Raw genomic sequence first — 57,671 nt, 5'->3', positions numbered from 1 at the left:
CCGAAGCTGTACTGACGATTGTTGGCGAAATTCGTATCGTTGCTGAAGCTATACGTGCCACCGAACTGGAACCCTGAGAAATCCGGGCTGGCGTACTTGATGGTGTTATCGACACGAAACGAGTTATCGGTATTGTCATTGTCGTACGGGTGCGCAAACAGATAGCCGGCCCAATTGCCGTTGGCGGTAGTTTGCGCGAGGTAATCGACGACCGAATCGTATTGACGGCCTAGCGTAACGGAGCCGAAGCGATCGCTGCTCAGCCCCACATAGGCTTGCCGCCCGAACATCCGACCGCCCTGATTGAGCCGCCCGGAATTCAGATCGAAGCCATTTTCGAGTTGAAAGATTGCTTTGAGACCACCACCGAGATCTTCGGAGCCTTTCAAGCCCCAGCGACTGCCTTGAGCGTAACCGCTGGCGAGCTCCACGACGCTACCGTGCCCGACGTTATTCGTATAGTCGATCCCTTCATCGATGACCCCATACAGCGTCACGCTGCTCTGCGCGAAGGCGGGGGAGGCGACGACGCCGACCAGGGCGACAGCGAGGACTTTCTTTTTCATAAGATCTCCGGAATGGTTTGGCAAGTGGCCGACGCATGATTTTCCGGACAATACTTTTTGCAAAGCGAGGAATTCTGATGGCACCAATCGGAAACCCCGATGGAGCAATCACAGGAGAGACGACAAACCAACCGCAAACCCTTTGCGATCCGAATTAATCAGCTGAGGAGCGCGCGAACAACACGCGAGAGAAGCCAGGGCAAGAGGAGGTAGGCACAACCGAACGAGACGCAGGGCGAAGGACCAAGGACCAAGGACCAAGGACCAAGGACCAAGGACCAAGGACCAAGGACCAAGGACCAAGCGAGAAGGGTGACAAACCAAACGGTGTTAAGAACAACGCTTCGGCGCGCGCAGCGCCGCCGGAAGAATGACGCCCTTGTCACAAGAGCATGTAGTGGCACGAACACAGATTCCAGTCGCACCACTACCGTGAGCGAGCTGCGGGACCCGCTTAGCAGGGGCCTCTAGCCGCTTTCTTTGCTTATCTTTCTTTGCGGCGGCAAAGAAAGTGAGTGCCGCCCCGCACAGGGGCAACACTAATAGACCACTAACAAATCAAGGAAAGGCCAAAGCCCTAAAAACACTGACATCTAGCGCCACGCAGGCAACAAACCAGCAAAAGCTAGGCAGCAACCCCCACACCAACATTGCGCCTCTCCACCACCATCTCCTCAATCAACCCAGCCAACACATCCACCGCAGGATCCCGATTAACCGAAGCCCGATGCAACTCCAGATCAGCCGCAGGCAAAACCGGCAACCCATCCTGAACCCCCAAAACCCGCCAATTATCCGGCAAAGTACACCGATCAATAATCGTAACAGCCGCCCCATGATTAACAGCAACCTTAATCCCAGTAGGACTCTGACTGGTATAAACGACCTGATACTGCCGCTCAAGCGCGGCAAGCGCTTCAAGCCCCCGCTGCCGATAACAACAAGTCTCAGGAAACAAAGCCAACGGCACAGGAACCCCAGGCTCCAGAACAAAATCCCGATGCGCCGCCCACACCACCTCCTCACGCCCGAGATGCCGCCCACTGGTTTGCGACCCATGCCGCACCACTAGCGCCAGATCCAACTCCCCAGCCTGCAACCGCTCGAGCAACTCCAACGACATCCGGCAATGAATATGCGGCCGCGCACCCGGCCTCAGCGCATAAAACTTCTTCAGCAACTCAGGCAGCCATAACTCCGCATAGTCCTCAGGCAGCCCAAACCGGATCACCCCATCACTATTGCTCCGGTTCAGCGCAGCAATCGCCTCGTTCTGCACCTGAATAATCCGTCGGGCGTGAATCAAAAAATTCTCGCCATCGCGCGACAAAGCCAACCGCCGGCTGTTACGCAGAAACATGTGCGTTTCCAACCGGTCCTCCAGCGTGCGGATTCGCAGACTGATGGTCGACTGTGTGCGGTGCAGCAATTTGGCCGCCGCGGTAAACCCGCCGCTATCGACCACGGCAACGAACGCCCGCACCAGTTCGGGGTCCAGAGAACTCAGTTTCGACCAATCGGGTCCGCTGATGGAAGCCATCGGAATTACTCGCTTTCCAAAGAAATTTGGCGATCAAAACATGGGGGCGTCAGTGAGGTGATTGTTGTCGAAAACAATTCGCGTCACAAATCAGTCTGAACCCCTAATCTGGAGTCCCGCCGTGTCAGTACTTCCTCTTGCCGATGCCGAATGCAACGATTTGAGCGACATCGTCGATACCGGGCGCTATCCGCTGCACGATCCGGACCACCCCCGTATGCGTGAGCTGATCGCAAGCTGCCGCGCCCACCTGGCGGGCAACGGCAGCGCGGTGCTGCATGGTTTTCTGCGGCCTGAGGCGCTCGTCCAGGCGCGGGCCGAAGGTGTCGCGCTGGCGGCCAAGACCTACTTTTCGACTCGTAAGGTCAACGCCTACTTCACGGCGGACGATCCGTCGCTGCCCGCCGACGATCCGCGCCGCGTCTTCATGGACCGCACCAGCGGCTTCGTCACCCGCGATGTGATTCCCGCCGACGCGATCGTGCATCGCATCTATGTTGCCCAGGCGATGAAGCGTTTCGTTGCGGCCTGCCTCGGAGAAGCGCGTGTCTGGGAATACGCGGACCCTTATGCCGGGCTGGTTCAGAACGTCATGCCGCCGGGCACCGAACAGCCGTGGCACTACGATACCAACGAATTCATCGTCTCGATGATGACGCAACAGCCGGAAGCGGGTGGCGATTTCGAGTATTGCCCGAATATCCGTTCTCCCCAAGGCGAGAACTATGGCGACGTCGGCAGCGTGGTGCGCGGCGAGACTCGTGCGCCGATCAATGTGATCACGTTGCAGCCCGGCGATCTGCAACTGTTCAAAGGACGTTTTTCATTGCACCGCGTCACCAAGGTGCAGGGCGGCATCGACCGGCATACCGCGATCTTCGCGTACTCGCAGAAGCCCGGTGTGATCGGCAGGCTCGAACGCACGCGTCAACTGTATGGACGGGTGTCCGAAATGCATCTGGAAGCCGAGCAGCGGCTCGTGCGCGCCGACAACCTCGTCGATTGAAGCTGTTTTTCTAAAACCATCCCACGTCCCCTTCGAAAACATGACGATTATTCGCCCGACTCACCGCCCGGAAGATTGCGAACCCACTGCGGAGGAAATCGCGCAGATCCAGCGTGACCGGCTTGCCGCCGTACGTCGCGAGCTAAAGAAGCGCGATCTGACCGCCGCGATCCTGTTCGACCCCACGCATATGCGCTACGCGACCGGCTCGCGCAACATGCAGGTCTATTCGATGCGCAACCCGGCGCGCTATCTGTTCGTACCGGCCGAAGGCAAGGTCGTGCTGTTCGAATACGCCGGCTGTGATTTTCTCGCCGACGGGCTCGACACCGTCGACGAAGTGCGGCCCGCTACCGCGATTTCCTATTACTTCTGCGACGACATGCTGGGCCGCGTCACCGAACGCTGGGCCGACGAAATCGACGAGCTGGTCAAGCAGAGCGGCGGCGGCAAACGCATCGCCATCGAGAGCGCGACGTCGGCGGCGGCTTTTGCGTTGCAAGCGCGCGGCTATCAGATCAGCGACGCACAGGAACCGCTCGAACGGGCCCGCTCGATCAAAGTGCCGAACGAGATCAAGATGATCCGTTCATCGCTGCGTGCCGCGGAAGAGGGCGTGCGTAAGCTGGAGGCCGCACTCGTGCCCGGCATCAGCGAAAACGAACTCTGGTCGCATCTGCATAAGCACATCATTGAAACGGACGGCGACTACGTGGAAACACGTTTGATCAGCTCGGGTCCGCGCACCAATCCGTGGTTCCAGGAAAGCAGCCCGCGCAAGATCCAGACAGGCGAGCTCGTTGGCCTCGATACGGACGTCGTGGGGCGCTTCGGCTATTACGCGGACTTCTCGCGCACCTTCCTGTGCGGCGACGCTCCCGCTACGACAGCACAGAAAACGCTCTACAGACTCGCCTACGAACAGGTGCATTCGAATATGGAGAACGTGCGCGCCGGCACGACGTTTCAGGAGTTCATTGCGAAGGCCTGGAAGATTCCCGGCCCTTATCAGGCGCGCCGCTATTTCGCGCTTGCGCATGGCGTCGGCATGACCGGCGAGTATCCGTACATCGTCCATCGCGAGGACAACGACGCCAAGGGCTATGACGGCGTGATCGAGCCCGGCATGACGCTGTGCATCGAAAGCTATATCGGCCATGAAGATGGCGGCGAAGGCGTCAAGCTGGAAGAGCAGGTGTATGTGCGCGATGACGGCCGCGTGGAACTGCTGTCCGACTATCCGTTCGAGAAGCGCCTGCTCGCCTGAGCGCATGGCGTGTCCTCATCGGCATGTGAGGCAAGGGCCAAGGCCCTCGCACATGCCGGCTCATTGCAATTCAACGCTCCAAGGGTGATCGACGATGCAATTCAGACAACTTCGGACGGTGCTGTGCGCCGCCGCCATGGCTTTGACCGGCGTCACCGCGCACGCTGCGGATAGCTGGTGCGCGCAGGGCAAGACGGTGCATTTCGCCGGCATTACGTGGGAAAGCGGCTCCTTTGCGACCGAAGTGCTGCGGCAGATTCTGGAGAAGGGTTACGGCTGCAAGACCGATGTCGTGCCCGGCAGCACGGCAGCCACCGAAACTGCGCTCGCGCACAACGACGTGCAGGTATGGGCCGAACAATGGACCGGGCGCAGCGAGATCACCGCGAAGGCTGTGGCCTCGGGCAGCGTCAAGCTGGTGGGCGACACCTTGCCGGGCGGCACGAAGGAAGGCTGGTTCGTGCCGGAATACGTGGTGAAGGGCGATCCCAAACGCGGCATCAAGCCGCTCGCAGCAGGTCTTGTTTCAGTGACTGACCTGCCCAAGTACAAGAGCGTATTCGCCGACGACGAGGAACCGGACAAGGGCCGCTTTCTAAACTGCCCGACGGGTTGGGATTGCGAGCGGGTCAACACGCGCTTGCTGAAGGTGCTGAATCTCGATGCGACCTACACCAACTTCCACCCAGGCACCGGCGCCGCGCTCGATGCAGCTATCGCTTCCGCTTACCAGCGTGGCGCGCCGATCGTGTTCTATTACTGGGGCCCGGCCGCGTTAATGGCGAAGTACAGGTTCGTCGAATTGAAGATGCCTGCCTATAACGACGCATGCTGGAAAACCTTGCGCGACGAAAGCAGTACCTCGCAATGCGCCTCCTCGTACATGGTCTCGCATGTCACGGTAGGCGTATCCACGCCGTTCTACGACGCCGACCCGCAACTCGTGTCGATGCTCGGCAAGGTCAAGTTTCCGATGGACTTCCTCAACAGCACCATCCTCGAGATGAGCACGAAGAAACTCGACGGCTCGGCCATGGCCACGCAATTCCTGCGCGAGCATCCGGAGATGTGGAAGCAATGGGTGCCTGCCGACGTCGCGTCGAAAGTGCAGGCCGGACTCGCTGGCGCCTGACAGGCGGTAACGTCAGGCGGATTTCGACGGCACGAAGTCTTGCGGCTTCGTGCCGGACTGCAGGTGGTGTACGTGTAGTGGAGGAGGGGTCATGCATTCGTTTTTTCTGCATCTTTCGATTGCCGACTGGGTGAACGACGCCGTGCAATCGTTCGTGACCCGCTACGGCGACAGCTTTCACCAGTTCAGCATTGCGCTCTTACGCTATGTGCTCGTGCCGCTCGAAGGCGCTTTGCGCGCGCTACCGCCGTGGCTGATCCTGCTGGCGGTCGGCGCGGTGACGTGGAATGCAACGCGGCGCCTGAGCGTTGCCGGCTTCTTCATGCTGCTGCTCTATGCGATCGGTTGTTTCGGCCTCTGGGAAAAGCTGATGCAGACCCTCGCGTTGATGCTGGTGGCGACGGTGCTGTCGGTCTCGCTAGGTGTGCCGCTCGGCATTCTCACCTCGCGCAGCGCATGGCTGCGGCGCGTGCTGTTACCCACGCTCGACGTCATGCAAACGCTGCCCAGCTTCGTCTATCTGATTCCGGTGCTAATGCTGTTCGGCCTCGGCAAGGTGCCGGCGATCCTTGCCACCATCATCTATGCGCTGCCACCGCTGATTCGCCTGACCGATCTCGGCATTCGCCATGTGGACAGCGAGGTGGTGGAGGCGGCGCGCGCCTTCGGCACGACGCGCTGGCAATTGCTGGTGAACGTGCAGATGCCGCTGGCGCGGCCCAGCATCATGGCCGGCATCAACCAGACGACGATGATGGCGCTTTCCATGGTGGTGATCGCCTCGATGATCGGTTCGCGCGGCCTCGGCGAAGATGTGCTCGCCGGCATTCAGACCCTCGACGTGGGCAAGGGGACGCAGGCGGGTATTGCCATCGTGATCCTCGCAATCGTGATCGACCGTATCAGCCAGGGCTATGGACAGGACCGTCGTGCGCGACGGGTATTAGCGCAGCGCAGAAAGGCCCGGGCGGCTTCGCGCATTCCTTATCGTGTGGGCAGCGCGAATACGGATGAAACATCGGCGGCTGATGGCGGGCTCGAAACCCGCACGGCCAAATGACTGGAAAAAGCGAGGAGAGCGACATGGCAGCGATTGAAGTCAACCACGTGTACAAGCTTTTCGGTCCGCCGGCCAGTCATGCGCGCGTGCTCGACCTGTTGAGAAGCGGCAAGGGCAAAGCCGATGTGCTGGCACAGACCGGTTGCAACGTCGGCTTGAACGACGTCAGCCTGAATATCGGCGCGGGCGAAATCTTCGTGATCATGGGGCTGTCCGGTTCCGGGAAGTCGACCCTGGTGCGCCATTTCAACCGGCTGATCGAGCCGACTGCGGGCGAGATCGTGATCGACGGTTCGGACGTCATCAAGCTCGGCGCGCAAGGCCTGCGTGACCTGCGCCGCTATAAGGTCAGCATGGTGTTCCAGAATTTCGGACTGTTGCCGCATCAGACCGTGCTCGACAATACGGCGTATGCATTGCGTGTGCGTGGCGAACGCAAGACCGAAGCCAATGAGAAAGCCCGTGTCTGGCTCGGCAAGGTGGGCCTGAACGGCTACGACGAACACTATCCGGACGAGTTATCCGGTGGCATGCGTCAGCGGGTCGGCTTGGCCCGTGCGCTTGCCGCGGATACGGACGTCCTGCTGATGGACGAAGCATTCTCCGCGCTCGACCCGCTGATTCGCACGGAAATGCAGGACCAGTTGCTGCAACTGCAGGCAACACTAAAGAAGACCATCGTATTTATCACGCACGATCTCGACGAAGCACTGCGGATCGGCAACCGCATCGCGATTCTGCGCGACGGCAAACTCGTGCAGGAAGGGACGCCCAACGAGATCCTGACGCGCCCCGCGGATGACTACGTGAGGCGTTTTGTCGAGCGCCGCTCGGATCGCGGCGCAGTCAGCCATTGATACAGTGCTTGTATGCGCGGGGTGCTGCGCCCGATTTTACGGTGCAATCTCCGGAATGTCGGGCAAGCCATCTTTGGGCCCGAGTATGTCATCGACCGCGAGGCTTTGGCAGTCGGGTGCCGAAGCCGCCGTCGCTGCAACGGTCACGATTCCAGCATAACTTCCTGTGTCAGCGAAGTGAGTTGATTCCGCGCGCATGGCGACGCTGCAACCTTGCGACTCGAGCAGTGAGGTCGAGTTACTCGCGCGGCATTCCTTGTGCAAGCTGTCGGCCCAGCTTGCAAGGCCGAGGAGCTCACTCCGCTCTTTCGGATTCCGGACCAGTTCGGCGTACCTGGCATAGGCGAGCCCCGCGCGTGTCGGATCCATCTTGATGGCGCTCAAGTATTCGCGGCGCGCGCCGCTGTCATCGTCGAGCAGCTTGAGCGACTCCGCCAGATTGACGTGCGCTTCCTGATAGTCCGGTTTCAGATAAACGGCGATATGGAAATCGTCGCGCGCATTTTGCAGGTCGGACTCCGCTTCGGCGGAATGGCGGTCAGGTGCTTGCCTCGCCAGTGCCAGCCAGGCGCGGCCAATTGCATTGAACGCCGCCTCCCGTGACGAATGCAAGGCAATGGATCGTTCGAACGCGCCGATCGCCTGTTTGTGGCAACCGAGCTCGCTGAGCGCGACGCCCCAGTTATAGAAGCTCCAGGACGACGGGTATTCGGTGGATAGTCGGCTGACCGCGTTGACTTCGCCTTTGTAATCGTGGTTCGCCTCGTTGATCTTCGAGAGTCCGAGGAGGGCCCATTTGTAGTTCGGCTGTTCGTCTCCGGCGTTGACGATGCTCGAAAATATCCGCTCAGGCTCGGAAAAATCGCAGGCTTTCTTGTCATCGTAGCAGCGCGTCTGGGCTTCGGCCGACTGGTACGAGGCGTAGATATAAGGACTGTGCTTCTTCAGCACATCAATGGCGACTTTGGGGAGTTTTTTCTTCAGATCGGCGATTGCGCTTTCGTCCGTGTCGAAATTATAAACGTGGCCGCGTTCCACCAGGACCAGGTGCAGAGTGCAGAGGTCTTTGGCGCAGGTTACGCTGCCTGAGATGGTCGAAACCGGAAGCGGCAGCGCCTCGCGCACGTATTGCAGGATCGTCTTTGCGGAAATGGAGGTGCCGGGCACCGAGAAGTCCGGCATGTCGGAATCGAGCCTGATTTCTTCTTTGGCGGAGGCGGGTATCACGTCTGCTGCGCGCTCTTCGAGGGCGATCAGTTGGCCCGCGACGAGTGACTGGACCACTTCGCTGGAGTAGCCGATTTTGGCGATTTCCTCGGGAACCGAGATATTTTCGATGACGGTCTCGCGTGCGGAGAGCAGTTTCCACAGCACGGCGCCGGCAAGACATGCGCCGATCAGAAGCAGCAGGTTCAGCGAAACCATGCGCAGGTTGGACGTGAAGGTTGCGAGCTTCGCAAGACGGTCTTCGTGCGGGGTGCCCGTTTCCTTGGGCGTCGGCCCTGGCTTCTGCCTGGGTTTCTGTTCCGGCTCGGGTCCGGATCCCGGGTGCGACTGATGGGTTGGCTTGACCGCTCTCAGATGCGGCGGGCGATCAGCTCCGCGATGATGTCTCGGTGCGTGCATGTTGCCTCCCCTCGGTGAGCCGGCTTCAACAAAACGAAGCTGCGAGGCGAGGATTTAACAATTGAGCGGTCTACGTGACCTGACGCTTTTAACCAGTTTCGACTGTCTCGCGCACGATGCCGAAGTGCGTCTTGAGTCCATCCCAGCCGAGCGCCGTGACGGCCACCGATCGCGTGGTGGAAGACTTGCGCACCCAGCCCCACGCGAGAAAGGCATCCATGAGCCGGGCGCCTAACGGCCCCGCGACGTGAAACTGCCGCTCGGTCCAATCGAGACATTGACGTGCCAGTTCCGTTTCGCCGATCGGCGACTCGCCGATATCGATTCCGAGCTGCTGCAGCCACACATGGCCGGATGTGGTGAGCGCGTAGCGGCGCTCGCTCGCCTCGACGATGAAACCCCGCGTGAGCATGCTTTGCGTCACCGCGATGCTGATCTGGCCCGCCAGATGGTCATAGCAGCAGCGTGCGAAACGCAGCGCCTGCGCCGAGCGATTCGGCGTATTGCGCCACGCCGGGGTGACCGGGCCAACCGACGCGAGGCTTTCAAGCACGTGCGAAACGTGCGCGCCGGCGAGCCGGTAATAGCGATGCCGGCCCTTGCTTTCCACGCTCAGCAAGCCGCCGTCGAGCAGCTTGGCGAGGTGCGAGCTGGCGGTCTGAGCAGTCACGCCCGCCGCGGCTGCAAGCGCGCCGGCCGACATGGTGCTGCCGTCGGCGAGCGTGATCAGCATCACCGAACGAACCGGTTCGGCGATCAGGTGTGCAACGCTCGAAATATTGTGCTGACCCATTTATGTGCAATGTCCGTCATTGATGCGTGAGCGACGCCTGCCGGCAGGTGAACAGTTGTCCGTACGCATACTTCGATACAGCCCGAAGCATTCTCTGTGTGGGTCGCCTTATAGTCAACGGCGAAGCAGAAAATAGGGGCTGAAACTCTTGAACGATGAACGTGAATATCAGAAGCGGGTATTGATTGCGACGAGCCTCAGCTACGTCATTGTCATCCTGGATACGTCGATCGTAAACGTCGCGCTTGAGCCGGTTGCGGCCAGTCTGGGTTCGGATATTGCCGGGCTGCAGTGGGTGGTCAACGCTTACACGCTGACGTTTGCCAGCCTGCTTCTGAGCGGCGGCGCGCTAGGCGACCGGATCGGGGCTAAAACAGTCTATCTCGCCGGATTGCTGGTCTTCGCTTGCGCATCGGCGTTATGTGGGTTGGCGCCGGATTTGCAGATTCTGGTGGTCGCGCGGGTATTGCAAGGTATCGGCGCGGCATTGTTGGTGCCGTGTTCGCTGACCCTGATCAATCATGCTTTTCCGGTTGCCCGGCAGCGCGCCAGCGCGATCGGCGTGTTGGCCGGGTGCGGCGGTATCGCGATGGCGGCGGGGCCGCTCGCCGGCGGTCTACTGACTCATCTGCTCGGCTGGCGCAGCATTTTTCTGGTCAACGTGCCGATCGCGCTGATCGGCGCGTGGCTGACTACGCGCGTCGCTTCGGTGCGGCCGCCCAGCTCGGACAGGTCGATGGATGTCGCCGGGCAACTGCTTGCCGTTGTTGCGCTTGGCGCGTCGGTAGCCGTGCTGATCGAGGGGGCGAAGCTCGGATGGCAGGCGGCCGCGATACGTGCGGGTGCGGTGATTGCGCTTGCCGCCTGGGTTGCATTCGTGCTGGTCGAGGGCAGGCGCAAACAACCGATGCTGCCGTTGGGCTTCTTTCGTAGTCCAGTATTTTCAGCGTCGGCATTCGTTTCGCTGATTTCCGGTCTGATTTTCTATGGCCTGTTTTTCCTGTTGAGCTTGTACTTCCAGTCTGCCCGCGGATGGTCGCCATTGCAGACCGGCCTCGCATTCCTGCCGCTGACCGTGATGGTGGCCATCGGCAGCTTTGCATCCGGCGCGTTGAACCGGACGTATGGTGCGCACCGGCTCGTTTGTGCCGGCTTCCTGCTGTATGCAGTGGGTTTCGTTGGGCTCGTCGCGCTCGCGGACGATGCGCCGTACTGGCGTATTGCGCTTTGTTTTCCCGCCGTTGGTTTCGCGGCGGGGGTGATTTCGCCGGCGGCGACCGCTGCGCTGATGACAGCAGTGGACAAGGCGCGTGCCGGCGTCGGGGCGGGCGTGCTCAATGCGAGCCGGCAGACAGGGGCCGCTTTTGGCGTCGCGATCTTCGGCGCGCTGATGAGCGCGATCCAGCCAGCCGACGTGGGGATTCGCACGGCGGTGTATCTGGCGATCGGCCTGTCGCTGCTGGGCGCGCTGGTTTGGAGTGTCGCTTTGGCCGTGGCGGCGCGTTATGCGGGCAGCGATGCCTGGTAAGCGGGACGAACCGTAAAAAGAGCGGCGCGCTGGGCAGTATCGGCGCTTCGCCGGCTCGAACATCTCGTGAGCAGCTTGGCTGCTGCGTTGCCGGTTGATCGCGTTAGTCACGTAAAAACGACCTGGCCACATTCGTAGAAGCGGGTGCAATGCCCGCTCATGGCCCCTCATGTGGACCAGGCGATTTATTATCGCTGGTACTAGTCAGGTGCATTTTCGGCCACCGATACTGAACTCATCTGCTATGGCCGCCGTGCCACATCCGCTCGCCGCGGAGCGCCGCTACCCCGGGCCAGTCCTGCATTGGCAGGCGGATTCAGCAGAGACGATTTCATCGCTTACGAAAAGCAGACGGAGACTTCATGCTCAAGTTCCTGATCGGGATCGGCATCCCCTATATCGGTGTGATAGGCCTGCTGCCCTGGGTCGCTTCGGTCGATCGATTCGTCTTCGGCGTGCCGTTCATCTATGCGTGGATTTTCGCGTGGTTTGTCCTGACGTCCATCTGCCTGCAGGTGTGCTGGCGTCTGTTCGATCGTCGCGCGGAAGAAGCCGATCCGCAAACCCACTGAAGCAGCAGGAGAGCCAGGATGTCCACCGTTGTCTTTCTCGGTTTGATTCTCTTTTCGCTGTATCTGGCGATACGGTCCAAGAAAGGACATGGCGCGCAAAGCGTTCATGACTTCTTTGTCGCGTCCCGGCAGTTTGGCGCGTATCTGGTGTTCTTTCTCGCTGCGGGCGAAATCTACAGTATCGGCACGATGGTTGGCTTTCCAGGCGGCATCTATGCGAAGGGCCCCACGTATGGAGTCTGGTTCCTGGGATACATCCTGCTGGCGTATCCCGTCGGCTATTTCATCGGGCCGAAAATCTGGGAGGCCGGCAAACGCTATAACGCGATTACGCTGCCCGACCTGTTCAAAGGCTATTTCGGCAACCGTGCGCTGGAGGTGATCGTCGCCGGATCGGCGATTCTGTTCCTGCTGCCCTGGGGCGAGTTGCAATTCACGGGACTCGTTGCCGCGTTCAAAGGCCTCGGCTGGAACTTCCAGCCGCTCTATCTGATTCTGATTTCAGCGATGCTGGCATTCACCTACATCGCGATTTCCGGCGTGCGGGCGTCGGCCTACATCGCGATCCTGAAAGACGTGCTGATGGTCGTGGCGATCGTGATCACCGGACTCGCGGTTTCGTGGGAATCCGGCGTCACGGAAGTCTTTCATGCGGCGAGCCTGCACGTCAGCAACAGCATGAACGCCAGTCAACTGACGTTTTCGATGAGCACCATGCTGTTCCAGTCGTTGGGGTTCTATGTGATGCCGTTCGCCGTGCAGGTCTTCTTTACGGCCACCAGTCCGAACACGATCCGGCGCACTCAGGTCGCCATGCCGCTGTACATGCTGATGTATCCGTTTCTGGTTATCGCTTCGTACTATGCGATCAGTCAGAACCTGCACCTCACGTCGCCGAATGAAGCGTTCTTTGCGGCGGCGATCCGGCTGCTGCCGGGCTGGTTGCTGGGCCTGGTTGCGGCCGGCGCCGCGCTGTCGGGTCTGCTGGTGCTGACGGGTATCTGCCTCGCTATCGGCCCGCTCGTGACGCGCAATCTGTTGCCGAAGATGCCCGAGAGCAGGCAGAAAACCACCGCGAAAACGGTGATCGTGGTCTATCTGCTCGTCTCGATTGTGATGACCTTGCTGACGCCGAATCTGATGCTCACGCTAATCAATACCGCGTACTACGGCGTGACCCAGTTTTTCCCGGGCGTGATGGTCATTCTGTTTTCGCTTCGAGTCAAACCAGCCGCCGTTGCAACGGGTATTCTGACTGGCCAGATACTCGCGATCATCCTTTACATCCTTCATGTCGATCTCGGCGGATTCAACCTGGGCCTGCTGTGTCTCGTGATCAATATTGCGGTGACTGCCGTGCTGAACCATGGTTGGAAGCGTAAGCCGGTGCATGCACTGTCCTGATCGTTCGGCCTGTGTCCTCAACCAAAGAACAGCTATCCATGAATTCGATTGAACGAGGTCCCATCACCGTCTTCGTTGCCAGAAAAATTCTGACGATGAATCCGGCCCAGCCGCAGGCCACGCACGTTGCCGTGCGAGACGGCAGAATTCTCTCCGTCGGTAATCTGGAGGACGTGAGCCGCTGGGGCGAGGCTGAGATCGTCGACACGTTCCAGGACAAGGTACTGATGCCAGGTCTCGTCGAAGGGCATTGCCATCTGATGGAAGGCGCCATGTGGGATGCCGTGTATCTCGGCTACTACGACCGGCGCGGCCCTGACGGCAAACTGTGGCGAGGACTAAGAACACTTGACGAGGTAATCGAACGGCTGGCCGAAGCGCAACGCGTCATGACGGATGCTGAGGCGCCGCTGCTCGCGTGGGGCTTCGATCCGATCTTCTTCGGCGCGAGCCGTCTGTCGGTTAGAGAACTCGATACCGTTTCCGCGAGCCGCCCCATTGTCGTGCTGCACGCGAGTGTGCACCTGATGAACGTCAACTCCGCCATGCTGGCGCTCGCCGGTATTGACGAAGACACGGACATCGACGGGATCGACAAGGATAGCGAAGGCCGGCCAACCGGCGAGCTGCAGGAATTCGCCGCCATGTTCCCGGTGTATCAGGTGATAGGCAGCCAGCTTTCCATCGCGGCGAGCGAAAAGACCGAGGCCATCTGGAACTTCGGCAAGGTCGCGCAACTCGCGGGCGTGACCACCGCGACGGATCTGGTCAACGATCTGTCCGCGCTGGGCAATCGCAACCTGCGCGAAGTCACAGCCGACCCGCAGTATCCGGTCAGAATCGTGCCCGCCTTTGCTCCGCAGCGAAGCCCTGATAACGGCGTCGAAAAAGTACTGTCGGCCGTTCACGGCAGCACGGAGAAATTGCGGTTTGGCCCGGTTAAATTTATCGTCGACGGGTCGATTCAGGGCTTTACGGCGCGGCTCAAATGGCCGGGCTATGTTGGCGGCCAGCCGAACGGCTTGTGGCTGATTCCGCCGAGCCAGTTGGAAGAAGTGTTTACGCCGTTTCACCGCGCGGGGCTGCAGCTTCATATTCATACCAACGGCGACGAAGCCACCGAGGTCGTATTGAACGCGATCGAGAAGATGCTCGACGCCTGTCCACGCAGCGACCACCGCCACACGCTGCAGCACTGTCAGATGGCCGACGCGAGCCAGTTGGCCCGCGCGGCGAAACTCGGCATGTGCATCAACTTTTTCTCCAACCATATCTACTACTGGGGCGATGCCCACTACGCACAGACCATGGGCCCCGATCGCGCGAACCGCATGAACGCCGCGGGAACGGCGCGGCGTCTGGGCATTCCCTATGCCTTTCATTCGGATGCGCCGATTACGCAGTTGAGTCCGCTATTCACAGCGTGGTGCGCAGTGCAGCGCAAGACGGCCAGCGGTCGCGTGCTGGGTGAGAGCGAATGTATCCCCGTGGCGGACGCATTACGCGCGGTTACGCTGGGAGCCGCCTATACGCTGAAGATGGAGCATCTGATCGGCAGCATTGAGGTGGGCAAATTCGCGGACTTCGCCGTGCTTGAGGACGACCCGACCGAGGTCGCGCCCGAGCAGTTGAAGGACGTCGAAGTGTGGGGCACGGTGCTGGGCGGCCGTGTGTTTCAGTCGCCGGCAAAATGAACGACGTGACGCAGTCTGGCGTTCGGCCACCCATTCCGCTGGTGGTGCTCGGCGGCTATCTCGGTGCGGGAAAGACGACTCTGCTTAATCATGTGCTCTCGAATGCGGGGCAGCGCAGGGTGGCGGTGCTGGTCAACGATTTCGGCGATATAAATATCGACGCCGCATTGATTCGCGAACGCACGGACGACGTCATCAATCTGGAGAATGGTTGCGTTTGCTGCTCGATTGGCGGTCGCCTCGTCGATGCGCTCGTGAAAATCAGCGCGCGTCCCGAGCGTCCTGAGTTGTTGATCATCGAAGCCAGCGGTGTTTCCGATCCCGTGAAGATCGCGCAGATCGGTCTGCTCGACCGGGCATTCAGGTTGGTCGGGATCATCGTTGCTGTGGATGCAGAGCGGATCGGTGCGACCTTGCTTGATCCGTATGTCGGCGATATTGTGCGCCGGCAGACTGCGGGTGCGACGGCCCTTGTGCTCACCAAGACCGACCTTGTAACCGAGAAGGAAAAGGTTGCAGCGACGGAAGCGGTGTTGGCGCTCGCGACCACGTCTATCCTGCTCGAATCCGCAAACGGGTCCATCCCGCTGGAGTTGATTTTCGACGCGAGTGTCGCGCCTCGTCATCGCACCGGTGGGCCCGCTCTCGCGCCGAGCGGGCACCTCAATAGCCATCAGGGCATCTGCAGCTTTTCCTTCCGCTCGGACTTTCGCCTCGACAGGAAGAAACTCAAGGACGTGTTTCGCGCGTTGACGGTCCCGCTATTGCGGGCGAAGGGCATCGTATGGCTCGACCAGGATGCTTCTCCCCAGGAGCTTCATGTGGTCGGTGGTCGCATTCTGATCACGCCGTTCGCGGGTCACGCAGCGGGCGAATCGACGATCGTTCTGATCGGTCGCTTTAGCGACGAAGACGAGCGTACCGTGAAGCGCTGCCTCGAAAGCACGCAAGTGCTGAACTAGCGTCAGCCTCGCGCGAGCGTGCCGCGATCATCGCGCCCGGCACGTCAGGCACAGTAAGGCCCCCAAGCCCCCAACGGCCCGATTCCGAAAACCCGGTTCGAGGCCAGTCAACCCGCGTCTCCCCGACACACGCTGCACCAGGCGAAACCAGCGCACTGGCCCTACCGTCGAGTGGTCACCAAACTTACACTTTTCCATAAGAGATCGCCGCTTAGGCAAGCTCACGAGTCGCACCCAATTCACCAAGCAGGAGACATTGCATGGCCACAACAGAAACGTCCGCATCGAAAGTCACCGCGGACACGCTCGCCGCATTTTCTGCCGCGTTCAATCGTCACGATGCGAATGCGCTGATGGACTTCATGACCGAAGACTGTGTGTTCGACGCCGCCGGCGGAAACGAAGTCTACGGCGCGCGCTTCGTCGGTCGCGACGCGGTGCGCGCAGCCTTCGAAACGGTGTTCAAGACCTTCCCGGATGCGCATTGGGGAAAGGGCCGTCACTACGTCATCGGGGAACGCGGTGTGTCCGAATGGGTATTCACGGGGACGCATGCGGAAGGCTGGCGCATCGAAGCAGAAGGGTGCGATCTCTTCGAGTTCCGCGATGGTCTGATCGCAGTCAAGCGCGCGTTCCGCAAGGAACGTCCCAAGCAGAACGTTTGACGCCGACGAGGAGCTTCTCATGGAGCAAAGTGTCATCACACGGGTCGGCGAAGGTTTGTCTGCAGGGCGGGACAGCGCAACACAGTATGACCCGAGATACGACCCGCTGGTCTCGCCGGGACCGGGGCACGGCAAGCAATACGCGCCGACCTATTGGGCCGCGACAGCCGGCACGCCGCCGCCGGACGATGGTCCGATCACGAAAGATATCGACGTGGACGTGGCGATCATCGGCGCAGGGTATACGGGGCTAGCGACGGCGCTGTGTCTCGCGCGCGAGCATGGTATCAAGGCTGTGGTGCTCGAAGCCAACAAAACCAGTTGGGGCTGCAGCAGCCGCAATGGCGGACAAGGGCAGAATGCGTCGGGACGCCTGTCGCGTTCCCAATGGATCGAGCGTTGGGGCAAAGACGTCGCGTTGAAAATGCACGACGAGATCCAGGAAGGCTTCGACAACTTCAAGTCCCTGGTGGCCGAAATAGATTGCGATCCGCAGCCGGGTGGCCACTTTCTGATTGCGCACCGGCCGCGCATGATGGACAAACTCGCCGCCGAAGCCAAAGTCTGGAAAGACGTTTTCGGTTATCCATCCGAGCTTATCGATCAGGCCACGTTGCGCCGCGAATACGTCAACGATTGCGAGGCGGCCGGCGCGCTCCATGAACCCGAAGGTATCGGCATCCATGCGTTGAAGCTCGCGTATGGCTATCTGCGGCTCGCACGCGAAGCCGGCGCACGCGTTCATCCGGCGAGCCCGGTGATCGGCTGGGAAACCATCAACGGCATCCATCATCTGCGCACGCCAGGCGGCGTCGTGCGGGCCCGCTCCGTGGGTATTGCAACCGGCGCGTACACGGCGCCGGACCTTCATCCTTCCCTGACGAGCCGGGTGATGCCGATCCTGTCGAATTCGATGGTGACGCGTCCACTCACGCAGCAGGAAATCGCCGCCTGCAATTTTCGAACGACCCAGGTGCTCACCGATACGCGCACGCTGCGTTTCTACTACCGCTTCCTGCCGGACAACCGGCTGCAGATCGGCAGTCGTAGCGCGATCACCGGTGCGGATGCGCCGAATCCACGCCACTACGAGTTGCTTATCGAAGGGATGGGCCGCAAGTTTCCGGCATTGCGCGGTGTCCAGATCGACTATTCATGGTGGGGTTGGGTGGATGTGAGTCACGACATGATGCCGCGCGTGTGCCAGCCGGATCCGAAACAGTCGGTGTTTTACGCACTGGGCTATGGTGGCAACGGTGTGTCATATTCCCAGCAGGCGGGGCGACGCCTTGCCGAACGGATTGCAGGTAAAGGGTCGAAGCAGACGTTGCCGATCTTCACGTCTCCATTGCCCGGCCATCCGTTCGCGCCGTTCCGTCGCATTGGACAACGGATGCTCTACCAGTTGTATTTCCGGCGCGACGAGAAACCTTGAACGCGGCCTGCGTGCCGCGCCACCCGCGGCACGTTATTCGCCAGCCGTCGTGCGTCACTTGCACGGCGTTGCGCAGCCAGACAGGTCTGCGCGTTAAATCATAAGAAAAGACACGATGCAGCGAAACGCGCAAGCGTCCTCGCTCGATCCGAATTGACGGCGCTCAGGTTCCGGGAATGCGCGCAGCTTCGCATCCCGCACGACAGGCGCCGCCATCAACAGGATGTGGAGGTGACATGCAGGTATCGAACAAGAGTGAACTGAAGACCGGCCTCAAGGAGCGCCACATGACCATGATCGCGCTAGGCGGCGTGATCGGCGCGGGCCTGTTTGTCGGCAGCGGCGTGGTGGTCCAGCAGGCCGGCCCGGCGGCAGTTCTGTCGTTTCTGATTACCGGCGGCCTGATTGTGCTCGTCATGCGCATGCTCGGAGAAATGGCGTGCGCCATGCCGGCGGTGGGTTCGTTTTATGAATACGCGCGCCTCGCCTTTGCGGGCAAGCGCGGGCCGGGCAAACTGGCCGGCTTTCTGACCGGCTGGATGTACTGGTATTTCTGGGTCATCGTCGTGGCCGTCGAGGCGGTGGCCGGCGCGAAACTGGTTCAATTCTGGCTGCCGGATACGCCGGCATGGGCGATCAGTCTCGTGCTGCTGGTCGTGTTGACCGCGACCAACCTGATCTCGGTGGGCAGCTACGGGGAGTTCGAGTTCTGGTTCGCGTCCATCAAGGTGGCGGCGATCATCGTGTTCCTGTTCCTCGGCGCGCTCTACGTTCTGGGTCTGTGGCCTGCGTCGATGCATACCACCTCGGTGATGCCGACGCTGCTGTCGCATGGCGGGTTGATGCCGAAGGGGATCGGACCGGTGCTGAGCGGCGCAGTTGCCGCGACCGGTTTTTACTTTGGCGCCGAGATCGTCACGATTGCCGCCGCTGAAGCACATGAGCCGGTCAAGGCCGTCGCCAAAGCCACCAATTCGGTGATCACCCGCGTGCTGATTTTCTATGTCGGCTCGATTCTGCTGGTCGTGGCGCTGGTGCCGTGGGACTCGCCGAAGATGGCGACACCGTATGTAAGCGCGCTCGATGCGATGGGTATTCCGGCCGCCGCGAACGTCATGAATGCGATCGTGCTGACTGCGGTGCTGTCCGCACTCAATTCCGGTCTTTACGCTGCATCGCGGATGATGTTTGCGTTGACTCGCCACGGCGATGCGCCGGCTGCGCTTGCCAAGGTCAATCGCCGCGGCGTTCCCGTTCGCGCGATTCTGATCGGCACCTTGTTCGGCTATGTGTCGGTCGTCATGTCTTACGTATCGCCCGACACGGTGTTCGCATTCCTTGTCAATTCATACGGCACGGTGGCCATTTTCGTCTACGTGCTGATCGCCGTGTCGCAGTTGAAACTGCGCGCCCGGCTCGAGCGCGAGGCGCCGGAGATGCTGCGCGTGAGGATGTGGTGCTATCCGTATCTGACCTGCTTCGCGATCGTCGGCATGATCGGCATTCTGGTGGCGATGGCGTTCATTCCGGACCAGCGCACGCCGCTGTGGCTCGGGGTGGTGAGTCTCGGCGTGCTGCTTGTGGCGTATGTATGGCGGGCCCGGAAAAGCGGCGTAGCGTCAACTGAGCCGGAATTCGTGGACTATCGGCCGCGTACTCACTGAGGCTTGTCCAGGAGGGGACTGTTTGATGTGCGGCGGTGGGTCGTTCGCGATCGCCGCCGCGCTTTGCTAATGAGAGGTTGGGGGCGCGGCGTCGCTACTTTGTCGCGGTCACCGTCGCCGCAGCAGGCTGGAGCAGTGGTCCGATGCGCACGGCGATCTCCTTGAGCTTCGGCACCGCTTTCAGGAGATCCTCAAGACTGGAACGCGCCGTGGGCGAATGAACGGCCAGCGCCGCGAGCACGCGGCCATCTTCGACATTGCGCACCGGCACCGCGACCGCCACCATCCCGCGCACGAATTCCTCGTTGTCGACGCCGATGCCGCGCATGGCGAGGCGGTCGAGTTCCGCTTCCAGCAGATCGATATCGGTCAGGGTGCGATACGTCATCGATTTGAGCGGCAAACGCCGGATGACAAGTCCGCGCTCGGCCGAGCTCATCTGCGAAAGAAACAGCTTGCCGCTGGCGGTGCAATGAAGCGGGACGCGCGTGCCCGGTTGCATATGCAGACGCAAAGGTTCACTCGTCTCGACACGCTCGACGTACAGCACGGTATCGCCGTCGAGTACGGTGAGATTGCAGGTCTCGCCGAGCGACTCCACGAGCGTGCGCAGCAACGAGCGGCACGCACGCGTAAACGTGCTGTTTGCGAGCGTGGTCAGGGCGAGCTGCGCGGCGCGCGGCCCGAGCGCAATCGCGCGATCGGCGCCGCGCGAATCCGGCATGTGCGTGACGTAACCGCGTGCTTCGAGCGACTCGATCAGGCGCATCAGGGTCGCCTTCGGAATCTGCAGACGTGAGGACAACTGGGAGAGCGAGGACGGTTGTCCGGCGGACGCAAGTTGCTCCAGCACGCTGAGCGCACGCAGGACGCGGGTGTCGTCGGCGGGTTCGTGAGCGGGTGAGGGGAGATGCGTGGTGTCTCTCATTGTCCTTCCCGAAGCGGATGACGATAAATGCAGCCCGAACGGATCAGTGACAACCCGGATGAACGCGCGCGGACAGATTGAATAGTGAAACGAAAAAGTCGGTTTTCGTACCGGATTATTCAATCGTAACCGGATTTGCTTGAAGTCGAAACTGCCATCCAATAAATTGGTACGAAATGATCCGGTTTTAAAAACAAAGCCAGCAGCACGGAGACATCAATGGTACGGAGTTTCGACTACGTGGTCGTCGGCGCGGGATCGGCCGGCTGTGTACTGGCCAACCGCCTCTCCGAGAATGGCCGCTACTCGGTGTGCCTGCTCGAAGCCGGGCCGCCCGACCGTTTTCTGTGGATCCATATCCCGATCGGCTACGGCAAAACGATGTTTCATCCGGTCTACAACTGGGGCTTCTACACCGACCCGGATCCGAACATGCACGACCGCAAGCTGTACTGGCCGCGCGGGCGCACGCTGGGCGGCTCAAGTTCCATCAACGGGCTGATCTACATTCGCGGTCAGAAAGAGGATTACGACCACTGGGCCGCGCTCGGCAATCGCGGCTGGAGCTGGAAGGATTGCCTGCCATACTTCCGGCGGCTCGAACACAACGAACTGGGTGAGTCGCCGACACGTGGCGTGAACGGCCCGTTGTGGGCCTCCACGATCAAGCAGCGCCACGAACTCGTGGACGCGTTCATCGCGGCGTCAAATCGCCTGGGCGTCCCAACGGTCGACGACTTCAATCAGGGTGATCAGGAAGGCGTCGGCTACTATCAGCTGACCACTCGACGTGGCTGGCGGTGTTCGACGGCCGTCGCTTACCTCAAGCCCGCGCGTAGCCGTCCGAATCTGCTGATCGAGACCAACGCGCTGGCGTCGAAGATCCTCTTCGAAGGCACCCGTGCTACGGGTGTTCGCTATGTGCAGCACGGCAAGGTTCACGAAGTGCGTGCGCACCGCGAGGTGGTGCTGACCGCAGGCGCGCTGCAGTCGCCGCAATTGCTGCAGGTGTCGGGCGTTGGGCCGGCAAAATTGCTCAATGAGCTCGGTATTCCGGTGGTCGCCAATCGAGCCGGTGTCGGCGAAAACCTGCAGGACCACCTGCAAGTTCGTCTGACCTATGAAGTGACGCGGCCGATGACAACAAACGACCTGCTGCACTCCTGGACGGGCCGCGCAAAGATGGGGCTGCAATGGGCGCTGTTTCGCGAGGGGCCATTGTCTGTCGGCATCAATCAGGGCGGCATGTTCTGCCGCGCATTGCCGGATGAGGCGAAAACGCCCGACATCCAGTTCCACTTCTCCACGCTCTCAGCCGATACCGCAGGCGGCGACGTCCACGCATTTCCCGGCTGCACCTATTCGATTTGCCAGTTGCGGCCGGAGTCGCGCGGAAGCGTGCGGATCCGCACGAGCGACATGCGTGACGCCCCGTCGATCCAGCCGAACTATCTGGCAACCGATCTCGACCGCCGCACGACGGTCGCGGGTGTGCGTTTCGCACGCCGCGTCGCCGCCACGGAGCCCATGGCATCGCTGATGAAACGCGAAGTGCGGCCGGGCCGGGAAGCGCAAAGCGACGACGAGTTGCTGCATTTTTGCCGCGAATACGGTCAGACGATTTTTCATCCGTCGGGTACTGCGAAGATGGGCGTCGCGAGCGATCCGGGCGCGGTAGTCGACGAACGATTGCGCGTGTATGGCACGCAAGGCTTGCGGGTGGTCGATTGTTCGATCATGCCGACGCTGGTCTCCGGCAATACCAACGTACCGATCGTGATGGTCGCTGAGAAGGCGTCCAGCATGATTCTCGAGGATGCCCGCGCCGGCGATCTTCCGGCTGGGCAAGTGCAATCGCGGAGCATGGAAGCGCAATACTGAAGCAACAGCAGAAACAACGAAGCGAAGTGGCCACAAGAAGTAAAACGATCGCTACCTGACTCGCTGCATCCGAAGTCGATAAAAGCAGCGTGCAGGCGGCGGAATTCGTGCCCCAGGAGGAGACAGACAGGGGCCCAAATGTGCTGCGTTGCCGGGACGGCACGCGGCCATCCATTGGAGGAGGCGCTATGGCAATCGATAAGCGGGTTATCCGCCGCGTTGCATTCGCGAGCGTGATCGGCGCGACGGTCGAATGGTATGACTTTTTTCTGTACGGCGTCGTCGCGGGCATTGTGTTCAACAAGCTTTACTTTCCCGCTCACGATCCGCTCGTCTCGACCATGTTGGCCTACGGCACATTCGCCGTCGGCTTCATCACGCGGCCGCTCGGCGGCGTGATCTTCGGTCACTTCGGCGACAAGGTCGGACGCAAGTCCGCATTGATCTGCACGTTGATCATCATGGGGGTTTCGACGGCAGGGGTTGCCTTCGTGCCGACCTTCGATCAGATCGGCATCTGGGCGCCGATTCTGTTGCTCTTCCTGCGCGTGTTGCAGGGCATCGGGCTCGGGGGCGAGTGGGGCGGCGCGGTGCTGATGGCCTATGAATATGCGCCGCCGAACCGGCGTGGTCTGTACGCGAGCTTGCCGCAGATCGGTTTGTCGATCGGCTTGTGCCTCGCGTCGGGCATTGTCGCGGGCATTTCCCGGCTGCTGCCGGAAGCGGCGTTTCTTTCTTGGGGCTGGCGGGTCGCGTTCGGCGCTTCGTTGCTGCTCGTCGTGCTCGGCCTCTACATCCGCCTCAAGGTGATGGAGACGCCTGAGTTTCTCGCGCTCAAGCGCAACCGCCGCGACGTGAAAATCCCGTTCGTCGACATGATCACGCGCTACCGTAGTTCGGTGCTGCTCGGCATGGGCGCGCGCTGGATCGACGGGGTGTTCTTCAACATCTTCGCGGTGTTCATGATCGGCTACCTCACACAGCGTCTTTCGATGAGCCGCACGGAAGCGCTCACCGGCGTGATGATCGCGGCCATGGTGATGTGCTTCTTCATCCCCTTCTTCGGCAGGATGTCGGACCTGATGGGACGTGCGCGCGTGTATCGCTGGGGTTCGCTGATCTGCGGCGCCTCGGTGCTGCCGGCGTTCTGGCTGATGGAGACGCAGTCCGGCAATACGCTGGGCGTCTGGCTCGGCGTGGTGATCCCGTTCGGCATCTTCTACGCGATGGTCTACGGTCCGGAAGCCGCGCTCTTTGCCGAGTTGTTTGATCCGGAGGTGCGCTATACCGGCATCTCGTTCGTGTATCAGTTCTCGGGCATCTTCGCGAGCGGCCTCACGCCGATCATTGCGACGGCGCTGCTGCGCCTCGACGGCGGCAAGCCCTGGTATGTGTGCGGCTACGTGATTCTGTCCGCGCTGCTCTCGGCATGGGCGGCGCGAGCGATGGAGCGGCGCACGAAACCCTTCGATGAGATGGCGACCGTGCGTTGATGGCGCGGCCTGCCGGTTTGATGTGGGCGAGGTGCTGCCCAGGACGTGGGATTCTGTTTATAATAAAAACGGAACAAAATGTACCGAAAAGTAACATGATCCGGCGGCGCCGAGCGAACGTCCCCGCAGCGGGGAGGAGAATGAAGTGACTGATTTCGTGACTGCCAAACCCGACAGAATGGTCGCGGTACGAACCGTTTTCGGCATCGATTCCAGCCTGATGGTGCCGGCTTTCAGCGAGCGCGACGACCATGTGCCGGAGATCGACGAGGTCTACCGCTTCAATCCGGAAGTGACGCTGGCGATTCTGGCCGGCTTCAGCCGCGATCGCCGGGTGATGGTGCAGGGCTTGCACGGCACCGGGAAGTCGACGCACGTCGAACAGGTTGCGGCCCGTCTCAACTGGCCGTGCGTGCGTGTCAATCTCGATGGCCATATCAGCCGCCTCGATCTGGTCGGTAAAGACGCGATCGTGGTGCGCGACGATCTTCAGGTCACCGAGTTTCAGGAGGGGATCGTGCCATGGGCCTTGCAGCGCCCGGTCGCCCTGATCTTCGACGAATACGATGCGGGGCGCCCGGACGTGATGTTCGTGATCCAGCGCATTCTCGAGCGCGACGGCAAGTTCACGTTGCTCGACCAGAATCGCGTGATTCATCCGCATCCGTATTTCCGCATGTTCGCCACCACCAATACGGTAGGACTGGGCAATCTGAACGGTTTGTATCACGGCACGCAGGTGCTGAATCACGCGCAGATGGATCGCTGGAACGTGGTGGCCACGCTCAACTATCTGCCGCGCGCGGAAGAGGCCGGCATCGTGCTTGCACGGGTACCGGAGCTTGCTGACGAGGCGGGACGTGCGCTGATCGAGTCGATGGTGAGCGTGGCGGAACTTACCCGCAAGGGCTTTGCGAGTGGCGACCTGTCGACGCTGATGTCGCCGCGCACGGTGATCAACTGGGCGGAGAATTGCCAGATTTTCCGTGATCCTGCGATGGCATTTCGCCTGACCTTCCTGAACAAATGCGATGAAGCGGAGAGGTCGATCGTGGCCGAGTATTTTCAGCGCTGCTTTGGTACTGAACTCGAGGCGGCGGCCAAGGCGGAAGACCACGCTGCGGGCATCCGCTGATGACGTCGGACAGGCAAGCGACGCTGCGTGCGGAGCAACGCGAGGCCCTGTGCGCCGCGACCGTGCGTGCGCTCACAGGCGACGCCACGTTGCATTACCGCGAAGGCCGTTTGTGCCGCGACCTGCGGCCTTTGCCCTTGCACGCACCGCATCTGCGCACCGATCCGCAGCAGGACGATTTCACGTCCCTGCGCGGCGCCGCCGACGGCGCAGCCTTGCGACTCATACACTCCGATGCGGCGCTGCATGGCCGGCTATGCCCGACGGACCGTGTCGAGCGACTGGTATTCGAACTGCTCGAGCAACTACGGTGCGAGACACAGACGCCGCCTGGCATGCCGGGTCTGGTGCAGAATCTGCGCGATCGTTTCGAGGCCTGGTCGCTGGCTTTCTATCGCTCCGGGCTCGCTGAAGACCACCTCGGTATCCTCCTGTATACCGTGGCCCAGATTGCATGGTCGCGCCTGACGGGCTGGCCTGTGCTCGAACAAACCGAAGGCCTGATCGAAGCCACGCGCGCGGCGATCGCGCCGGTGGTCGGCGTCTCGCTGGCCGGTTTGCGCCGGCATCGACAGGACCAGGGCGCGTTCGCTGTCCATGCGCTCGAACTGGCGAGGCTGGTGGGCGACATGATCCGAACCGCCCGCGCCGAGGCGCTGGACGATGCGCAAGATGACCAGCAGGAGAGCGACGACAAAGCCCCGCGCACAGCGTTCTCGCTCTGGTTCGACGTCGAGGACGACGAGTACAAGGACATGGCCGTTGCGCTCACCGGCAGAAGCCGCGTGCTCGAGGCCTCGGAGCAGGGTTATCGGGCCTATACCGCGCGCTACGACCGCGAGATTTCGCCAGGCACGCTGGTCCGTAAAGCTTTGCTTGGCGAGTTTCGCGAGCGGCTCGACGAACGCGTCGCTGCCCAGGGCATCAACGTGGCGCGGCTTGCGCACGCGTTGAAGGCGGCGCTGGCGATTCCGCAACGCGATGGCTGGTCGTTCGGTGAAGAGCATGGCCGTATCGACGGACGGCGTCTCGCCCAACTGGTTAGTTCTCCCGCTGAGCGGCGTCTGTTCCGGCTGGAACGAAACACGCTCGTGGCCGACTGCGTAGTCGGTTTCCTGATCGATTGCTCGGGCTCGATGAAAGCGCATATCGAGCCGGTGGCGATCATGGTGGACATCCTCACGCGCGCGCTCGACCAGGCCGGCGTGACCACCGAGGTGCTGGGTTTTACCACCGGCGCCTGGAATGGCGGCCGCGCCCGGCTCGACTGGCTGGCGCAGGGCCGGCCGTCTCATCCGGGCCGGCTCAATGAACTGTCGCATCTGGTGTTCAAGAACGCCGATCAGAGCTGGCGACGCGCCCGCGCCGACATTGCCGCGCTCTTCAAGGCGGACCTGTTTCGCGAGGGCGTGGATGGCGAAGCGGTCGACTGGGCCTGCACGCGTCTCGTCGCCCGTCCTGAGGCGCGGCGGATTCTGATCGTGATCTCGGATGGCAGCCCCATGGACAGCGCGACGGGCCAGGCCAACGACGCCTTCTATCTCGACAACCATCTCAAGGCCGTCGTGGCGCGCCATGAGGCCTCGCGCGATGTAGAGGTGCTGGGTCTGGGCGTCGGGCTGGATCTCAGTCCGTATTACCGTCGCTGTCTCGCGGTGGATCTTTCCGTGCCGCCCGACATGAAACTGTTCGCGGAGATTGCGGGTTGGATCGGCGCACGCGGGCAGGGCGGCAGACGGTGACCGCTCCCGCCGCGGCCTGACTCCGAGTGGGTCACGACGCGAGCGGCGTGGTGTGTGCGTCTAGCGGTGCTTCAGCGGTCTGCGCCTGCACGGCAGTCACCGCGATCACGTAGTAGATATCGTCGGCGCTGCAGCCGCGCGAAAGATCGTTGGCCGGCTTTTTCAAGCCTTGCAGCAAGGGGCCGATTGCCTTCGCATCGCCGATCCGCTCGGCCAGCTTGTAGCCGATATTGCCGGCCTCGAGACTCGGGAAAATCAGCACGTTGGCGTGTCCTTGAACCTGCGAATGCTCGATCTTGCGCATGGCGATCTCGGAGACGAGTGCCGCGTCCAGTTGCACGTCGCCGTCGATCGCCAGATGCGGGCGCTGTTCCCTCACCTGGCGCGTTGCTTCCACGACCTTGTCGACTGCAGCGTGCCGGGCGCTGCCGCTGGTCGAAAACGACAGCATGGCCACGCGCGGCTCCTCCATCAGCAGGCTTTGCGCGCTGTCGGCAGCCGCCATCGCGATCTGGGCCAGTTCGCCGGCGTCCGGGTCCACCACCAGTCCGCAGTCGGAGAAGATCAAGCCGCCTTTGAGCGTGTGGAAGGGCTCGCACAGCATCATCAGGAAGAAACTCGACACGAGCTGGAAGGACGGATGAAGGCCGATGATCTGGATCGCCGTGCGGACCACGTCGGCGGTGGTGTGCACGGAGCCGGCCACCGAGCCGTCGGCGTGACCGAGCCGCACCATCAGGTTGGCAAAGCAGAGGGGATTGAGGATTTCCTGCCTGGCTTCGTCCGGCGTCATGCCTTTCTTGCTGCGCAGTGTGAAGAGCGCTTCGGCAAACGAAGGCGCGAGCGGCGAGGTCGCAGGATCCACCAGCTCCATGCTGGACAGTTCGATGCTTTGCTCTGCTGCGGCCGCGCGGATGCGCTCACTTGGACCTACCAACACGATGCGGGCGATGCCTTCACGCGTGGCGCGTTGCGCCGCCTCCAGCATGCGGGGATCCTCCGCTTCGCAGAGCACGATGCGTCTCGGCGACGAGCGGGCGCGTTCGATGATGCGGTTGATGGCTTTCATGGCACAGGGCGGCAGTCACGGTTGAACAGAGGGCGCAGCAAATGAAGGCGGCGGGAGACGCAACAGGCAGCCAACGAATGCGGCCGAAAACAAAGCGGGCAGAAATCAGGCCTGAGACAAAGAAGCCGGAAACGGCAGGGGAGATCCCGTTTCCGGCCCGCCGGCCGCGAGGTGATGTGTTCCCCGCGCCCGGACCATCAGACAACGGAAAGATCAGACATAGTCCTTGTACTTGTCGAGCAGGCGCACCGGCTTGGCCAGCGCATCGCGGCGGAACGGATCGCCGAGTTCGCGGGTGCACATGATCTCGATGATGGTGGTCTTGCCGTGGTTCATCTGCGCATCGATCGCACGCTTGAGCGCCGGGCCGACGTCCTCGAGCCGGTCCACCGTCACACCCTCGGCGCCCATCGCGCGAGCAATGCCCGCGAAGCTCTGGTTGTCGAGTTCACCGGCGACGAAGCGGCGGTTGTAGAAGTCGACCTGGTTCTTCTTCTCGGCGCCCCATTGCCGGTTGTGGAAGACCACCGCGGTGACCGGAATGTTGTGGCGCACGCAGGTCATGGTTTCCATCAGGCTCATGCCCCACGCGCCGTCGCCGGCGTAAGAGACCGCGGGGCGATGCGGTGCCGCAACCTTGGCGCCGATGATGGTAGGGAACGCATAGCCGCAATTGCCCCAGCTCATCGCGGCGAAGAAGCTGCGCGGCTTTTTGAAGCGCAGATAGCTGTTGGCCACCGAGTTGATGTTGCCGATGTCGGTGGAGACCATCACGTCATCCGGCATGGCTTTTTCGAGCTCGCGCAAAACCTGGCGCGGGTGCAGATAGTTGCCGCCGCCGGGCGTGCGCTCGTCTTTCTGCTCCTCGATCATGTCCATGCTGTAGGGGTCGCGCTCGTGGGTCCAGCCGTCGAGCTCCTTCTCCCATGCCGCCTTCTCCGCGGCGATCTCGCCGGCGCGTTCTTCACGCGAGGCGTCGCAGACGAGCGTGCGGCCTTCGAGGCGCTGCGTCAGTGCAACCGCTGCGGCCTTGGCGTCGCCGCAGATGCCCACGGAAATCTTCTTCACCAGGCCAAGCATCTTGTGGTCGGCATCGATCTGGATGATCTTGGCGTTCTGCGGCCAGTAGTCCATGCCGTGTTGCGGCAGCGTGCCGAACGGTCCCAGACGCGAACCGAGCGCGATCACCACGTCGGCACGCTGGATCAGTTTCATCGCAGCCTTGGAGCCTTGATAGCCGAGCGGGCCGCACCACAGCGGGTGGTCGGCAGGGAACGAATCGTTGTGCAGGTAGCTGTTGACGACCGGGGCACCCAGACGTTCGGCGAGCGCCTTGCATTCCTCGATCGCATCGGCCATCACCACGCCGCCGCCGGAGATGATGACGGGGAACTTGGCCTGGGCGAGCAGTTCAGCCGCTTCGTTCAGGCGCTGATCGCCGCCGGGGCCGCGGTCGAGACGCTGCGGTTGCGGAATCTCGGCCTTGATCTGGCCGTAGAAATAATCGCGCGGAATGTTGAGCTGGGTCGGGCCCATCTCGGCCAGCGCGCGATCGAAGCAGCGGCCGGTGAATTCAGCCATGCGCGCGGGATGGGTGACGTGGCCCTGATACTTGGTGAATTCCTGGAACATGGGGAGTTGCTTCGCTTCCTGGAAGCCGCCCAGGCCGATGCCCATGGTGCCCGCCTCGGGCGTGATCATGACCACGGGGCTGTGCGCCCAATAGGCCGCGGCGATAGCTGTCACGCAATTGCTGATACCCGGGCCATTCTGGCCGATCACCACGCCATGGCGGCCTGATACACGAGCATAGCCGTCGGCCATGTGGCCGGCGCCTTGCTCGTGCACCACGGGAATGAGACGGATGCCGGCGGGCGCGAAGATGTCCATGGCGTCCATGAAGGCCGAACCCATGATGCCGAACATGTCGGTCACGCCGTTTGCGGCCAGGGTTTCGACAAAAGCTTCTGACGGGGTCATGGCCTGCGGGCCGCTAACGGGGGTGTGATCGCTCATGAGGGTTGTCTCCGATGTTTAATGAAACCGGAACAATTTGTTCCGAAAAGTGCTTATCTAAAATGTAGAGCATGCACCTATGATGGTCAATAGGTGATGAGAAATAAACGGTACAAGTTGTCTCGAAAATTGAAGAATGTGATGCAGGGCGGAATGCGTGGGGCGGCTCAATCCCACGGCAGCGAATAGGTCTTCACGTTGGTGAAGCTTTTCATCGCTTCCTGGACGCCTTCCTTGTAGCCAAGACCCGAATCCTTGATGCCGCCGAACGGCGTCAACTCGAGCCGGTAGCCGGGCACTTCGCGCACGTTCACGCTGCCCACCTGCAGCTCGGCGATAAAGCGCGTGATGTAATCGAGGCGATTCGTGCAAACCGAAGACGAGAGCCCGTAGTCGGTCGAATTGGAAATCCGGATCGCGTCGTCGATATCGCGAAAGCGGATCACTGGCGACACGGGTCCGAAGGTTTCGTATTTGACGAGCGGCATGTCAGGGGTGACGTGATCGACCACGGTCGGCGAATACAGCGCGCCTTCGCGGCGATTGCCCACCAGAAGCTTCGCGCCGCGGCTGATCGCATCGTTCACCTGAGCTTCGAAGAATTTCGCTGCGGCTTCGTCGATGACGGCGCCCATGTCGGTCGCCGGATCGGTGGGGTCTCCATAACGTATGGCGCGGGTCTTTTCCACCAGCAGTTCGACGAAGCGATCGGCCACCGCCTCGTGCACCAGAATGCGCTTGACCGCGGTACAACGCTGGCCGGAGTTCTTGTAGGAGCCTGAGACGGCGAGCGTGCTGGCTTCTTCCAGGTCGGCGTCTTCCATCACGATGATCGGATCGTTGCCGCCGAGTTCGAGCACCGCGCGTCGATAGCCCATCTTGCTGGCGATGTATTTACCGATCTGCACGCCGCCCGTGAAGGTGATCAGATCGACGTGCTCGTTCGTGATGAGTTCGTCGGCAATGTCTTTCGGGTCACCGGTGATGACCTGCAGCATTTCTTGCGGCAGGCCGGCCGCGTAAAGGATATCCGCGAGCAGGTACGTGGACAACGGCACCTTCTCGGAGGGCTTGACGACGATGCGATTGTTGGTCGCGATCGAGGGCACGATTTTGTGCGCAACCTGATTCATCGGATGGTTGAACGGGGTGATCGCGGAGATGACGCCGAGCAGGGGATCGCGCTGGGTGTAGACGCGGCGCTTCTTGCCGTGTGGCGTGAGATCGCAGGAAAACACCTGGCCGTCGTCTTTGAGCGCCTCATTGGCGCCGAACGTCATCACGTCGGCCACGCGGCCTGCTTCGTACAAGGAGTCTTTCTTGCACAGGCCGGACTCAGCGGTGATCAGATCGGCGATTTCTTCAGTACGCCGGCGGACCCTATCCGCTGCGCGCAGCAGGATCTGTGAGCGCTCGTAGCGCGTCAGCCGCGCCCGATATTGGTGTGCCCAGGCAAAGGCGCGCCGTACGTCGGCCACCGTCGCCTTGGGCACCGTGCCGACCAGTTCACCGTTGTAGGGGTTAAAAACCTCGATGATCTCCGCGCGCCGGATTGATTCTCCGCCGATGCGCAGCGCTTCATGACGAACCTGCGGCGACGGCCAGACTTTCGCGATCGAATTCATACTGCCCTCCAGCGATAACAGACAGCTGAAGTATTGCGGAGGGCACCGTCATCGGAGTAGTGCCAGCCGCCGCCAATCGCTGAGTCCACGCCGGTCGTCTACGATCACACCCGGCCTTTCCACGGCACCAGCACGCGTTCGAGGTGACGCATCAGCAAGTCGAAGCACAGTGCAAAGAAGCCGATCACGATGATGCCCATGATCACCACGTCGCTCGCGAGAAACTCCGCGGCGTTGAGCACCATGAAGCCGAGACCGCTGGTTGACGCCACCATTTCCGCGGCGACGAGCGTCGTCCAGCCGACGCCGATGCCGATCCGCATACCCGTAAAAATCTCCGGCAACGCGGATTTCAGAATCACATACAAGACCACCTGCGTGCGCGAGGCGCCCATCGAATAGGCCGCATGAATCTGCTCGATCGACACGGACCGTACGCCTGATCGCGCGGCAATTGCGAGCGGCGCGAAGATGGCCAGATAGATGAGAAAGACCTTGGAGAATTCGCCGATGCCGAACCAGATGATGATGAGCGGCAAATAGGCGAGCGGCGGCAGCGGCCGATAGAACTCGATAGGCGGATCGAAGATGCCGCGTGCAAAGCGTGAGACGCCCATCATCACGCCGATGGGAATCGCGGTCACGCAGGCTAGCGCGAAGGCGCCGAACACGCGCAGCAAGCTGATGCCGGTATGTTGCGCGAGCGTGGAGTTGGCGAAGCCTTCTGTCGCGACGTAGATGAACTTTGCGTACACCGCTTGCGGCGACGGCAGAAAGAGCGGCTTGATCCAATGCAGGTTAGTCGCGACAAACCACAGCCCGATGAACAGAGAGACCGTGATGAGGCTTGTGACGACGCTGCTGCCCTGGCCGGGCACGCCGAAGGTGTCGCCTGGCCGCGCGGGTTTCTTGGCGAGCAGTCGTGGACGTCGACCGGGTGTGCGTGGAGGCTCCATCGGCGTGTCGGATCCGAGCGAGGCTTGCTGGCCGTGCGCCAGTGCATGAGCCCGTTTTGAACTAAACATGTGTCACCTCGGCTTCGGCGGCGTGCATTTTCTCGTCGCCGTAAATGATGCTGAGCACGCGTTCGCGCATGTCGATGAAATCGGGGCTCGACTTGATGGCGCGCGCGTCGCGCGTCTCCAGGAAGCGTCGATTGAAATCCAGTTCGTAGGTATGCGTGATGCGCCCAGGGCGCGGCGACATCACGATCAGGTGGCTGGCCAGAAAGAGCGCTTCCTCCACGCTGTGCGTGATGAAGAAGAACATCTTGCTGGTTTTCGTCCAGACGTCGAGCAGCAGCTCCTGAATGGTTTCGCGGGTCAGTGCGTCCAGCGCGGCCATCGGCTCGTCCATCAGCAGCATGGCGGGGTCGCAAGTCAGCGCGCGGGCGATGCCCACACGCTGCTGCATCCCGCCGGAAAGCTGATAGATCATGTGCTTGTGAAAGTCCTGCAAACCGACCAGCGCCAGATTGCGCGCGGCGATGTCGCGCCGCTGCGCTTTCGGCACGCCCTGAAGCTTCAGGCCGAACTCGGCGTTGTCGATCACGTTGAGCCAGGGCAACAGGGCATGCTTCTGGAACACGACGCCACGGTCGGCGCCCGGTCCGGCGATCGGCGAACCGCCGAGCAGCAACTCGCCGCTGGTCGGCGCGATGAAGCCCGCCATCAGCGAGAGCAGGGTGGTCTTGCCACAACCCGATGCACCGAGCGCGACGACGAAGTCGCCCGAGTTGATCGTCAGATTGATGTTGTCAAGCGCGTGCACGGTCTGGCCGGCCTTGCGCCCCGGAAAGACCACGCTCACATTCTTGACTCTCATGCTTTCCATGTTGCCTCCTGATTCGACGGAACCGGCCTACGTCATTTAAGTTTCATTGCCGCTTCGGCGTAAGCCGGGGTCACGAACTTCGAGTAATCGGGCAACACCGCGCTGATCTGTTTCTGATCCTTCAGGAAGTTCGCCGTGTCCTTCAGCGCGAAGGTCGCCCGGCCCGCACTGCCGCCGCCCAGCCATTGCGATGAGGCCTGCTCCTGGAGCGTCGGGAACGCATAGAGCGAGAGCGACTCCGGCACGTCGGCCGGCGAGCCGCCGATCATCTTGGCGATGGCCGTGGCCTGCGGCGAAGTCGCATTCCATTGCGCCGTGTTCTTGCGGTATTGATCGTCGGCGTCGGCGATGGCTTTCACGAGTTTTGCCATGAAGTCCTTATGCGCCTCGCCCCATTGGCGGTCGACAGCAATGCCGTCGAAGGTCGGTTTGCCGAGCTTCGACAGGTCGCCGGACGTAATCAGGACCTTGCCGTTCTTCTTCAATTGCGCGAGCGCCGGGTCCCACACGTAAGCGGCGTCGATATCGCCGCGCTCCCACGCTGCGACCAGCTGATTCGGCTGCATGTTGAGGATCTTCACCTCGGACGGATTGATGCCCCAATGCTGCAGCGCGAACATGGTGTGATAGTGCGTCGTCGATACGAACGGCACGCCGATCGTCTTGCCCTTCAGATCGGCTGGTTTGGTGATGCCGGAGCCGTTGCGTACGACCATCGCCTCGGCCTGGTTGATGTTGTCCAGAATCCAGAAGAGCTGCAGGTCGAGGCCCTGGCTGACTGCGGCGGCGAGCGGGCTCGAACCGATCACGCCGACCTTCACGTCGCCCGACGCCATGGCGGTCGCGACCTTCGCGCCGGATTCGAACTGGCGCCAGTTGATCTTGTAGCCCGTGTCCTTCTCGATGGAGCCGCTCGCGATCGCGACGACCCATGGGTCGACGATCTGTTGATAGGCTATCGTGACCTCCTTGTCCTGCGCGTGACTGGCTGGCGCCACCACGCAGGCGAGTGCTGCGAATGCCGCTACCGTCATGCGGCGCGTCAGATGGCCGAACCAGCGGGACAGCTTTTGGGGGTTGTCGCTTTTCATCGTAGGTCTCCAGAATGGCCGTGCAGGCACGCGAGTACACGTGAATCCAACCTTCGCCGACGGGGGCTTGTCCCAATCGCCGGCAATGGGGTGATGCGAGTATCGTCAGTAAAAAATGTTGCGGGTTAGGGCCAGACGTGGCTGATCGTTGAGTCCACACCCTTGCACCAGAGTGGGCCGTTGCGCCGATCTCGCCGGCAGCCGGCCGGGCTGGTGGCTCACGCTTTTTTGCGCGTTCACAATGCCGGTGTCCGCCTTTGCGCGGGCGGGCTCCGCCTATAAAAATCAGGAGAAAGCATGGCAAGTCGCACCTCGGTGGCCCTATGGACCCAGCGGTTCCAGCGCTCACCCGAGTCGAACATGAGCCTCCAGGGTCAGATTCGCCAGATGCTGGTGGCCGCGATTCTGGACGGCCAACTGCTGCCGAATCACGCGCTGCCGTCCAGCCGGGAGCTGGCCGACCAATTGAGCGTTGCGCGCAATACGGTCGTGTTGGCTTACCAGCAACTGGTTGAGGAGGGCTATCTGCTTTCGCGTGAGCGCAGCGGGCATTTCGTCAACCCGGCCATCCTCGAGGGGCGGCACGAATTTGCGCCGCTGCAGACGGTCCCTGGACAGGCGGCCAACGAGGCGCTCGCAAGGCCGGATTGGGACCAGCGCGTCAGAAGACGGCCGTCCTCGCAGCGCAATATCGTCAAGCCGGGCAACTGGCTGAGCTACGAATACCCCTTTATCTACGGGCAGTTCGACCAGTCGCTGTTTCCGACTAACGACTGGCGCGAATGCTGCATGAAAGCGCTGTCGGTGATGGAGATTCGCAACTGGGCGCCGGATCTGATCGAACGCGATGACGATACGCTGATCCAGCAGATCCGCACACGAGTGCTGCCGCGGCGCGGCGTGTTTGCGATGCCCGACGAAATCGTCGTGACGATCGGCTGCCAGCAGGCGCTCTATCTGATCGCGGATCTGCTCGCGAGCGAGCGGACCACGATTGGTTTCGAAAACCCCGGCTATCCGGATGCCCGCAATATCTTCGAGAACCGCAATGCGCGGCTGCAGCCGCTGCCTGTGGATAGCGGCGGCGTGCGCCCGGCCGAGGACGCCGATCTGCTCGCGCAATGCGATTACGTCTATGTGACGCCGAGTCATCAGTGCCCGACCACGGCCACCATGCCCATCGAGCGGCGTCATGCGCTGCTGGAACAGGCGCAGGCCCATGACTTCGTCCTGATCGAGGACGACTACGAGAGTGAAAACAACTTCTCAGGCACACCGCATCCGGCGTTGAAGAGCCTGGATACCGCAGACCGGGTGATCTATATCGGCAGTTTGTCGAAGACGTTTGCGCCCGGGTTGCGGCTGGGTTATATCGTCGGGCCGCGCGAACTGGTCCGCGAATTGCGCGCGCTGCGGCGCCTGATGGTGCGGCATCCGGCCGCCTATATTCAGCGTGCCTTTGCCACTTTTCTGGCGCTCGGGCACCACGATGCGCTGCTGCGGCGCCTCGCTCACGCCTATCGGGAACGCGCGCAGGCGCTGATGACGGCGCTCGACACGCACCTTCCGGAAGCGCGTTATCTGCCGGTCGGCGGTGGCGCGTCGTGCTGGGTCGAAGGCCCGCCGTGGCTCGATGCGACACAGCTTGCCGCGGACGCGCAGGCACATGGCATCCTGATCGAGCTGGGGCGGGTTTTCTTCATGACGGGACTGGAGCAGAACCACTGCTTCCGGATGGGCTTTTCGGCCATCAAGCTCGAAAAGATCGATGAGGGCGTGCGCCTGCTCGCGGAGCTTGTGCGCGCGCAGCAGCCCGAGGAATAGGCGGGCCGCGCTAGAACGTTTTAGCGAGTTGCTGAGCGGCTTCCTGCAGGCGCGGCACGAACTCGAGGGCGCGCGACAGCGGCGCCCGTGATACCGGCGCATGAACGGCGATCGCCGCGATGCAGGTGTTGTTCTCATCCATCACCGGCGCGGCGACACACGCGATACCGGCGACAAATTCCTCATTGTCGATGGCGATGCGCTTGTGCGCGGTGCGGTCGAGTTCCGCTTCGAGCAGTTCGGGGTCGGTGATGGTATTCGGCGTGAAGCGTTCGAGCTTCAGCGTGCGGACGAGCGCGCTGCGTTGTTCGCGCGGCAGCATGGCCAGCAGCAGCTTGCCGCTCGCGCTGCAATGCGCCGGTACGTGCGAGCCCGGTTTGAGATCGAGCCGCAACGGCCAGGGCGCTTCGAGCCGGTCGAGATAGAGCACCTCGGTTTCGTGCAGCATCGTGAGGTTGCAGGTCTCGCCGAGATCGGCAACCAGATTCGACAGGATCGCATGCCGCAACCGGCGGGCACCCGAGTGCATCATGACGCCAAGACCGAGTTGCGCGAGACGCGGCCCGATCACGTAGGCATTCTTCTGACCGGGTTCGCGGATCACGAGACCACCGGCTTCGAGCGAAGCCAGCATGCGATGCAGCGAAGCCTTGGGCAGATCGACATCCTGAGCAATGTCGGCTAGCGACACCGGACCTTCGGCGCGGACGAGATGTTCCAGCAGGGCGAACGCGCGCAGGGTGGGAGTATCCGCTTTAGTCATGGTGCCGTTCCGGAAAATGGATCGGCGTCATTGTACCGTGTGCCTTTGTCGGCCATGGTTTTCGCGGGGTTGGGGCGGCTTCGGCGTGCAATTCCAACGCAGTTCATCCCGTTTTTCGGAACGTGCTGCGGCGCGCTATTTCGGCGCTACTGCCGGAATGTCTTGGCGGTTTCCTCCGCGGCCAACCGCAGATCGGGCAGGAAGGCCAGCAGATCGTCGAGTACCACCCGCCCGACCGGCGCCTGGACGGCGATGGCCGCGCACGCGCGATTGCGATCCAGCATGACCGGCACCGCGATTGCGATGAGTCCCTGCAAATGTTCCTGATTGTTGATCGCGAGCTGGCGTCGCCGCGTGATGGTCAACTCCTTGCGTAACTCGCCGCGATCCGTAATCGTCCGCTCGGAATAGGCGCGCAGCGGCAAGGTTTCGATAACCCGTTCGCGCCGGTCTTTGGGAAGAAAGCTGAGCAACAGCTTGCCGCTTGCCGAACAGTGCAGCGGCACGTGCGAGCCGGGTTGAAGGTGCATGCGCAGCGGCCACTCCGTTTCCACCCGGTCCACATAGACCACGTCGTTGCCGGCCAGCATCGTCAGATTGCAGGTCTCGCCGATTTTGGCCACCAGTTGTTCAAGCAGGACATGGCGGGCAGCGGCCGGGCCCGCATGCATCAGCACATTGACCGCCAGCATGCGCACGCGCGGCGAACACTCATACAGCCGGTCGCCGGCGCTGCGCGTGACCAGCCACGCATCCATCAACTGCACCAGAATGCGATGCACGGTCTGCTTGGGCAGTTCGAGGGCATGGACGAGATCCGTCATGGAAAGCGGGCCGCTTGCCTCAGCCAGGGTTTCGAGTACGCGAAATGCGCGCACGGCTGCCGCATTCGATTGATTCGAAGTCGCCACGCTGTCTCCTCAATGTCGTAGTTATAAGTTGGATTGTGCATCGGTCTGTTTAGTTTTCGGGACTATGGAAAGTCCCGAATTTCGCACTTTTCGATTCTGGCCCGCTTAGCGCAAGGGATAGTTCAAAAAACGGGACTCCGAAGCAGGTACGGCTCACTAGATTGGTACCAACGCCAATTTTTTCAGTCCGGAGTGAACCGTATGAACGTTAGGGCCACAGAAGCGGAAGCTGCGCACGCTGCTACACACAGCGAAGTCGAGCGCGTCGTCGCGTTACTGGTCGGGCGTGCGCGCGCCGCACAGCGCGAATTCGAGGTCGCGGGGCAGGACGTGCTCGATGCCGCCGCCGCTGCTGCCGCGTGGGCGATCATGGAGCCCGCCCGCAACCGACGGCTTGCCGAGCTGGCGGTGCGCGACACCGGTCTCGGCAACGCGGACGACAAGTTCCGCAAGAACTATCGCAAGACGCTCGGGCTGTTGCGCGATTTGCGCGGGCAGAAGACCACGGGTGTGATCGCGCGTCATGAGGCCACCGGCATCGTTGAGATCGCGCGGGCGGTCGGTGTGGTGGCGGCGATCACACCGTCCACCAATCCGGCGGCCACGCCAATCAACAAGATCGTCAACGCGCTCAAATGCGGCAATGCGGTCATCGTGGCGCCTTCTCCGAAGGGCTATTCGTCGTGCGCGCTGCTGATCGAATTCATTCACGCGCAATTCGCCAGAGTCGGGCTCGCGGCCGACCTTGTCCAGATGTTGCCGGCACCGATCAGCAAGGCGGCCACCGCTGAACTGATGCGGCAGTGCGATCTGGTCGTGGCGACCGGCTCGCAGGCGAATGTGCGGATGGCCTACGCCAGCGGAACGCCTGCGTTCGGCGTGGGCGCAGGGAACGTTGCGTCGATCGTCACGGCGTCTGCCGATTTGCACGATGCGGCGCACAAGATCGCGCGCTCGAAAACGTTCGACAACGCTACGAGTTGTTCATCCGAAAACAGCGTCGTGATCGAAGACGCGGTGTACGCAGACATGCTGGCCGAACTGACTGCCTGCGGCGGCGTGATGCTCGACGCCGCGCAAAAGGCGCAATTGCAGGCCGCCTTGTGGTCGAACGGCAAGCTGGCGGCACATTGCACCGCGCGCTCGGCCACGGCGATTGCACGCGCGGCGGGACTCGACGACATCGCCGCACGCGAGCCCGCGTTTCTGATGGTGGAGGAGACCGGCTTCGGCGCTGATTACCCCTTCTCGGGCGAGAAGCTTGCGCCAGTGCTGACCGTTTATCGCGCGCAAACCTTCGACGCCGCTGCCGACATCGTGCGCGGCATCTACGGCTACATGGGCGCAGGACACTCGGTCGGCCTGCATTCCAGCGACTCGGGCCAGGCGGAACAGCTCGGTTCAACGTTGCCGGTTGCGCGCGTGATCGTGAATCAGGCGCATTGCCTTGCGACCGGCGGCAACTTCGATAACGGCTTGCCATTCTCGCTGTCGATGGGATGTGGAACGTGGGGCCGCAACAATTTCTCGAGCAACCTCAACTTTCAGCATTACCTGAACATCACGCGCGTGGCCTACCCGATCGAAGAGCGCGTCCCCGAACTGGACGACGTACTCGGGGATTTCTTCGTGAGGTATGGCAAATGACGACGCCTTACACCATCCGTGCGCTGATCGACGCGCGTGCTGCGCAGTGTCCCGACAAGCCATTCCTGCTGGCCGCGCCTGAATGTGCTGAAGACGGCGGCGCTGTGCTGCGGCCCGACGTGCTGACCTTCGCGGAACTGCGCGACGACTGCCGTGCGCTCGAGACGGTTTTCCAGGAAGCAGGCTTGCAGGCCGGCGATGTCGTGTCGGTCTTCATGGGCAACGGCATCCATACGGCAAGGCTGCTGCTCGCGGCGATGTACAGCGGGCTCGTCGCCAATCCGCTCAATCTCTTGTGTCAGCCGTCGCAGTTGCGCTACATCGTGGAGCATTCGGACACGCGCATGGTTTTCGTTTCCGGCGAGACGCACGCGGCGATGTCGGGCGCGATCGCGGAGTTGCGCGAGCAGGGATTGACCCGCGACATCGCGTTGTTGCGGACGTCGCCCGATGCCGATGGTGCACCGGTGCCGACCTCCGTCGAACCCGTGCTGGCGGAAGCGGCAGTGTCTTTGGATGTGCACGCAAAACCGGCTCAGCGTGTGTCACGTGCGACATACGAGGCACAGGCGAAACATATAGACACCTGGGATACCGAAACGACCGCAAACGGCGACCCGGCTGCGAGCGACGTAGCACTACTGATGTACACGTCCGGCACCACAGGCGCCCCAAAGGGTGTTCTGCTGGACCAGCGAAACCTGCTAGCCAATGCGCGCAACATCTCGCGCGAACATCGGCTCGGCACCGGTGACCGGGTCTTCGCCGCGTTGCCGCTTTATCACATCAATGGTCTCGTCGTGACGCTGCTTGCGCCGCTTTTTCATGGCGGGTCGGTGGTCATGGCGCCGCGATTTTCCGCGCGCACTTACTGGCGCGATGTCGCGCGCCACGGTTGCACATGGATCAACGTGGTGCCGACGATCGTCGCCTATCTGCTCAACAACGACGAACCGTGCACGGCCGATCTGTCCGCGCTGAGATTTTGCCGCAGTGCGTCGGCGGCGCTGCCGGTCGAGCATCACCGCGCGTTCGAGGCGCGTTTCGGAATCGGCATCATCGAAACGATGGGCATGACCGAAACCGCTGCCCCCATGTTCAGCAATCCATACGACCCGGCAAGCCGGAGAATCGGCAGCATCGGTCTGCCGTCAGGCGGCGAAGCGAAGGTGATCGACCGTGACGGCCGCGAATGCGCAGCCGACGAATGCGGCGAACTGGTGCTGCGTGGCGAACAGGTCATGCGCGGCTATTACAAGCGCGCGGGAGAGACGCGGGCGGCCTTTACCGCCGACGGCTGGCTGCGCACCGGCGACCTCGGCTATCGCGACAGCGACGGTTATTTCTACATCAACGGCCGTGCAAAGGAATTGATCATCAAGGGCGGCGAAAACATCGCCCCGCGCGAGATCGATGAAGCGTTGCTCAAACACCCCGGTGTGCTGGATGCGGCGGTGGTGGGCGTGCCGGATTCCGCTTACGGCCAGGAGATCGTCGCCTTCATCGTGCCTCGCACTTCAGAGGGGCCGGGCGCGCTCGACATCGCGGATCTGCGTGAGCACTGTCTGCGCGAACTGGGCCGCTACAAGACACCGAAGGAGTTTCGCTTCATCGCGGAACTGCCTCGTGGACCGTCGGGCAAGGTGCAGCGCCTGAAGCTCGTGCCCACCTGACGGCGCATGTATCGGCATGCGCAACGGCATGCCCGGAGCGCGCCAGCAAGCAGAGGAGGGCGCGAGTCGAGGCGCACGCGACGCGACGCAGTACGACGTACAGATCGAGCGATCACAGACGCCCCCGGCGTCACATAAGAGACACAGGAGACAGCATGCAAACGCACAAGCGGCGTGTGAAGACGCGCCACATCATTCTGGCCGTCATGTGCCTGATGTATTTCATCTCGTACATCGACCGTGTGAATATTGCCGTGGCCGGTCCTATCATCCGGCATGAAATGGGTCTGACGACGGTCCAACTCGGCCTCGTGTTTTCCGCTTTCGCTTATCCATACGCGTTCATGCAGGTCATCGGCGGCTGGCTGTCGGACAAGTACGGGCCGAAGCTGGTGTTGACGGTGCTGTCGCTGATCTGGGGGGCGGCGACGCTCGCTACCGGCTTCGCCGGCAGTGTGGCAATGCTCGTCGCCTTGCGCTTCGCGTTGGGCATCGGCGAGGGCGGCGCGTTTCCGACGGCGACGCGTGCCTTTACCTACTGGATGCCGGTGGCGGAGCGGGGTTTCGCTCAAGGTATTACCCATAGCTTTGCCCGCCTCGGCGGCGCGGTCACGCCGCCGCTCGTGCTCGCGGTGGTCGTGGCGGGCGGCTGGCGCGACGCATTCATTCTGCTCGGCGTGGCGAGTCTCGCGTGGACGGTGCTGTACCTCTGCGTCTTTACGAACTCACCGGAGCAGAACCGGCGTGTGACGCCTGAGGAAACGGCCGAGATCGGCTATCGCGCGGGCGACTGCGAACGCGCCAAGCGTGCGGCCACGCCGTGGCGCAAGCTGATCCGTCGTATGTGGCTCGTCACGTTCGTCGACTTCTGTTACGGCTGGCTGCTGTGGGTCTATCTCACCTGGTTGCCTTCGTACCTGAAGGAAGCCCGCGGTTTCGATCTCAAGCAACTGGCGCTGTTCACGGCGCTGCCGCTGCTCGCGGGCGTGATCGGCGACACCCTGGGTGGCGTCGTTTCGGATCGGCTTTACAAGCGCACCGGCCGGCTGCGCTTTGCGCGCTGCGCCGTGCTGGTGGTGGGCATGGGCGGCTCGCTCGTGTTTCTGCTGCCGATGGTGTCTGCGACCAATCCGCTGATGGCGGTGCTGTACCTGTCGGCGTCGTTCTTCTTTCTTGAGATCACGAATCCGGTGTTGTGGACTTTGCCGCTAGACATCGGCGGTCGCTACGCGGGCACGGCGGGCGGCATGATGAATACGGGCTTCGGCGTCGCCGGCATGATCTCGCCCGTCGTGTTCGGCTATCTGATTGAGACGACGGGCAGCTATAACGTGCCGTTCACGATTTCCGCGTGCTTGCTCGGGGTGGGGATCGTGGCCGCGTTTTTCATCGATCCGGCGAGGACCGTCGAGGCCGACGAGGAGCGCGAGCGGCTCGAAGGCAGGCCGCTGGACAGCATGCCCGCGTTTCTCCAGGCGAGCGCCGCGGTGCGGCTGGAGCGGCATCATCTGCGCCGTCCGCTGCGCTGGTGGAGATAGGGTGTTCAGGTGAGTGGGCGGACGGCAGACGGCTCCGCCCATGGCATGCCGCGGCTCGCGCATAAATAGGCGGCTCCGTCTCCTTGCTGTGCCCTCATCCTGAGCGCCGCGCCGCAAACAGTAAAATGAAAATAGTTGCGGCGTTGCTGCGTTTTTCTTATGAAAATCGCCCCCCTCGGTGTGCGGGCGTGATCGCGGCAATTTGGATAGACTGGGCGGCGTCGCCCGGCTCGATCGATCCACCGAACCGTGGCCAAAAGCAACGGATAATGAACGGAGACTCCCATGAAAACAGGATTCATCGGTCTCGGCGTAATGGGGCAGCCGATGGCGCTCAACCTCGCGCGCGCCGGCACCCCACTGGTCGTGTGGAACCGTACACCGGACCGTTGCGCCGCGTTGCGCGACGCAGGCGCGCAGATTGCGGACAGCGCCGCCGACGTCTTCCGGCAAGCCCACATCGTCATCCTGATGATGGCGACGGATACGGCGCTCGACGCGGTGCTCGGCCGCCACACTGCGGATTTCGCAACGAACGTCGCACAGCACATCATCGTGCACATGGGCACGACATCGGCCGACTATTCGCGTGGTCTCGAAACCGACATCCGCGCGGCAGGCGGACAGTATGTCGAGGCGCCCGTCTCGGGCTCACGCAAGCCGGCCGAAGCGGGTCAACTGGTGGCGATGCTGGCGGGCGAACTGGCGGCCGTCGAAGAAGTGCGTCCACTTCTCAAACCGATGTGCCACGAGACGGTGATCTGCGGCGCGGTGCCCGCGGGGATTCTGATGAAACTGTCGATCAACACGTTCCTGATTCCGATGGTGACCGCGCTTGCCGAGGCGGCGCATCTTGCGCGAAGCTACGGGCTCGACATGAAGCAATTTCAGGCCGTGCTCGACGCCGGCCCGATGGCAAGCAACGTTTCGCGCGTGAAGGTCGACAAGCTCGTGAACGAAGATTTCACGGTGCAGGCCTCGATTGTCGACGTGTTGAAGAACAACCGGCTCGCGGCTGAGGCGGCGCGCCATGCGAATCTTGCGTCGCCGCTGCTGGATGTCTGCTTTGATCTGTACACCGAGACCGTTGAGTTGGGTCATGGTCAAGCCGATATGGCGGCCGTTGTGCGTGCGATCGAAGCGCGCAGCGAGGCGAGGGAGAGTGCGAAGGGCGCGTCCGCTTGAATCCGCTTGAGCGTCCCGGCACGGCGCGTTGCCGTGCCGAGCGAAAGCGCGCCCCAACAGGACCCAATCGGAGCCTGGCACGGGCGTCCAATCCGTCGAGCGACCTGGCCCTTCGCGATGCCGTCCGCCACATTCAATAGCTGGCAACCTCGATCACAGCGTCCGCAAAGGCCTTGGGGGCTTCTTGCGGCAGATTGTGACCGATTCCACCGGTGATGGTGCGGTGCGCATATCTGCTGACGAATTTCTTCGCATATGCCGTGGGCTCCGGATGAGGCGCGCCGTTCGCGTCGCCTTCAAGGGTAATCGTCGGCACAGCGATGATTGGTGCGGCCGCAAGACGCCTTTCCAGATCGGTGTACTGCGGCTCCCCATCTGAGAGACTCAATCGCCAGCGGTAGTTGTCGATCACGATCGCAACATGGTCCGGGTTCTGGAAGGCATTTGCGGATCGCTCGAACGTCGCGTCGTCGAAGCGCCATTTCGGCGACGCAAGTTGCCAGATGAGCTTCGCGAAGCCTTGCCGATTGGCTTCATAGCCCTGCTTACCCCGCTCCGTGGCGAAGTAGAACTGGTACCACCACGCGAGCTCCGCCTTCGGCGGCAAGGGCGCCTTGTTGCCCGCCTGGCTGCCGATCAGATAGCCGCTCACCGAGACCAATGCCTTGCAGCGCTCCGGCCAGAGCGCTGCGACGACATTGGCCGTGCGCGCGCCCCAGTCGAATCCACCGATGATCGCCTGCTGAATTTTCAGCGCATCCATCAGCGCGATGACATCGACGGCGAGCACTGACTGCTGGCCATTGCGGACTGTTTCGCTGGCAAGAAACCGCGTCGTCCCATAACCGCGCAGGTACGGGACGATTACCCTATAGCCGGCCGCGGCAAGCCGATGCGCTACCTCGCCAAAGCTGTGGATGTCATAAGGCCAGCCGTGGAGCAGGATCACGACTGGCCCGTTGCCCGGGCCGACCTCCGCATAGTCGACGTTCAGGACACCAGCATCGATCTGCTTGATCCCGGCAAACGATGCCTTCGACGCCGCGGCGTTTGCGCGTGGATTCGCGTCTCCTTCTGCGGACTGCGAGTGCGCGAACCCGCTCAAGGACAACTCCAGCGCGCCGACGCCGACGGCAGCCGTCCTAAGAAAGCGTCGGCGATGGCTGCTCATCTCATTCGACACCAGAAGTCTCCTCTTCATGATCAGGGTTGTCGAACAGCGAATCAGCTTTTGAACTTGTCGTTGAACCGCGTTACGAACGCCGATTCATTCGGACCGACGTTGTTGCGCATCGGTCGCGCTGCCTCGACCAGTGCCTCAGTTGCATCGGTGCTGAGTTCGCGCATGGTCTGTTCGATATACGGGGCGAGCGGCATGGCTCGCGGTTCGTTCTTACTGTTCAGCAAGTCCGTCTGAACCCAGGGTGGCGCGATTTCAATCACGCTTACAGACGTATCTTTGAGCACATAACGTAGCGATTGCGTGTAGGAGTGAATAGCCGCTTTGGTCGACGAATAGACAGCGGCCATTGCCATCGGCACGAAGGCCAGAACCGACGAGACATTGATGATCGTCGCGTTGTCCTGCTGTTTCAGGTGTTCGACAAGCGCGCCCGTCATCCGTATTGGGCCTATGAGATTGGTGCTCAGCGTCGACGTGAGCAGCGTTTCGTCAACCGGTGCCCCGAGATCGTCGACGTGCATCACACCTGCATTGTTGATTAACACGTTCAGCGATGGCCATCCGGCAACGAGTTCCTCGGCAACCGAAATGATGTTCTTCGGGTCGGTGATGTCGAGTTCGATCGCCTGCATGCCGGGGTTGGCTGCGATCGTTTCGTCGAGATTCGCGCGACGCCGTCCGGAAATGATGACCTGATTGTCGAGTCGATGGAATGCTTCGGCGAGACCGCGGCCAATACCAGAGCCGCCGCCGGTAATGAAAATGGTGTTGCCAGTCGTCTTCATCGATTGCTCTTGAAATAAATGGTTTTCATGCGTGAATGGATTCGCGTCATTCAACGAAAGGACTTGAAAGAGGCCCTGAGTTCTTCCGAGAAAAGTTGTGGCTGTTCCCAGGCCGCGAAGTGGCCGCCCTTGTTCACTTCATTGAAGTAGATGAGCTTGTGGTAGCTGCGTTCGGTCCAGCTACGCGGCGCCTGATAGATCTCGCCGGGGAAGACCGTCACTGCTGCAGGGATTGAAATGTCGACGGCGTTGAAGTTGTTCGCATTGTTTTCCCAGTAGAGCTGCGCCGCGGACGTCGACGTGTTGGTCAGCCAGTACAGCGTGATGTCGTCGAGCATCTCGTCCTTGGTCAGTGAGCGTTCGGGATCGCCGCCGCTGTAGGTCCAGTCCGCAAATTTGTCGTACATCCATGCGGCCTGGCCGACCGGAGAATCCGCGAGCGCGTAACCCACCGTCTGTGGACGCGTGACCATCATCGCTGCGTAACCGCCGCCGCGCGTATAGAGGTTATCGAGCGACCTGTACGCGGCTTTCTCCTTGTCGGAGAGGCCGGCCGGCGGTGGGTCACCCGCTTTCAGCGATTTCGCGACGTCCGGCGGTACTGTCGCCGGCATGTTGACGTGAATGCCGAGCAGTCCGGGTGGTTTCTGGGCGGCCATTTTGTCGGCGATCACGGAGCCCCAGTCGCCGCCCTGCGCGACATAGTGCTGGTAGCCGAGGCGGCGCATCAGTTCCTCCCAGGCGCGGGCGATATGGTCAGGCGTCCACCCAGTGCCTTTGGGTTTGCCTGAGAACCCGTACCCGGGCATCGAAGGCAGGACCAGGTCGAACGAATCTTCCGCGCGTCCGCCATAGGCGACTGGATCGGTGAGCGGCCCGATGACTTTCAGTTCCTCGAATACCGAGCCGGGCCAGCCATGGGTCATGATCATCGGCAGCGCGTTCGGATTGCGTGAGCGCACCCAGATGAAGTGAATATCGACTCCATCGATTGTGGTGACGTATTGCGGCAGGGCATTGAGCTTCGCCTCGGCCTTGCGCCAGTCGTAGTCCGTGCGCCAGTAGTTCACGAGCTCTTTCAGCTTCGCGAGTTGCGCGCCTTGCGCTCGGTCGTCAACCGTCTCCTTGTCCGGCCAGCGAGTCGCCGCGATGCGTTTGCGCAGATCGGCGAGTTGGGCATCGGAAAAATGAGCGTGGAACGGGCGGATCGCCGTATCGCCAGTCGATGCCGGTACGGGCAATTCGACAGCAGCAAAGACAGGTGGTGCAAAAGCGGCCGCAGTAAGAAAGCTGAGGCTAAACGCGCGTGCCCTCAACGAGCCGAACGCCAGTCGACGCAAGGATGAAATGGAAAACATATTTACGTATGCCTAATTAAATGGAAGATATAAATCTGATCAAATCGAAGGCCAACGAGATCGTGTCGCAGCCGACACGGTATGCGAACAGCGCGTCCGCGTAACGCGATCCGTGCTCCTTACCGATATTTATACGGTCAATTGTTGATGGCTCAAAGGACGTATAAACTACGTTTTCAGGACGTGTCCTTTCAGGAGGCAGCCGTGCCGACAGTTGCGTTTGTGGTGTTCGACGGCTTCTATTCCATGGCGCTCGTTGCGGAATCCGTGTTCGAGTTCGCAAACGTGGCGGCCGGTGAACCGTTCTATCAGACACTCAACGTTTCCGAAGCGGGCGGTCTGGTGCGCGCTTCGAGCGGTCTGACGGTCTTGACCGAGGCGATCGACGATCGCGTCTTCGATACGGTCATCTTCGCCGGAAGCAACCCCATCACCGTCGTGCCGCCGCCAGGTGTGCTCGCATACGTGCGTCGCAGCGCCGAGACCGCGCGGCGCACCGCCTCGATGTGCACGGGTGCGTTCGTGCTCGCGGAGGCTGGCTTGCTGGATGGCCGCCGCGCAACCACGCACTGGCACTATGCGCACGATCTGCGCACCCGCTTTCCCTCTGTTACGGTGGACGAGGATCGGATTTTCATTGCGGACGGGCCGATCTGGACCTCGGCCGGCATGACGGCGGGCATCGATCTCGCACTCGCGTTGGTGGAGAAGGACCTTGGTGCCAAGGTCGCGCGGTCGGTCGCGCGAAAGCTTGTTGTCTATCATTGGCGTAGCGGCGGACAGTCGCAGCACTCAGCGCTGCTCGAACTCGAGCCCAAGTCCGATCGCATTCAATCCGCGCTGACGTATGCGAAAAAGAATCTCAACGAGCCCCTTTCGGTCGAGCAATTGGCGGATGTCGCGCGGTTGAGTCCGCGTCAATTTAGCCGCGCGTTTCGTGCGGAGACAGGGCAGACTCCTGCAAAGGCCGTCGAGCGGCTGCGCATTGAAACTGCACGCTTGATGCTCGAGGAGAGCCGGCACACGATCGATCAGGTCGCCAGCGCGACCGGGTTCTCCGATCCAAGGAGAATGCGGGAAGTGTTCCTGCGTGTGTTCGGGCAACCGCCGCAAGCATTTCGTCGCCACGCACGCACGGCGACGGGCGCACCGTGAGATCGTCTCGTCCCTACGTTCACGTGTCACCCTATACCGGGTTTCTCAATGTCCAAGACCAAACCAGAAGACTCGCTCGACGCACCGGCCACCGGAATCCGCAAAGGTCTCACCAACTATGGCGACAGCGGCTTCTCCCTGTTTTTGCGCAAAGCTTTCATCAAGGGGGCGGGCTATACCGACGAAGCACTGGATCGACCGGTAGTCGGCATCTGCAACACCGGCAGCGCTTACAACCCGTGCCACGGCAACGCGCCGCAACTGATCGAGGCAGTCAAGCGCGGCGTGATGCTGGCCGGCGGCTTGCCGATGGACTTTCCGACCATTTCCATCCACGAGAGTTTTTCGCAGCCGACCAGCATGTACCTGCGTAATCTGATGTCGATGGATACCGAGGAGATGATCCGCGCCCAGCCGATGGATGCGGTCGTGCTGATCGGGGGCTGCGACAAGACTGTGCCGGCGCAGTTGATGGGCGCGGCATCGGCGAATATTCCCGCCATCCAGTTGATCACAGGCTCCATGCTGACCGGTTCGCACCGCGGCGAGCGCGTGGGTGCGTGCACCGATTGTCGCCGCTACTGGGGCAAATTCCGCGCCGACGAGATCGATAGCGCGGAAATTGCCGCTGTGAACAACCAGCTGGTGGCCAGCGTCGGCACCTGTTCGGTGATGGGCACGGCCAGCACCATGGCGTGTGTGGCAGAAGCACTGGGGATGACCGTGCCCGGCGGCGCGTCGCCGCCGGCCGTGACGGCCGATCGTATCCGTATCGCGGAGGAGACCGGCGCCCAGGCCGTGCGAATGGCACGCAGTGGCCTGACGATCGACAAGATACTGACCGCCGATGCATTCGAGAATGCCATGCGCGTGTTGCTGGCGATTGGTGGCTCGACCAATGGCATCGTGCATCTGACCGCGATTGCGGGACGCATGGGACTGGATGTCGATCTGAAGGCGCTGGATCGCATGGGTCGAGAAACGCCGGTGTTGCTGGACCTGAAACCGTCCGGCCAGCATTACATGGAAGACTTCCACCACGCCGGCGGCATGGCGACGTTGCTGCGCGAACTCAAGCCGCTGCTCAAGCTCGACGCGATGACCGTCACCGGGCGTAGCTTGGGGGAAGAGATCGAACTGGCCGGTCCCGGCTTCGAACAGGACGTGGTACGCACAATCGCCGATCCGATCTATCCGCAAGGCGGTATTGCCGTCCTGTATGGCAACCTCGCGCCAGGCGGCGCGATCATCAAGCAATCCGCTGCCGATGCCAGACTGATGGAGCACGAGGGACGCGCAGTGGTGTTCGAGAACGGCCAGGACATGGCCGAACGCATCGACTCGGACGATCTCGACGTTACAGCCGACGATATTCTGGTGCTGAAGAATATCGGCCCGAAAGGCGCGCCGGGCATGCCCGAGGCCGGTTATATTCCGATTCCGAAAAAACTGGCGCGTACCGGCGTCAAGGACATGGTGCGCATTTCCGACGGGCGTATGAGCGGCACCGCTTTCGGCACTATCGTGTTGCACGTGACGCCTGAGGCGGCCGTTGGTGGGCCGTTGGCCTATGTTCAGAACGGCGATCGTATCCGGCTCAGCGTAGCCGCGCGCGAAATCATTCTGCTGGTGTCGGACTCCGAACTGGCGCGCCGTGCGGCCGCTGCACCCGTAGAGGTACCGACGGCCGAACGCGGGTATCGGAAACTGTTCCTCGATACGGTGCTGCAGGCCGATCAAGGCGTCGATTTCGATTTCTTGCGCGCGGCGAGGATTCACGACACGACGCCGAAGGGTTAGAGGCTGCGTGCGGCACCGCGATCCAGATTTCATTTGGGAAGAGTCACCAGTACGAATACGCCATCCTTGCCTTTTCGATTTGTTTAACTATAGTGTTAAATATCAACCGAAAGGTTTATAAAGGGAGGCAATCATGAACGAACCGTTTCATCGTCCTTCGCTGGGCGCGTCGGTGTACTACAAGGACCCGTTTGCCGCGCTCGACTGGCTCGAGAATGCGTTCGGCTTCGAGCGTCAACTGGTGGTCACGGATAGCGACGGCCAGTTGGGCCACTCGGAAATGCGTTTCGGCGACAGCTACGTGATGATCTGCCGCGAATGGTCGGAAGACGCTGCGAGCCCGGCTTCGATCGGCGGCAAGAATACACAGTCGGTACACGTGCAACTGCGCGAAAGGATCGATGAACATTGCGCTCGTGCGCGTGCCGCAGGCGCTGTGATCACGCGCGAACCGGCGGATCAGTTCTATGGCGACCGCGTCTATGCAGCGCGTGATCCTGAAGGGCATGTCTGGAGCTTCGGCCAGACGGTTCGCGAGGTGTCGCGCGAGGAAGCGGAGCGTGTGAGCGGCCTGAAAATCGAAGGGTGGGTATAAGCGATGGGACTGCCTGCCAGCGTCTCGCTCGACCGTACTCTTGCCGCACTGGCCGACCCGAATCGGCGTCAGGTAGTCGATCTGCTTAGTCAGCAGCCGATGCGCGCGGGTGAACTCGCGCAAGCCACCGGTCTGTCACCGCAGGCGATGAGCCGGCATTTGCGTGTGCTGCGCTCGAGCGAACTGATCGAGGAATCGCACGACGGCGTCGATGCGCGCGTGCGTCTCTACGTGCTGAGGTCGGCGCCAATGAACGAGTTGAAGGCATGGCTCGAACAGACCGAAGCCTTATGGTTCGAGCAATTGCTGTCGTTCAAGGCGCATCTGGAGCAGCAGAAGTGAGTTCGCGCGTGCAAGTGTCGCTACGGGTCGCGGCAACGCCGCTTCGCGCATTCGACGTGTTCACGCGTGAGATCGGTAGATGGTGGCGGCCGAATGGCCTGTTTCAGTTCACGCCGCAAAGCGCGGGCGTGCTGTCGTTCGAGCAGGCTGCGGCGCCTCACACGCCCGGAGAGCACGGCCGTCTGATCGAAACGCAGCCGGACGGCAGCGTGTTCGAGATCGGCCGCGTGACGGCCTGGGAGCCGGGCGAGCGTTTGGCATTCGGCTGGCGTCAGGCCAGTTTCACCGACTCGCAGCACACGCAGGTCGAAGTGCGGTTCGAAGCGGTGGGCGACGAAACACGCGTGACGGTGGAGCATCGCGGCTGGGATACGGTGCCGCAGGAGCATGTCGCACGCCACCATTTCCCCGAGCGCGTGTTTCTGTTGCGGCACGGTGAATGGTGGCAGCTTCTGCTGGCCTCGCTACGGACTGAAGTGCAATCGGCTGCGCCGCCGGGCTGAATGGCTGCGCGTGCGTCGTACGTTCTCGTCAGCGCGTGGCGATCGCGGCGGCAACACCGGCCAAGACCGTAGCGCTGGCGCGGTTGGTGAACTTCACCGCGCGGCGCGTGTTCAGCAATTTGCGCGCACGTGTGGCGAGCAGCGCCCAGCCGAAATCGACGGCCATCAGTACGATCAGCATGGTGAGCGTGAGTTCGAACCAGGCGACGGTGCCGATGCGCGACAGATCGATGATGGTCGGCAGCAACGCGAGGTAGAACATCATGATCTTCGGATTGCCGAGCGTCACCAGCAGGCCGGCGATGAACATGCGCCACGGCGACTGGCCGCTCGGCAGGTCGCTGCCTTGCACGTCGGCCGGTGCGCGCCACATCTTCCAGGCAAGGAACAGCAGATAGGCGACGCCGACAAATTTCAGCACGATAAACACCATGCCGAAGCTGCGCGCGATCACAGCCACGCCGGCCACCGCGCAGGTGAGCCACAATGCTTCGCCGAGCCACATCGCGGCGAGAAACGGCAACACGTCGCGAAAGCCGTTGGTCAGCACGCGCGCGACCAGCGCGGCGATGCTAGGACCGGGCGTGCCGGCGGCGATGATCAGCGCCAGCGCGAAGACGAGCAAAGCAGATAGCGACATAACGTCCCTCCACAAAATTCGGTGCGCGCGCAACCATCGGCTCAGTGTGCGCGCAACCTCCGGTTCAATGAGCGCGCAACCTTCGGTTGACGAAGCGCCACACGGCGCTCACCAGCAGCGATCCGACACCGAGCGAGACGCCCAGCAGCACGATCGAACTCATATGATCGCGTACCAGTGGCACGTTGCCGAACAGATAACCGGCCGCCACCAGCGACATGATCCACAGCGCCGCGCCGGCGGTGACGAACGACACGAAACGTGCAAACGTCATGCGCGAAACACCGGCGACGAACGGCGCGAACGTGCGCACGACGGCAATGAACGGCGACAGCAGAAAGGTCAGGCCGCCGCGTGCTTCGTAAAACGCGTGCGCTTTACGCAGTGCGTTCTTGTCAAGCCAACGGTAGTCGGCGGTATAGACTTTTTCGCCGATGGCGCGGCCGATCGCATAGTCGACGATGCTACCGGCCACCGTTGCGGCGAACAGCACGGGGATCACGAGCCAGACGTTCAGCGCGCCTGTCGCGGCGAGACCGCCGCAGATGAAGATCAGCGGATCGCCAGGCAAAAAGAATAGCGGCAGGAAACCGATTTCGACGAACACGACGAGGAACAGCATCGCGTAGACGGCTGTGCCGTATTGCACGATCAAACCGCTCAGGTGCTGGTCGAAGTGCAGGGCGACCTGCAGCACATGCATGAGATCCATCGTGGTTCGAAAGGGATTTGGGTGTTCGGGATTTTAGTCCCGTCGCGGCATGGGCACTTGTTTATTTCTCGGTGCGGATGTCAATATCGGGGTGTGATTTCCAGAATCGCGCCCGAATAAATTTAAGAAACCCCTATGCAACACACTTCCAGCCTCACGTTCCGCTTTGCCGCGCCGCACGATGCGGATGCTATCCGTATGATCGAATTCGAGGCCGGCCAGCGCTTTGTCAGCGTCGGCATGACGGGTATCGCCGATGCACCGCCGATGGAGCTGGAACTTGTTCGCCGCAAGATCGACGCGCAGCAGATCATCGTTGCCGTGAAAGCTGATGAGACGTGTGTGGGGTTTGTGATGTTCGAGCCGCAGCCCGCGCGCTTCTATGTTCAGGAACTTGATGTGCTGAGTTCGCATGCCGGGCAACGCATCGGCGCGGCGCTGATCGAGCAGGTCGCGCAACTCGCGCGTGCGCAACAGATCACGCAACTCATTTTGTCGACGTTTCGCGAGGTGCCGTGGAACGCACCGTACTATCGGCGGCTCGGCTTTTGCGATATCGAGGAGGCCGATCTGGATGCGGCACTGATCGCGCGGCGCGATGCGCACATCGCGCGCGGACTCGACGAATCGAAACGCGTATTCATGCGGCGTGACCTTGCGTAACGCCGCATGAACCGAACGTCTTATTCCACTGCTTCCAGCGTCGGATAATCCACGTAGCCAGTTTCGCCACGTGCATAGTACGTTGCCGGATTCGGCTTGTTCAGCGGCGCATTCGTTTCGAAGCGGCGCACCAGATCCGGATTCGCGATGAACAGTTGACCCCACGCCACCGCGTCCGCTTCACCCGCGTCGAGTACGTGCTGTGCGGTTTCCTTGGTGAACTTTTCGTTCGCGATGTACGGGCCGCCGAATGCCTTCTTCAGTTGCGGGCCGAGGCGGTCGTCGCCGAGTGCTTCGCGGGCGGCGATGAACGCGATCTTGCGCTTGCCGAGTTCGCGTGCCACGTAGCCGAATGTCGCTGCCGGATCCGAATCGCCCATGTTGTGCGAGTCGCGACGCGGTGCGAGGTGCACGCCGACACGGTTCGCACCCCAGACGTCGATACAGGCGTCAGTGATTTCGAGCAGCAGGCGGGCGCGGTTTTCGACCGGGCCGCCGTAGGCGTCGGTACGCTTGTTGGTGCTGTCCTGCAGGAACTGGTCGAGCAGATAGCCGTTCGCGCCGTGCACTTCCACACCGTCGAAACCTGCTGCTTTCGCGTTTTCGGCGCCCTTGCGGAACGCTTCGACCACACCCGCGATTTCGTCGAGTTCGAGTGCGCGCGGCGTCACGTATGGACGCTCCGGACGCACCAGGCTCACGTGGCCTTGAGCCGGGATGGCGCTAGGCGCAACCGGCAGTTCGCCATTGAGGAACAGCGGGTCCGAAATACGGCCGACGTGCCACAACTGCAGGAAAATCTTGCCGCCGGCTGCATGCACGGCGTTCGTGACGATCTTCCAGCCTTCCACCTGCTCCTGCGACCAGATACCCGGGGTGTCGGCGTAACCGACGCCTTGCGGCGTAACGGACGTGGCTTCGCTGATGATCAGGCCTGCCGTGGCGCGTTCGGCGTAGTACTTCGCCATCAGCGCGTTCGGTACGCGGATTTCTTCAGCGCGTTGGCGCGTGAGCGGCGCCATGATGATGCGGTTCGACAACGTGATGTCGCCAATCTGGAGCGGGTCAAAAAGAGTCGGCATATGAGTTCACCTTAGGTGGCGGGCGCGTGGCCCCGGCCTTAAAAAAACTGCATGATGAAATAAGCGAAAAAACGCGGCGATGCGGATGAAGCGCTCAGAGCTGGCTGTTCATGTGCTCGAGAAAGGCTTGAATGACTGCCTCATTGCGTTTGAAAAACACCCATTGACCGACCCGCTTCGACGTAACGAGACCGGCGCGCTGCAACGCGGCGAGGTGCGCCGACACGGTGGACTGCGACAGGCCGCAGTGCGCGTCGATCTTGCCGGCGCACACGCCGTGGTCGAGCGGGAGCTCCTGGTCGGAGAAATGCGCATACGGCTCGCGCAGCCAGCCGAGAATCTCCCGCCGTACAGGGTTGGCAAGCGCTTTGTGAATCGCGTCGATATCGAGCGTCATGTGGGTCGGTTTCAGGGCATCAACTTCAGATCGTCAACAACAGGCAGGCATGGCGCACGTTAGCGGCCATGCATCTGCATCGCTACAAGACGAATCATATATCGGAATTTGACGATATGCTTGAAGCCACTACTCGCTATGGGGTCGATAGATGTCGGCGCACAAATAAGCCTGCACTTCCTACGGCGCGGGACGGCGCACATGACGGCAAATATGTAAGGCATCTGTCACGTTATAGTTACGATCTATCAATAGCATTGCGAAAATCGCATTCTGTTGATGGCCGCTCTCACATATATTTTTATGTGCAGTAGGCCTGCCGACGCGGACGCATCCTGGTCCAATACACGCCACGACGTCCATCATCGGACGAAGACTATGCGCGTCGGGTGACAGTGCCAGTACATCAAAAAGAGTCCATCATGTGATTCCCCGACCGCCCGACGGCACTGGTTCGGCGATGCACCGTAGAAGCCAGACGCCGTGGAAGAACTGGTAGTGGGTATATTCCCCAAGGAGATAGTGCATGTCTAACGATGCAAAGTGCCCGTTCAATCATGCTGCCGGAGGTGGCACGACCAACCGTGACTGGTGGCCAAAGCAGCTGCGGGTGGATCTGCTTAGCCAACACTCCAGCAAGTCGGACCCGCTGGACAGCGGCTTCAACTATGCCGAGGCGTTCAAGAGCCTCGATCTCGCCGCGGTGAAGAAGGATCTTGCGGCACTGATGACCGACTCGCAGGAATGGTGGCCGGCAGACTTCGGCCACTATGGTCCATTCTTCATCCGCATGGCCTGGCACAGTGCCGGCACGTACCGCATCGGCGACGGCCGCGGTGGCGCCGGGCGTGGCCAGCAGCGTTTCGCGCCGCTCAATAGCTGGCCGGACAACGTCAGCCTCGATAAAGCTCGCCGCCTGTTGTGGCCGATCAAGCAGAAGTACGGTCAGAAAATTTCCTGGGCCGATCTGCTGATCCTGACCGGCAACGTCGCGCTCGAAACCATGGGCTTCAAGACCTTCGGCTTCGGTGGCGGTCGCGCGGACACCTGGGAACCGGACCTGGACGTCTACTGGGGCAACGAAAAGACCTGGCTGGGCGGCGATGTCCGTTACGGCAAGGGCGCTGCCGGCAATGAGGGCGAAGGCGTGATCGTGGCCGATCCAGCACTGCACGGCAGCGAAGTCAGCCGCGACGACAACGGGCGCAACCTGGAAAACCCGCTGGGCGCCGTGCAGATGGGCCTGATCTATGTCAACCCGGAAGGTCCCGATGGCAATCCTGACCCGCTCGCCGCGGCACATGACATCCGTGAGACCTTCGCTCGCATGGCCATGAACGACGAGGAAACGGTCGCGCTGATCGCCGGTGGCCACAGCTTTGGCAAGACGCACGGCGCCGGTCCTGCCGACAATGTGGGTCCGGTACCCGAGGCCGCAGACCTCGAGAACCAGGGGCTGGGCTGGAAGAGCAGCTTCGGCACCGGCAAGGGCGCCGACGCGATCTCCAGCGGACTGGAAGTCACCTGGACCACCACGCCGACGAAGTGGGGCAACGGCTTCTTCGAGAACCTGTTCAAGTACGAATGGGAACTGACCAAGAGCCCCGCCGGCGCCAACCAGTGGGTCGCCAAGGATGCCGGCGAAACGATTCCGCACGCTTTCGATGCCTCGAAGAAGCAGCGGCCGACGATGCTCACCACCGACCTCTCGCTGCGCTTCGATCCCGCCTACGAGAAGATTTCGCGGCGCTTCCTGGCGAATCCAGACCAGCTCGCCGATGCCTTCGCCCGTGCATGGTTCAAGCTCACTCACCGCGACATGGGACCGCGCGTCCGCTATCTTGGACCGGAAGTGCCTGCTGAAGAACTGATCTGGCAGGATCCGATTCCGGCAGTCGACCACGCTCTGGTGAACGATCAGGACGTCGCCTCGCTCAAGCAGAAGATTCTGGCGTCAGGGCTGTCCGTTTCGCAACTGGTGTCGACGGCCTGGGCGTCAGCATCCACGTTCCGCGGCTCGGACAAGCGCGGCGGCGCCAACGGTGCGCGCATTCGCCTCGCTCCGCAGAAAGACTGGGCGGTCAACCAGCCCGAGCAGCTGGCGAAGGTACTGAAGGTCCTCGAAGGGATCCAGAGCGAGTTCAACGGCGCACAGTCCGGCAAGAAGGTGTCGCTGGCCGACCTGATCGTGCTGGCCGGTAGCGCCGGCATCGAGCAGGCCGCGAAAAACGGCGGCCATCAGGTGACGGTGCCGTTTGCGCCGGGACGCGCGGACGCGTCGCAGGATCAGACCGACGTGGAGTCCGTTGGCGCGCTTGAACCCGTTGCCGA

The 57,671-nt window shown here is 61.8% G+C and carries 49 protein-coding genes (2 of these 49 only partly in view); 29 read left to right on the top strand and 20 right to left on the bottom strand.

The genetic code is table 11. The annotated features are described in order from the left end of the window. Together M0D68_RS29840 and M0D68_RS29835 are read right to left on the bottom strand one after the other, a co-directional pair. Positions 1–566: the beginning of a porin gene (locus M0D68_RS29840; protein WP_211706432.1), read on the bottom strand. Its footprint begins 580 nt before the window's first position; 566 of the gene's 1,146 nt are visible here — the first part of the coding sequence; its start codon is at positions 564–566; its stop codon lies beyond the left edge, outside the window. 625 nt (positions 567–1,191) lie between these two features. Beyond that, positions 1,192–2,106 carry a LysR substrate-binding domain-containing protein gene (locus M0D68_RS29835; protein ID WP_266226189.1) on the bottom strand — a complete coding sequence of 305 codons (915 nt, stop codon included), beginning with the start codon at positions 2,104–2,106 and terminating at the stop codon, positions 1,192–1,194. Positions 2,107–2,227: 121 nt separating this feature from the next. Here M0D68_RS29835 and M0D68_RS29830 point away from each other — a divergent pair, with 121 nt between their 5' ends. From M0D68_RS29830 to M0D68_RS29810, 5 genes are all read left to right on the top strand, one after another. Further along, positions 2,228–3,112: a hypothetical protein gene (locus M0D68_RS29830; RefSeq protein WP_171926647.1), complete on the top strand. Its 885-nt coding sequence runs from the start codon at positions 2,228–2,230 to the stop codon at positions 3,110–3,112. 40 nt (positions 3,113–3,152) lie between these two features. Beyond that, positions 3,153–4,379, top strand: a complete 1,227-nt coding sequence (locus M0D68_RS29825) for a Xaa-Pro peptidase family protein (RefSeq protein WP_200651281.1) — start codon at positions 3,153–3,155, stop codon at positions 4,377–4,379. Between the two features lie 94 nt (positions 4,380–4,473). Then, positions 4,474–5,511, top strand: a complete 1,038-nt coding sequence (locus tag M0D68_RS29820; protein WP_266226187.1) for an ABC transporter substrate-binding protein — start codon at positions 4,474–4,476, stop codon at positions 5,509–5,511. A 91-nt stretch (positions 5,512–5,602) separates the two neighbouring features. After that, positions 5,603–6,571 carry a proline/glycine betaine ABC transporter permease gene (locus M0D68_RS29815; RefSeq protein ID WP_093632871.1) on the top strand — a complete coding sequence of 323 codons (969 nt, stop codon included), beginning with the start codon at positions 5,603–5,605 and terminating at the stop codon, positions 6,569–6,571. 23 nt (positions 6,572–6,594) lie between these two features. After that, complete coding sequence (locus tag M0D68_RS29810; RefSeq protein WP_266212371.1) at positions 6,595–7,428, top strand: glycine betaine/L-proline ABC transporter ATP-binding protein; 834 nt, start codon at positions 6,595–6,597, stop codon at positions 7,426–7,428. Between the two features lie 36 nt (positions 7,429–7,464). On the opposite strand, the gene M0D68_RS29805 is transcribed toward M0D68_RS29810, so the two are convergent. Together M0D68_RS29805 and M0D68_RS29800 are read right to left on the bottom strand one after the other, a co-directional pair. Further along, positions 7,465–8,853 carry a tetratricopeptide repeat protein gene (locus tag M0D68_RS29805; RefSeq protein ID WP_266226184.1) on the bottom strand — a complete coding sequence of 463 codons (1,389 nt, stop codon included), beginning with the start codon at positions 8,851–8,853 and terminating at the stop codon, positions 7,465–7,467. A 289-nt stretch (positions 8,854–9,142) separates the two neighbouring features. Further along, complete coding sequence (locus M0D68_RS29800; RefSeq protein ID WP_266226183.1) at positions 9,143–9,847, bottom strand: helix-turn-helix transcriptional regulator; 705 nt, start codon at positions 9,845–9,847, stop codon at positions 9,143–9,145. Positions 9,848–9,995: 148 nt separating this feature from the next. Here M0D68_RS29800 and M0D68_RS29795 point away from each other — a divergent pair, with 148 nt between their 5' ends. The 8 genes from M0D68_RS29795 to M0D68_RS29760 all read left to right on the top strand — a co-directional run bounded on the left by M0D68_RS29795 (position 9,996) and on the right by M0D68_RS29760 (position 19,771). Next, the gene (locus M0D68_RS29795) at positions 9,996–11,375 is read left to right on the top strand and encodes an MFS transporter (protein WP_266226182.1); all 1,380 of its coding nucleotides are present in this window, start codon (positions 9,996–9,998) and stop codon (positions 11,373–11,375) included. Between the two features lie 362 nt (positions 11,376–11,737). After that, positions 11,738–11,947 carry a DUF3311 domain-containing protein gene (locus M0D68_RS29790; RefSeq protein ID WP_093632866.1) on the top strand — a complete coding sequence of 70 codons (210 nt, stop codon included), beginning with the start codon at positions 11,738–11,740 and terminating at the stop codon, positions 11,945–11,947. 18 nt (positions 11,948–11,965) lie between these two features. Further along, entirely contained in the window at positions 11,966–13,351 is a 1,386-nt protein-coding gene (locus tag M0D68_RS29785) for a sodium:solute symporter (RefSeq protein WP_266226180.1), read from the top strand. Positions 13,352–13,389: 38 nt separating this feature from the next. After that, positions 13,390–15,045 (top strand): amidohydrolase, encoded by a 1,656-nt coding sequence (locus M0D68_RS29780; protein ID WP_266226178.1) that lies wholly within the window; start codon positions 13,390–13,392, stop codon positions 15,043–15,045. Further along, complete coding sequence (locus M0D68_RS29775; protein ID WP_266226176.1) at positions 15,042–16,007, top strand: GTP-binding protein; 966 nt, start codon at positions 15,042–15,044, stop codon at positions 16,005–16,007. The genes M0D68_RS29780 and M0D68_RS29775 overlap by 4 nt, the downstream gene beginning before the upstream one ends. A gap of 260 nt (positions 16,008–16,267) precedes the next feature. Further along, on the top strand, positions 16,268–16,672 hold the full coding sequence (locus tag M0D68_RS29770) for a nuclear transport factor 2 family protein (protein WP_211706423.1): 405 nt from the start codon (positions 16,268–16,270) through the stop codon (positions 16,670–16,672). A 19-nt stretch (positions 16,673–16,691) separates the two neighbouring features. Continuing rightward, positions 16,692–18,107: an FAD-binding oxidoreductase gene (locus M0D68_RS29765; protein WP_211706422.1), complete on the top strand. Its 1,416-nt coding sequence runs from the start codon at positions 16,692–16,694 to the stop codon at positions 18,105–18,107. A gap of 236 nt (positions 18,108–18,343) precedes the next feature. Then, positions 18,344–19,771 carry an amino acid permease gene (locus tag M0D68_RS29760; protein ID WP_093632860.1) on the top strand — a complete coding sequence of 476 codons (1,428 nt, stop codon included), beginning with the start codon at positions 18,344–18,346 and terminating at the stop codon, positions 19,769–19,771. A gap of 94 nt (positions 19,772–19,865) precedes the next feature. Here M0D68_RS29760 and M0D68_RS29755 read toward each other — a convergent pair whose 3' ends face one another. Then, positions 19,866–20,699, bottom strand: a complete 834-nt coding sequence (locus tag M0D68_RS29755) for an IclR family transcriptional regulator (RefSeq protein ID WP_093632859.1) — start codon at positions 20,697–20,699, stop codon at positions 19,866–19,868. Positions 20,700–20,918: 219 nt separating this feature from the next. Between M0D68_RS29755 and M0D68_RS29750 the strand changes: the two genes are divergently transcribed. From M0D68_RS29750 to M0D68_RS29735, 4 genes are all read left to right on the top strand, one after another. Continuing rightward, complete coding sequence (locus M0D68_RS29750; protein ID WP_266226175.1) at positions 20,919–22,580, top strand: GMC family oxidoreductase; 1,662 nt, start codon at positions 20,919–20,921, stop codon at positions 22,578–22,580. A gap of 188 nt (positions 22,581–22,768) precedes the next feature. Beyond that, positions 22,769–24,073 (top strand): MFS transporter, encoded by a 1,305-nt coding sequence (locus tag M0D68_RS29745; RefSeq protein ID WP_200620297.1) that lies wholly within the window; start codon positions 22,769–22,771, stop codon positions 24,071–24,073. 145 nt (positions 24,074–24,218) lie between these two features. Then, positions 24,219–25,208, top strand: coding sequence for an AAA family ATPase (locus M0D68_RS29740; protein ID WP_266226174.1), 990 nt, complete (start codon positions 24,219–24,221; stop codon positions 25,206–25,208). Further along, positions 25,208–26,950 (top strand): cobalt chelatase, encoded by a 1,743-nt coding sequence (locus tag M0D68_RS29735; protein WP_266226173.1) that lies wholly within the window; start codon positions 25,208–25,210, stop codon positions 26,948–26,950. Before M0D68_RS29740 ends, M0D68_RS29735 begins: the two co-directional genes overlap by 1 nt. Positions 26,951–26,981: 31 nt before the next feature. Here the strand turns inward: M0D68_RS29735 and pta are convergent, their stop codons facing one another. From pta to tauA, 6 genes are all read right to left on the bottom strand, one after another. Further along, positions 26,982–28,019, bottom strand: coding sequence for a phosphate acetyltransferase (gene pta / locus M0D68_RS29730; RefSeq protein WP_266226172.1), 1,038 nt, complete (start codon positions 28,017–28,019; stop codon positions 26,982–26,984). A 213-nt stretch (positions 28,020–28,232) separates the two neighbouring features. Next, positions 28,233–30,035: a sulfoacetaldehyde acetyltransferase gene (xsc, locus tag M0D68_RS29725; RefSeq protein WP_200651297.1), complete on the bottom strand. Its 1,803-nt coding sequence runs from the start codon at positions 30,033–30,035 to the stop codon at positions 28,233–28,235. Between the two features lie 167 nt (positions 30,036–30,202). Continuing rightward, positions 30,203–31,660, bottom strand: a complete 1,458-nt coding sequence (gene phnY / locus M0D68_RS29720) for a phosphonoacetaldehyde dehydrogenase (RefSeq protein ID WP_266226171.1) — start codon at positions 31,658–31,660, stop codon at positions 30,203–30,205. 104 nt (positions 31,661–31,764) lie between these two features. Continuing rightward, on the bottom strand, positions 31,765–32,685 hold the full coding sequence (locus M0D68_RS29715; protein ID WP_200619660.1) for an ABC transporter permease subunit: 921 nt from the start codon (positions 32,683–32,685) through the stop codon (positions 31,765–31,767). Beyond that, positions 32,678–33,493, bottom strand: coding sequence for a taurine ABC transporter ATP-binding protein (locus tag M0D68_RS29710; RefSeq protein WP_211706416.1), 816 nt, complete (start codon positions 33,491–33,493; stop codon positions 32,678–32,680). The genes M0D68_RS29715 and M0D68_RS29710 overlap by 8 nt, the downstream gene beginning before the upstream one ends. A gap of 32 nt (positions 33,494–33,525) precedes the next feature. Then, positions 33,526–34,527 (bottom strand): taurine ABC transporter substrate-binding protein, encoded by a 1,002-nt coding sequence (tauA, locus tag M0D68_RS29705; protein WP_093633233.1) that lies wholly within the window; start codon positions 34,525–34,527, stop codon positions 33,526–33,528. 354 nt (positions 34,528–34,881) lie between these two features. Between tauA and M0D68_RS29700 the strand changes: the two genes are divergently transcribed. Then, entirely contained in the window at positions 34,882–36,408 is a 1,527-nt protein-coding gene (locus tag M0D68_RS29700; RefSeq protein WP_093632850.1) for a PLP-dependent aminotransferase family protein, read from the top strand. A gap of 10 nt (positions 36,409–36,418) precedes the next feature. Here the strand turns inward: M0D68_RS29700 and M0D68_RS29695 are convergent, their stop codons facing one another. Both M0D68_RS29695 and M0D68_RS29690 read right to left on the bottom strand, forming a co-directional pair. Continuing rightward, complete coding sequence (locus M0D68_RS29695; RefSeq protein ID WP_074288001.1) at positions 36,419–37,171, bottom strand: IclR family transcriptional regulator; 753 nt, start codon at positions 37,169–37,171, stop codon at positions 36,419–36,421. A gap of 146 nt (positions 37,172–37,317) precedes the next feature. Next, positions 37,318–38,082 carry an IclR family transcriptional regulator gene (locus tag M0D68_RS29690; protein WP_097393753.1) on the bottom strand — a complete coding sequence of 255 codons (765 nt, stop codon included), beginning with the start codon at positions 38,080–38,082 and terminating at the stop codon, positions 37,318–37,320. A 201-nt stretch (positions 38,083–38,283) separates the two neighbouring features. Here M0D68_RS29690 and M0D68_RS29685 point away from each other — a divergent pair, with 201 nt between their 5' ends. From M0D68_RS29685 to M0D68_RS29670, 4 genes are all read left to right on the top strand, one after another. Beyond that, positions 38,284–39,729 carry an aldehyde dehydrogenase family protein gene (locus M0D68_RS29685; protein WP_266226169.1) on the top strand — a complete coding sequence of 482 codons (1,446 nt, stop codon included), beginning with the start codon at positions 38,284–38,286 and terminating at the stop codon, positions 39,727–39,729. Further along, positions 39,726–41,402, top strand: a complete 1,677-nt coding sequence (locus tag M0D68_RS29680; RefSeq protein ID WP_266226168.1) for an AMP-binding protein — start codon at positions 39,726–39,728, stop codon at positions 41,400–41,402. Before M0D68_RS29685 ends, M0D68_RS29680 begins: the two co-directional genes overlap by 4 nt. 155 nt (positions 41,403–41,557) lie before the next feature. After that, positions 41,558–42,940, top strand: coding sequence for an MFS transporter (locus M0D68_RS29675; protein ID WP_211706411.1), 1,383 nt, complete (start codon positions 41,558–41,560; stop codon positions 42,938–42,940). 285 nt (positions 42,941–43,225) lie between these two features. Then, positions 43,226–44,125: an NAD(P)-dependent oxidoreductase gene (locus M0D68_RS29670; RefSeq protein ID WP_266226167.1), complete on the top strand. Its 900-nt coding sequence runs from the start codon at positions 43,226–43,228 to the stop codon at positions 44,123–44,125. Between the two features lie 133 nt (positions 44,126–44,258). On the opposite strand, the gene M0D68_RS29665 is transcribed toward M0D68_RS29670, so the two are convergent. Genes M0D68_RS29665 through M0D68_RS29655 form a run of 3 tightly spaced genes read right to left on the bottom strand, consistent with a single transcriptional unit; the run spans position 44,259 to position 47,451 of the window. Then, positions 44,259–45,308: an alpha/beta fold hydrolase gene (locus M0D68_RS29665; RefSeq protein WP_266226206.1), complete on the bottom strand. Its 1,050-nt coding sequence runs from the start codon at positions 45,306–45,308 to the stop codon at positions 44,259–44,261. A 41-nt stretch (positions 45,309–45,349) separates the two neighbouring features. Further along, a complete protein-coding gene (locus tag M0D68_RS29660) occupies positions 45,350–46,093 on the bottom strand; it encodes an SDR family oxidoreductase (RefSeq protein WP_266226166.1) in 744 nt (247 codons plus the stop codon). Positions 46,094–46,143: 50 nt separating this feature from the next. After that, entirely contained in the window at positions 46,144–47,451 is a 1,308-nt protein-coding gene (locus M0D68_RS29655) for an epoxide hydrolase family protein (protein ID WP_266226164.1), read from the bottom strand. A 204-nt stretch (positions 47,452–47,655) separates the two neighbouring features. Here M0D68_RS29655 and M0D68_RS29650 point away from each other — a divergent pair, with 204 nt between their 5' ends. The 5 genes from M0D68_RS29650 (at position 47,656) to M0D68_RS29630 (ending at position 51,846) form a co-directional block, all read left to right on the top strand. Next, positions 47,656–48,606, top strand: a complete 951-nt coding sequence (locus M0D68_RS29650; protein ID WP_093632842.1) for a GlxA family transcriptional regulator — start codon at positions 47,656–47,658, stop codon at positions 48,604–48,606. Between the two features lie 48 nt (positions 48,607–48,654). Further along, complete coding sequence (locus M0D68_RS29645) at positions 48,655–50,406, top strand: IlvD/Edd family dehydratase (protein WP_266226162.1); 1,752 nt, start codon at positions 48,655–48,657, stop codon at positions 50,404–50,406. Between the two features lie 133 nt (positions 50,407–50,539). Continuing rightward, positions 50,540–51,001, top strand: coding sequence for a VOC family protein (locus M0D68_RS29640; protein ID WP_266226160.1), 462 nt, complete (start codon positions 50,540–50,542; stop codon positions 50,999–51,001). A gap of 3 nt (positions 51,002–51,004) precedes the next feature. Continuing rightward, complete coding sequence (locus tag M0D68_RS29635; protein WP_266226158.1) at positions 51,005–51,343, top strand: helix-turn-helix transcriptional regulator; 339 nt, start codon at positions 51,005–51,007, stop codon at positions 51,341–51,343. Beyond that, complete coding sequence (locus tag M0D68_RS29630; RefSeq protein WP_266226156.1) at positions 51,340–51,846, top strand: SRPBCC family protein; 507 nt, start codon at positions 51,340–51,342, stop codon at positions 51,844–51,846. Before M0D68_RS29635 ends, M0D68_RS29630 begins: the two co-directional genes overlap by 4 nt. A gap of 28 nt (positions 51,847–51,874) precedes the next feature. On the opposite strand, the gene M0D68_RS29625 is transcribed toward M0D68_RS29630, so the two are convergent. Beyond that, entirely contained in the window at positions 51,875–52,486 is a 612-nt protein-coding gene (locus M0D68_RS29625) for a LysE family translocator (protein ID WP_266226155.1), read from the bottom strand. A gap of 64 nt (positions 52,487–52,550) precedes the next feature. After that, positions 52,551–53,198 (bottom strand): VTT domain-containing protein, encoded by a 648-nt coding sequence (locus M0D68_RS29620; RefSeq protein WP_266226154.1) that lies wholly within the window; start codon positions 53,196–53,198, stop codon positions 52,551–52,553. 135 nt (positions 53,199–53,333) lie between these two features. Between M0D68_RS29620 and M0D68_RS29615 the strand changes: the two genes are divergently transcribed. Then, entirely contained in the window at positions 53,334–53,861 is a 528-nt protein-coding gene (locus M0D68_RS29615; RefSeq protein WP_266226153.1) for a GNAT family N-acetyltransferase, read from the top strand. Positions 53,862–53,881: 20 nt separating this feature from the next. Here the strand turns inward: M0D68_RS29615 and M0D68_RS29610 are convergent, their stop codons facing one another. Then, complete coding sequence (locus M0D68_RS29610) at positions 53,882–54,943, bottom strand: alkene reductase (RefSeq protein WP_093632834.1); 1,062 nt, start codon at positions 54,941–54,943, stop codon at positions 53,882–53,884. 94 nt (positions 54,944–55,037) lie between these two features. Further along, a complete protein-coding gene (locus M0D68_RS29605) occupies positions 55,038–55,340 on the bottom strand; it encodes a helix-turn-helix transcriptional regulator (protein ID WP_093632833.1) in 303 nt (100 codons plus the stop codon). A gap of 526 nt (positions 55,341–55,866) precedes the next feature. Here M0D68_RS29605 and katG point away from each other — a divergent pair. Next, positions 55,867–57,671, top strand: the 5' portion of a protein-coding gene (katG, locus tag M0D68_RS29600) for a catalase/peroxidase HPI (RefSeq protein WP_266226151.1). Its footprint extends 445 nt past the window's final position; the window shows 1,805 of its 2,250 coding nt (coding positions 1–1,805); its start codon is at positions 55,867–55,869; its stop codon lies off the right edge, out of view.

Source organism: Paraburkholderia sp. SEWSISQ10-3 4 (assembly GCF_030464785.1).
Classification (GTDB): Bacteria; Pseudomonadota; Gammaproteobacteria; order Burkholderiales; family Burkholderiaceae; genus Paraburkholderia; species Paraburkholderia aspalathi.
This window is presented reverse-complemented; position numbering and strand designations above follow the sequence as displayed.

Coding starts and splice junctions, on each gene's coding strand:
- M0D68_RS29835 (WP_266226189.1), bottom strand. CDS start 2,106: ATGGCTTCCATCAGCGGACCCGATTGGTCGAAACTGAGTTCTCTGGAC.
- M0D68_RS29825 (WP_200651281.1), top strand. CDS start 3,153: ATGACGATTATTCGCCCGACTCACCGCCCGGAAGATTGCGAACCCACT.
- M0D68_RS29820 (WP_266226187.1), top strand. CDS start 4,474: ATGCAATTCAGACAACTTCGGACGGTGCTGTGCGCCGCCGCCATGGCT.
- M0D68_RS29815 (WP_093632871.1), top strand. CDS start 5,603: ATGCATTCGTTTTTTCTGCATCTTTCGATTGCCGACTGGGTGAACGAC.
- M0D68_RS29810 (WP_266212371.1), top strand. CDS start 6,595: ATGGCAGCGATTGAAGTCAACCACGTGTACAAGCTTTTCGGTCCGCCG.
- M0D68_RS29805 (WP_266226184.1), bottom strand. CDS start 8,853: ATGGTTTCGCTGAACCTGCTGCTTCTGATCGGCGCATGTCTTGCCGGC.
- M0D68_RS29800 (WP_266226183.1), bottom strand. CDS start 9,847: ATGGGTCAGCACAATATTTCGAGCGTTGCACACCTGATCGCCGAACCG.
- M0D68_RS29790 (WP_093632866.1), top strand. CDS start 11,738: ATGCTCAAGTTCCTGATCGGGATCGGCATCCCCTATATCGGTGTGATA.
- M0D68_RS29785 (WP_266226180.1), top strand. CDS start 11,966: ATGTCCACCGTTGTCTTTCTCGGTTTGATTCTCTTTTCGCTGTATCTG.
- M0D68_RS29780 (WP_266226178.1), top strand. CDS start 13,390: ATGAATTCGATTGAACGAGGTCCCATCACCGTCTTCGTTGCCAGAAAA.
- M0D68_RS29775 (WP_266226176.1), top strand. CDS start 15,042: ATGAACGACGTGACGCAGTCTGGCGTTCGGCCACCCATTCCGCTGGTG.
- M0D68_RS29770 (WP_211706423.1), top strand. CDS start 16,268: ATGGCCACAACAGAAACGTCCGCATCGAAAGTCACCGCGGACACGCTC.
- M0D68_RS29765 (WP_211706422.1), top strand. CDS start 16,692: ATGGAGCAAAGTGTCATCACACGGGTCGGCGAAGGTTTGTCTGCAGGG.
- M0D68_RS29760 (WP_093632860.1), top strand. CDS start 18,344: ATGCAGGTATCGAACAAGAGTGAACTGAAGACCGGCCTCAAGGAGCGC.
- M0D68_RS29755 (WP_093632859.1), bottom strand. CDS start 20,699: ATGAGAGACACCACGCATCTCCCCTCACCCGCTCACGAACCCGCCGAC.
- M0D68_RS29750 (WP_266226175.1), top strand. CDS start 20,919: ATGGTACGGAGTTTCGACTACGTGGTCGTCGGCGCGGGATCGGCCGGC.
- M0D68_RS29745 (WP_200620297.1), top strand. CDS start 22,769: ATGGCAATCGATAAGCGGGTTATCCGCCGCGTTGCATTCGCGAGCGTG.
- M0D68_RS29735 (WP_266226173.1), top strand. CDS start 25,208: ATGACGTCGGACAGGCAAGCGACGCTGCGTGCGGAGCAACGCGAGGCC.
- pta (WP_266226172.1), bottom strand. CDS start 28,019: ATGAAAGCCATCAACCGCATCATCGAACGCGCCCGCTCGTCGCCGAGA.
- xsc (WP_200651297.1), bottom strand. CDS start 30,035: ATGAGCGATCACACCCCCGTTAGCGGCCCGCAGGCCATGACCCCGTCA.
- phnY (WP_266226171.1), bottom strand. CDS start 31,660: ATGAATTCGATCGCGAAAGTCTGGCCGTCGCCGCAGGTTCGTCATGAA.
- M0D68_RS29715 (WP_200619660.1), bottom strand. CDS start 32,685: ATGTTTAGTTCAAAACGGGCTCATGCACTGGCGCACGGCCAGCAAGCC.
- M0D68_RS29710 (WP_211706416.1), bottom strand. CDS start 33,493: ATGGAAAGCATGAGAGTCAAGAATGTGAGCGTGGTCTTTCCGGGGCGC.
- tauA (WP_093633233.1), bottom strand. CDS start 34,527: ATGACGGTAGCGGCATTCGCAGCACTCGCCTGCGTGGTGGCGCCAGCC.
- M0D68_RS29700 (WP_093632850.1), top strand. CDS start 34,882: ATGGCAAGTCGCACCTCGGTGGCCCTATGGACCCAGCGGTTCCAGCGC.
- M0D68_RS29695 (WP_074288001.1), bottom strand. CDS start 37,171: ATGACTAAAGCGGATACTCCCACCCTGCGCGCGTTCGCCCTGCTGGAA.
- M0D68_RS29685 (WP_266226169.1), top strand. CDS start 38,284: ATGAACGTTAGGGCCACAGAAGCGGAAGCTGCGCACGCTGCTACACAC.
- M0D68_RS29680 (WP_266226168.1), top strand. CDS start 39,726: ATGACGACGCCTTACACCATCCGTGCGCTGATCGACGCGCGTGCTGCG.
- M0D68_RS29675 (WP_211706411.1), top strand. CDS start 41,558: ATGCAAACGCACAAGCGGCGTGTGAAGACGCGCCACATCATTCTGGCC.
- M0D68_RS29670 (WP_266226167.1), top strand. CDS start 43,226: ATGAAAACAGGATTCATCGGTCTCGGCGTAATGGGGCAGCCGATGGCG.
- M0D68_RS29660 (WP_266226166.1), bottom strand. CDS start 46,093: ATGAAGACGACTGGCAACACCATTTTCATTACCGGCGGCGGCTCTGGT.
- M0D68_RS29655 (WP_266226164.1), bottom strand. CDS start 47,451: ATGTTTTCCATTTCATCCTTGCGTCGACTGGCGTTCGGCTCGTTGAGG.
- M0D68_RS29645 (WP_266226162.1), top strand. CDS start 48,655: ATGTCCAAGACCAAACCAGAAGACTCGCTCGACGCACCGGCCACCGGA.
- M0D68_RS29640 (WP_266226160.1), top strand. CDS start 50,540: ATGAACGAACCGTTTCATCGTCCTTCGCTGGGCGCGTCGGTGTACTAC.
- M0D68_RS29635 (WP_266226158.1), top strand. CDS start 51,005: ATGGGACTGCCTGCCAGCGTCTCGCTCGACCGTACTCTTGCCGCACTG.
- M0D68_RS29625 (WP_266226155.1), bottom strand. CDS start 52,486: ATGTCGCTATCTGCTTTGCTCGTCTTCGCGCTGGCGCTGATCATCGCC.
- M0D68_RS29620 (WP_266226154.1), bottom strand. CDS start 53,198: ATGGATCTCATGCATGTGCTGCAGGTCGCCCTGCACTTCGACCAGCAC.
- M0D68_RS29615 (WP_266226153.1), top strand. CDS start 53,334: ATGCAACACACTTCCAGCCTCACGTTCCGCTTTGCCGCGCCGCACGAT.
- M0D68_RS29610 (WP_093632834.1), bottom strand. CDS start 54,943: ATGCCGACTCTTTTTGACCCGCTCCAGATTGGCGACATCACGTTGTCG.
- M0D68_RS29605 (WP_093632833.1), bottom strand. CDS start 55,340: ATGACGCTCGATATCGACGCGATTCACAAAGCGCTTGCCAACCCTGTA.